Below are 52,976 nucleotides of genomic sequence, written 5' to 3' on the forward strand. Positions count from 1 at the left end.
GAAGGTGATAACCCAGCGTGCTGTAATCAACATCTGACGTTGCTGCATTTTCTCTAAACCAAGTAAGATTTTATCAACCTCGCCCCCATCTACTTGTGCAATTTGCGACAACCATTCCCGGTTCTTTACAAGTCGACCGAAGAACATCGCTACAGCTTCCGTTGTGAAAATGTGGGCGGGTGTACGTAAAAGAAACGGGATTTTCCGATCAATATATTTATCATATACCGCATGGCCGTATTCATGGAGCATCGTTTCCATCCAGTACTGGTTATCACGAATATTGCATAACACCCGCACGTCCCCTTCTCGATCCATGTCCAGACAGAAAGCATGTTGATTTTTCCCTTCACGTTCGTAGAGATCGCTCTTAGCTAGCATGTCACGAATCTCCATCCCCATTGATGAAAATGTATCAACCGTTAACTTTTCAATATTCCTTCCTTTTAAGAACGGGCTAACATCTACACCTGGTACCACAGGCGCTTCTTGAAAAAAAGGATCTTTATAATGCCATGGTTGCAGGCAGGCATCCGAAGGTAATCCATATTGGCTACGCAACTCATCATCCATCTCATTCTTCATCGCTTGGAACGGGCCATCTGTTAACTTCTTTAGATCATCAAAAATCGTGAAAACCTCATCACGATCCAATTCTTGTAATTCAAATGACATCTGGTGGAAATCTTCGAATCCTAAACTTTGTGCTGCTTGATTACGTACACGAACTAGCTCCAACAATCCAGGGGATACCTCCTGCCCGATCGCCTTGCTAGCCTGCCATACCTTCTCGCGTAAAGCTACATCTGTACTAGTAAGAAGGATTTGACGCACTTGGTTCTCTGTCCATTTCTCTCCATCCACTGTAGCGCGAAATGTGTTAAAAATATTGCTTAACTTAGAGGATAATGTAACCATCTCTTCTAAGGTCTCAGCCGGAAGCTGATTTTCTAGTGCCGATTGATATAGACGTTCGTATTGACGTCGCTCAATCGAACCCTCTGGAGTCAAAGCCATCTTTTCCTTCAGTACAGCAAATCGTTTGGGGTCCGAACAGTATAGACGATACTGTGACTCCGCTTGTATTTCTTTGTCCTGCCAATCTTGGGAACCCGTTGTATTTACCATCCAGATAGCTTCTGTCATCGCAGAGGATAATTTTTGTAGGTGGTTATTTTCTTCCTGTAAAAAACGATCAGTCATCTTTTTCTCCTCTATTCTCTCTCTTTAGTTAGGTGATGGGTCCATCTTCTTAGTCGATGAATTGTTAGATGAATCAGGAGTTGATTTCTTTTGGGTCAATGCTTTTTTGATAATAAGATAACGTTTCATTTCTCCTACAAAGAAATATAAACAAGCCCTCGTTTCGAATTCGATACGATCTACTGGGAGAGGTTGCTCACGAAACTCTCGTTTCATCTGTTCTAGTCGCTCTAAATAGATATCGGCTGTATTTCCAGGATGGATGGCATCCGCTAATTCTTCCAAAAAGATAGCAATCTGTTGACTTTGATCACATGTATGATTCAACATGGATACGGTTGGCATAATTCGTTCCATGATCTCAAATTGCTTCTCCCTCATTTGGAAGTATCGATGCATAGCTTTTTCTTCTTCTGCACTATGGTTCTCAATGTTATGCAATGCCATTTCTTTCGCTTCTTTGATCCATTCTGCCGTTTCCATCAGTTCTTTGCCATCCCAATTACTTTCACCATATCGTAGATAAATAGCCATCTCTCGAAAAATCCGCTTAAAATTTTGTTCAATCTTACGTTGAGATTCAAGCAGTTTCTTTTCAGAGCTAGGCATGTAACTATTCACTATAAATGCAACCAAAATCCCAATCACAATAATCCCTAATTCATTGACCATGACATGCCAATCAATATGTTGCAAAGTGTATAAATGAGAAATGATGACTGAGGCAGCAGGAATCCCTTCTTTTGCCTTGAGCCCTACCATGATTGGAAATGTGATCAATAATAAAAGAGTAATCGTCCATGGATGATATCCGAAATTCTCAAACATCAACCAACTAATCATCAAGCCAATTACGCTTGTCAAGAAACGTTCCCACGCTGTTTCATACGAACTCTTTCGAGTCTGTTTGATACAGAGGATCGTAATGATTCCAGCACCTGCGTAGAAGTCAAGCTGTAAAAATTGTGCGATCGCAATCGCAACACCTGCACCAACCGCACTTTTAATCGTACGGTAGCCAATTTTAAACACTTTTTTCACCTCAATCGTAATAATACGAATGTACCCTATTTCCCTATAATACACAATCATATTGTGACGAAAGGTTGAATGACTCAAACTAATAGAAAAATGACCTGAGTACCAACTATACTCAAGTCATTTCCATGAAATGCATCAAACCCATCTATTTATTGATTCTCACAGCAGTACCTGTTGCAATACACATCAACATACCACCAATCGTTTCAAAATCCAAGTCCACGCCTATAACGGCATCTGCACCCTTACGACGCGCTTGCTCTTGCATTTCTTGTATAGCGATTTCCCTTGCCTCAGCTAGCTTCCCTTCATAAGTACCGCTTCGCCCTCCAAAAAAATCCGTAAGCGAGGCCATAAAGTCACGAACCACGTTTGCCCCTAAAATGGTTTCACCACTTACAACTCCTACATAATCTGTAATTTGATATCCTTCTAGGGTGTTAGTTGTTGTTACCAACATAGGAAAGCCTCCTTTAATGTGAATGAACTACCTTATTCTTTCCCACTTGTTTGCCTTTCAAACCGCCATTACTTTTTCAGTTGATATGGCACAATAGTGATATGCACATTTTTCACTTTGAGCAAGTACGCAATAATGAGTAGACCTGATTGGTTATGAAGCAGACGGTGCCACCATTTCTTCGTCACAAACTGCGGCACGATAACTGTCATCGCTGAACCACTTTGATCCGCTTTTTCTCTCATCGCCTCTAAGAAATCACCTAGTGGTTTGATAACACCGCGATAGGGAGAATATACCGTAATAAGTTGTACTCCAGTTCCCCATGCTTCCCAATCGCGCTTTATCTTCTCGATACTCTCATGGCTATATCCGATATAAACCGCTATTGCATCTTTGGATATAGACTTTGCATAAAGCAACGATTTTTCCACCACTGTCGTAATCCCTGATACAGGGATAATCACCAGATTACCTGTTTTGGCCAAGTTCATTATCTTTACAGATTCATCAATCCGTAGTTGCTCTGCTACAGCCACATAATGCCGGTGGATCTGATGGAAAATAAATACCACAACCGGGACAAAGATGAGAGAAAGCCATACCTGACCAAATTTTGTAACAAAGAAAATAGCTAGGATGAGATAGCAGATCAGTGCTCCTAGTAAATTAACTGAGAACCTCCAACCCCAACCTTTTGGTTTCGTTCGAAGCCATTTAAAAATCATGCCGGTTTGTGATAAAGCAAACGGAATAAACACACCCACTGCATAAAGTGGAATTAAACTTTCTGTCTGCCCCTTAAATAGGATAATCAGGAGAATCGATGCCATCCCTAAGGTAATAATCCCGTTGGAGTAACCCAAACGATCCCCTCTAGCAGTAAAGGCTCTAGGCATATACTTATCTTTAGCCAAGTTGTAGGCAAGAAGTGGGAATGCTGAGAAGCCAGTGTTTGCCGCTAATACTAAGATCAATGCAGTCGTAGATTGGACGAAGTAATACATAATGTCTCTTCCAAAAACAGACGCGCTTAACTGCGACATAACTGTCTCTTTCCCAGAAGGGGCAATTCCATACCAATATGCTAAAAAGACAATACCGGAGAAAAGCACAGCCAGAATAATGCCCATACACGTTAAAGTAAAGGCTGCATTTCTCGGGGCGGGTTCTTTAAAGTTTGGAATCGCATTAGAGATCGCCTCTACTCCGGTTAAGGCCGAGCATCCAGATGAAAATGCCTTTAGCAGTAAGAAGAAACTAATCCCCATTACAGGTGTGCCAATAGCGGTGTGTGCAGTTGTTGTAGCATGTCCTGTCAGGATTTGATAGATTCCTGCGATAATAACAATCACAAGCGCAAGAACAAATAAATAAACGGGATAGGCCAAGATGGTAGCTGACTCAGTTAGTCCCCGTAAATTTAATAGTGTAATGAGTGCTACTAATAAAATAGCGATCTGTACGGTATATGGATGTAATACAGGGATTGCTGAGGTAATAGCATCTGTCCCTGCTGAAACACTAACCGAAACGGTTAAAATATAGTCAACGAGCAAAGAACCTCCGGCTATCAAACCATAATTGGTACCGAGGTTTTCTTTTGCCACCATGTATGCTCCGCCGCCATTTGGATATGCATAAATAATCTGCCTGTACGACAAAATCAGCACAGCTAATAAGATCAGAACTCCCACAGCAATGGGAATCGAATACCAGAAAGCAAGTACACTAATCGTGGCAAGGACAAGTAAGATCTGCTCAGGACCGTAAGCCACGGAAGAAAGTGCATCTGAAGAGAGAATTGCTAATGCTTTTAAATTGGTAAGCTTTTGATCATGTAGTTCATTTGACTGCAAAGGTTTACCAATTAAAAGTCGTTTCAACTTATAAAGCATGTTTTCCTATTCCTCCCATGTGCGCTTACGAGGTTAGCTGACGGATTCGGATTATGAGAGTAACCCTACCTTAGACAATACTAAGGATTCACCCCAAATTTGGTTCCCCCGCTCCTTCTATATGAAGGATTAAGCGACTAGTTGCTGTTATTTCATTTGCTAATTCGCTTATCATACTCCCATCTATTTGAGTTGTAAAGGATAATGTTTTTGTTTTTATTTTGATATACTTTTATTTTTAAACGAATCATAATTAGCTTATCCTAATCGGTATTTATTTATAAAAAGGAGTGGCAGAATGAGTATACAACTTGATGCAAATACGATCTCCCTGTAGCTCATGCAAGAACAACACTCAAAAGAATTGTATCAAACCGTAAAATTGAACGGATTGGTGGGGTCAGAGAAGGAACTCTCCGTAATGATCGGCAGTTACCAAATGGACGAATCCGAAATGCCGTATTTTGGATCGTGAATGGGATACAGTAAAACAGAAACTACATAACCTGTTACGTGTATATTAGTCCCCACACATAAAGACACCCTCTCGTTTTAGAACGGAAGGTGTCTTCTCTTTGTTATGCATATTTAATAAACCAATAAATTCCTACCGCCAGAAAAGCTAGTGCAATGGGAATCAAGATCTTCGGAAGATGTTCCATCGAGTTCGTTCGCTCCTTTACTGAATCTCGACAACCGTTACACCTGAGCCGCCTTCACCCATACTCCCAAGTCGAAACGACTTAACGTTACGATGGGAACGGAGGAATTGTTGAACGCCTGTACGGAGGGCTCCGGTTCCCTTCCCATGGATGAGATGAACCTGCTTATAACCGGCTAAGATTGCGTGATCAAGATACCGATCAATCTCCATAATGGCTTCTTCTACAAGATGCCCTCGTAAATCAAGCTCCGGGCGTACATCTGCCTTGCGACTGATAGACGAAGTGGATTTGGGTTGAGATTGTTGCTTACTTTCTCTCTTCTCTAGCTGATCCCGTTTCAATTTCATTTTCAAAGCGCCAATCTGCACTTGAAATTCCTTGTCGCTCAATACTTCTACGATTGCGCCTTTTTGTCCCAAGCTAGCAACAAATACTTCATCCCCTACCGCTAACTTCTCGTCTGACTTCTTCGTTGTTGTACTGTGGTGTAGCACTAAATCGGGTACTGCGGCGCCTAAACGTTTGCGTGTTTCAATCAGTTCATGCTCTTTCAGTTCCTGTGGACGAGCCTTAGCCCATTCACGAAGTTTCTTCAATACTTCATCTGCTTCGCGCTCCGCATGACTAATGATTTGTCTTGCTTCTAATCGAGCCTTCTCACGAATCTGCGCTTTTTCCTCTTCCCATGCCTGTAATTTTGCTTCAAGGCCCTGATGAATTTCTTCTGCCTCAGCTCGTAACCGGTCAGCATCCTTTCGTGCATCTTCTGCGGCTTTTCGCTCTGATGTAAGAGTCGTAATCATCTCCTCCAAGCGATTGTCATCACTGGAAATATGCGATTTAGCTTCTTCAATTAGGTAATTTGGGAGCCCTAAACGCTTGGAGATCGCAAAAGCATTACTTTTCCCTGGTACTCCTATTAGCAGGCGATAGGTAGGTCGAAGCGTTTCTACATCAAACTCTACACTTGCATTTACCGTGCGGGGGTGCGTATGAGCAAATAATTTCAGCTCGCTATAATGGGTAGTAGCCACCACAGCCGCTCCCAATCCAATACAGTGCTCTAAGATCGAGATGGCAAGCGCAGCCCCTTCTGTTGGATCTGTACCTGCACCGAGCTCATCGAATAAGACCAAGCTTTCGTGATCGATCTTCCCTAAGATCCGGATGATATTCGTCATATGAGAAGAAAAGGTACTCAAACTCTGTTCAATGCTCTGTTCATCCCCAATATCAGCGAATACACCACTATATACGGGCATCTGGCTCTCTTCTTCTGCTAAAATCGGAAAACCTGATTGAGTCATCAAGGCAAAGAGTCCGATCGTCTTTAAGCTGACCGTTTTCCCACCTGTATTCGGTCCTGTAATGATAACCGCTTGATGAACTTGTCCCATCTCAACATCAATGGGCACTACTGTATCTTTTGCAATAAGCGGATGACGTGCTTTTTTCAAGACAAGCGTTCGATCTGGAGATAACTTCGGCACCACTGCTTTCACTGCGCGTGCAAACTGTGCTTTTGCTACGGTAAAGTCCAACTGAGCTAAAATATCTAAGTTTATACGTAAAGGTTCAACCGATTCCGCGATCATCTGCGTAAGTTGATACAAAATCTTTTCTACTTCCCGCTGCTCCGCTAACTCTTGTTCTCGCAACTGATTATTAAGCTGCACAACCGCTTCTGGTTCTATAAACAGAGTAGCTCCAGACGAAGATTGATCATGTACAATTCCATGAAAAGATCCACGATACTCTGCTTTTACTGGGATCACATATCGGTCATACCGCTGAGTAATAATGGATTCCTGTAACATTTTCTGGGTATTGGCATTCCGGAGTAGATTTTGCAGAGTTGATTGAATCCGAGAACGAATCGTGCCAATCGCCTGTCTAAGACGTCGCAACTCACTACTAGCAGAGTCCCGTACAAAACCTTGTTCATCAATACTATTAGCAATCTCCGTATCAATATGCTCTAAGCTTTCAATCTGCTCCGTTAACCCGCGCAAACGGCTCAATGGTGCTATTTCTTCGTCCAATTGCCTAAGCATAGCCTTAATCTTCCGACCAGCATGGATCGTACTTCCAATATCAAGCAATTCAGCTTCGTTTAATAATCCACCAATCTCTGCTCGGCGGACACAAGAACGAATATCACGAATTCCACCTAATGTTACATCACCCTTCAAACGAAGAAGTTCGATTCCCTCAGAAGTTATATGTAGACGCTCTGATACCTCTTGCCAGTCATCAGAAGGCTCTGTTTCATCAATTAGCGACTTCCCTAAATTAGAGGAAGAGTAGTATTTTATCATTTCTTTTACTTCCATAAATTCTAACGTCTTCTGTGTCCAATCAGACAAAATCGTACACTCCCTTCAAGCAAACAACTTTAGTATATCATTTTTCCGCTCATTCCCATGACAACTTAACATCATTCCTTACCCATAATCAAATAAATTCAAACTCATCTTCATCCCTTATTTTCTTATGTTTGAAAAAGCATTATCTGTGCATACTAAAGCCAATCATGTATTAGGAGGATGGATCATGATTCGTCATATCGTCCGTTTTATCGTATCAGTTATCGTTTTAATGATTGTTGCTGCTTTGGTTCCAGGATTCAGAATTTCTGGCTTCGGTACCGCCATTATCGCTGCCCTTTTTATCGCTCTTCTCGGTTGGTTAATGGAAATGTTGTTTGGAGAGCGGATTTCGCCGTATGGCAGAGGAATTGTTGGGTTTATTAGTACGGTCGTCGTGCTATATATAACCTCCATGATCGTAAACGGCTTTGAGATTGGCGTCTTTAGTGCAATCGTGGCGGCACTTATCATCGGGATTGTCGATCTATTTTCGCCCACCATCAAAGATCGTGTAGGCTCATAGGGTATCTTGATATAAACAAGGCTTGGTCCATGGACTAAGTCTTGTTTTATGATGTACTCTATCTGTATCATGAAAATGATGGAAAAAAGAGGTGTAGCGGGTGATTCTAATTAGTGCTTGCTTAGCGGGAATTCCTTGTCGATATGATGGCAAAGCAAGTTTAGCCGACATCGCACAGAAATTAGTAACTGACAAAAAAGCGATCTATGTATGCCCAGAAGTATCTGGTGGATTATCTACTCCAAGAGACCCAGCAGAGATTGTAGGAGGATCTGGTGAAGATGTTTTGGACGGAAAAGCAAAAGTCATAACCAAGCTAGGTGAAGATGTCACTGAACAATTTATCTCCGGAGCAAATCACACCTTACAACTAGCTAAAAAAGTTGGCGCCACGATGGTAATTTTAAAAGAAAATAGCCCCTCCTGTGGAAGTTCATTTATCTACGACGGACATTTCCAAGGAAAAAAGGTATCTGGAGATGGCGTCACCAGCGCATTATTAAAAAGACATGGTTTTCGAGTTGGATCGGAACACGATCTCTATGAATAAAATAACCATTTGATCGTTAATCCAATAAGTAGTAGCCAATACAAATCCAACAACCGATAAATCCATAATCGATCTAAATATCGGGTCACCAATACCATTGCTAAGGTAGAAAAAGTAAAAAACCAGCCATAGTTATCATGGTCCAACGCCCATATCCCGCCAAAACAAGTCGCTAAAATAGCAAGTAACATTTGCCAATGAAGAGAAATCCCTACCATTTGAATCGCAAACAACTTAGAAAGATCTGGTTCCGTCATGCGTAACACTTGGTAATCGTATTTTTTTTGTACTTGCATCGCATTAACTGCATATTCTTCCATTTGGAGCGCCATCCGCTCTAAGTAACTCCTCATCTGATGGCTTAACCAAAAACTACCTATCATCCATGCTAATTGCGAAAACCAAGATTCCTTTTTCCAGACTAAAGTCGCTTGGATCTGGACTTGATCTCCTTTTTGTACTAGTTGAAAATTCTCTTCATAATAACTGGCTCCCTGCTTTCGATAAAGAATAAAATGATCAGGCTCATTTCTCATAATTTGGGTATAGGCACGCTCCCTAAAAAAAGATTCATGATTTAGAAACAAGCCGCGACCACCTGTTTTTTGATGATCATAAAAAAACAACGTATACAACTGTGTAGTAGGTCGAAATGGATTCATCAAATACTCCCTTATTTTTTCAAGAGGGGCCGTCACAAGTAACTCCATCTGATATCGAAATTGCAAGATGATCTCATCCTTTTATTATTTTTCTTTCAATTAATAAGATTAAGAGTATACGGCGTCGCTCTATTATAGTCAAAATCAACCCATTTCGGCTACCCCGTAAAACACAGAATAGCTCACTTCCATGACGCAACATAGAAATGAGCTATTTATTCAACGTTTCTTTCGATTCATCTTTCTTTTTTCCTGCAACCATTCTTGTAGCTCGTCCAGTCCCATCGTATTAATCACATCAGATTTCGTAAGCCATGCGCGCTTTGCAGTGGAGACTCCTAACTCTACGCGTGAAAGCTCCGGTACTGAGTGAGCATCCGTGTTAATCGTAAAGGTAAGCCCGTACTCATCTTTTGCCTTTTTGAGCAATTCATCATTTAGGTCCAAGCGACGCCCATTTGAGTTACATTCGAGAATCGTTCCTGTATCTTTGGCAGTCTGGAAGATATGATCAAAATCTAAATCATAGGCCTCTCTTTTAAATAAGACTCTACCTGTCGGATGGCCGATAATATGTACATATGGATTTTCCATCGCTTCTACCAATCGTCTGGTTAGGGTTTCGCGATCCTGCTTCATACCTGAATGGATAGAGGCAATGACGACATCAAGCTCCGCTAATACTTCATCGGGAAAGTCCAGCCGCCCATCCGGGAGAATATCCATCTCCGTTCCTTTTAAAACAGTGACTCCCTCTACCTCTTTATTTACCTGTGCTATCTCTTCCCACTGCTCGCGAAGCTCTGTAATCGTCAAGCCATTTGCCACTTGCAGAGACTGGGAATGATCGGTGATCGCGATATATTCATATCCACGTTCCTTTGCCGCCTCGGCCATCTCACGTATACTATGAGCTCCATCGCTATAACGCGAGTGCATATGAAGATCGCCCCGATAATCTTCTTGCTGTAACAGAGCCGGTACTTGACCTTGCTCCGCTGCCTCCATCTCTCCACAGTCTTCCCGAAGCTCAGGTGGCACATAAGCTAATTGTAAATGAGAAAAAAAATCTTTCTCCTCTGCAAAAGTAATCATCTCGTCAGAATCATCATGGAAGATGCCATACTCACTCACTTTATATCCCATTTGTTTGGCACGTTGCCGAATCCGGATATTATGCTCAGCAGATCCTGTAAAATGGTGAAGGGCACTTGCATACTGTTCCTTTGTAACTAGACGAAAATCAACACTCATCTGAATCCCTTCGACATCCACGGATACACTTACCTTGGTTGATCCCTGATTGACGACCTCTTGCACAAACGGAAGTCGGACAATCTGATCAGCTACTTCATCCGGATGAGTCGTTGCGATAACGAAATCAAGATCTTTTACCGTCTCTTTTCCCCTTCGCAAACTTCCTGCCACGCTCATCTTCTGAATGAAAGAAAGTTTCGTAATCTCTTGCTCAATCGTCCTCGCTACCTGAAGAGCATGTACCCGTAACACTTGCTCAGAACGCTGTGCGAATTTTTTTACTGCCTCTAAAATCTTTTGCTCCTTCTTCACTCCAAAGCCAGTAAGCCCGCGAATCCGGCCTAACTCAGCAGCCTGCAATAATTCTTCTCGGCTTGTAATCCCTAATTCCTTGTATAATGTATAGATCGTTTTTGGACCAACTCCTTGTAACGAGAGCAGATCAGGAAGACCTTGCGGTAATTCGTTTCGCAATCGCTCTAATTGAGAAGATTGACCTGTTTCAACGATCTCCTGAATCACTCCTGCTGTCCCTTTTCCCACTCCTGGCAACTCTAATAAACGGTCTAAATGATCTGCAATCGCAAAACGACTCGCCTCTACAGCACGACCTGCTTTTCGATATGCAGATACTTTAAATGAATTCTCGCCTGCCAAATCCAGATAATCAGCTAATTGGTTTAAAATATGAACTATCTGTTTGTTATTCATAGACTACACTCCTAGATCTCTCTTCTGAATAAAAAATGAGGCCTCTCTAAAAGCATTCTCAATAAACTAGATTGACCCTATTGTAACCAGAAAAGGGTAAAAGGTGAAGGCGACCATTTTAGCAAAAAAAGAGGCCACCCTTTTACCTTGTTTAAAAATGACCAGTCTCTAAACTTAAAATGCTCTCTAGCTTTTCTTGTAGGATCCATTCTTTTCTTCTCAATTCACGTATAGTCTCGCGAACACTTGCATTTAAAGCTAAGAGATCGCTAATAGTAGGTTTCTGTACTGGCGTAATTCCCGGCAGAGTACCTAATATATACTGAATCTTCTCTCCCTCTGCGTTGATAATATGACTCAACCCTAGCTCCTCTAACGCGATGGAAGCAAGTAGTAAGTTAACCGCATCATCTCGCGTGATTGTAATCACAGGAGAAATATTTGGTATATTTGCCTGAGACATTCATCACACCTCCAGCCCTTTTTCTCTTCTCCCCTACTCTATTCACTATGGGCTGGATGTGTGCCCATATGAATAGAGGAGAGGAGGGTGATGAACCTCCGGGTATAACGACCGCCCAACTGGCGGACTAATTCCACACAGAACACATAAAAAAGAAGAGGCACTCAGTTCACCTCTTCTTTTACAATCCTTACCACTTACCTTACATCATCATCAGAACATTCTCAAGTTTGGTCTGCAAAATCCACTCTTTCTTCTGTAATGCCTTAATCGTTTGACGAACGCTATCGTTAATAGCTAACAACTCAGCTAAAGTAGGAGTGAAGGGTGTTGTAACCCCCGGCAGAGTACCTAATACATATTGGAGCTTCTCACCCTCCGCATTGAGAATGTGACTGAGGCCCAGCTCTTCTAACGCAATTGAAGATAGAAGTAAATTAATCACATCTTCGCGCGCAACTGTAATCGTAGGAGTAATGTTTGGTATGTTCGCTTGAGACATGGTAACACTTCCTCTCCATTTGTTTTTTGCCAATGCCATTTGAGCTGGAAAATAATCTTCTAGTCCCTATTAATCTATTCTATATATGACAAAATGCGTGGATGCATGTCCTGTAAACTTTGGGCCCCAAACGAAAAAAGGCAGGAGCTCCCCACCTTTCCTGCTTACCGCACGTTATTCAGACCCATGTAAGATCGAGAAAGCCCTACTGATCGTCCTCTCAATATCGGCTCCTTCCTTGGTGCTAGCTGTTCATACCCTGTTATACATTTTTTTCTGCTGTAAATCCTAGTTCCTCTTGCTATCCGCACAGACTTGGTCAGCCTTTTGAATATTGAAGCCTTTTCTACCATTCTCCTCTGGAGACAAGGCATGCATGTGGGATTTCCTGAGACATCATTTTCTACTATGCTATCTAATTTTCCTTGTAAGGCCCATTCTTTCCTCATCACTTCTCGAAGTGTCTCAAGAATACTTCGATTCATCACTAGCAAATCACTAATTGTAGCAGGTTTCTCCGGCGTAATTTCAGGCAAGTTTCCTAATATATACTGAATCTTCTCCCCCTCGGAGTTCAGAATATGACTTAATCCTAACTCTTCTAAAGCGATCGAAGAGAGAAGAAGAGTCACTGCATTCTTTCGTGTAATCACAATAGTTGACGTGATATTTGGTATATTTGATTGGGACATAACCCCACACTCCCGTCAGTGATTCTTATATGAAACAGAGTAAAAAAGGCGAGTCCCATGGGACCTGCCTTTCGTTGCCCGAATCAACTATCCACAGTTTGCGGGGATATGTTCACCTTTTTTGTATTGCTAACCAGCCTATTTTTATAATATTCTGCTTGACGTTTGTGGAAGTCTGCCTGATCCTTCTCTCCTAATGACTCATAGCAGACAGCAAGTTGCTGATGAGGGAGCCATGTATGATAAGTAGCATCTGCAACCGAGAACGAATAAGAATCAGATAGAGGTTGCAGATAGGCAGTTTTATACCAAAAAATAGCTACTTCTATTTTCCCTTTCTTGATAAAATGCTCTCCCATTCTACAACTGAATGCAGGGTATGGCATATCCATAGCAAGCGATTGTAAAGTAAGCTCCAGTTCTTTCTCTGGTTGATTGTTTAGTACATAACAAGTAGCCAATTTGTGATAGATAAACATGTTATTTGGCAATGAAATTTCTGGATGATCCCGAATCAACTCAAAATACTTAATCGCATTTGGATAATCCTTATGAATCGAGCATTCCCGAGCATAGTTAAACATATCAGCAATGCTTAATTTGTGACCTCTAGCAATATTTTGTTCATAAATTTCTAAATTTCTACGCGAAGGACGTCGGTCCTCACTTGGTGTGTTTAGATCTTTGGTGTGGGTTACGATGACATCTGATAACGTATATCGATAATTCCCCAGAACCCTAATATCCTCATGAACAATCCCTTCCCAACGGGCAGAGAGATCTCTCTTTACCATTCTGATTCGGGTTGTATGTGACTCTACTTGGTCAGAAGGAAGAAAATACTTCATATAAACGACATCTATCTTCTCTTTTAAAAGAGATTTCTTTAGATGTTTAAACTTCTCTATTTCTGTGCTCTCTAAGATATCATCTGCATCTAACCAGAAAATATAATCTTTTGTTGCATATCGAAAGGATTCATTTCTAGCAGCAGAAAAATCATCGATCCATTCAAAATCATATACGCGATCGGTCCACTTCCTAGCAATCTCCTTTGTTCGATCAGTCGATCCTGTATCCACTATCACAATTTCATCTACTACATCTTTAACCGATGCCAAACAATTTGCTAGATTTTTTTCCTCATTTTTAACGATCATACATAAGCTAATTTTAGCCACTGGATTCCCTCCATTTCGGTCTAATCTTCCTATTTCTTAACTGCTTGTAAGAGGATCTGAAGGCAACTAGCATGTTCTGTCACAGGAAACGAATAACCATGTTGTTCGCCGAGATTCTTTAACTCTGTTAAAAATTGCAAAAGATTCTCATCGACTTGGGAGTGTGTATATTCCTGCCTCTCAATTGTAAATAGCTCCTGAGAACATAATGACTGTATCGTGCTCGGAGTAAACGATCGAAGGTGGGTGTGACTAACTCCATTCCCTTGCAAGTAGTGGAGCTGATTATTTGCATGTACCATGTTGGGTACACAGATGATCATCGATCCACCGGGCTTAAGATATGTAGCAAAACGTTGGACAATCCCCCATGGGTCCACTAAATACTCCAAAATATTAGAAAAAACGATTGTATCAAAAAAATCAGGAGCATAACTATCCTGCATATTTTCGACATCCATGATTTGAACATCCTGGTAATAGGCATTTGCGATATTAGCGGCGATGGGAGATATTTCAATTCCATATACTTCACAGTTTTGCCGATTTAACAGCTCTGCACCTAAGGTCCCCACCGAACAACCCACATCTAAAATTCTTCTCGATACGGTCGGAATCATCTTGACAATTTCGTAACGAGGGTAAAGCTGAACAGGGGGGATATTCCATTTTTCGATATAGCGTTGATAGTTTCCATGATATAAGTGTTGAAAACTTAAATCTGGATTTCCATTAAAAGTGGCGTGCCCAAAATGGTGGACAAATGAATCAAAGGCAATCCACAGCTGATATCCTTTTTGAAGGACTTTCAAACACAAATCATCGTCCTCAAAATTTCCGGATACATACTGCACATCAAACCAACCGATTTCATCTAATATCGTTTTTCTAGCTAAAAGACAAAACCCAACTAGGCGTAGCACTCTCTTCGTTTTCCCTTGATTCGCTTTACAATATTTCTCTGCAAAATCATCCAGCTCATCTACTGAGTGATAGCTTGCCGGAACAATTTGTGCCCCACTTACATAATTACTAACAGGTCCAACCATACCGATCTTTGGATCTGCTATTAGTCGTTCTAACATGGGCTCAAGCCAATTTTTTGTTACAATCACATCATTATTTAAAAAGAGAATATACTCTCCTTTTGCAATCGTTCCGCCTTGGTTACAACCTCCGGCAAATCCGACGTTTTTCTCGTTTAGGATAATGCTTACATCGGACAAACTCGTTAGATATTTTACTGTATCATCACTAGATCCATTATCCACAAAAATCAACTCAAATTGATCTCTTGGTGTATTTCGATAAATACTTTCCACACACCGTTTTGTAAACTCTACTTGGTTGTATGTCAAAATAATAATACTAACCTTAATCGGAAACACGTCCTTCCATCTCACTACTCGCCACAGCTACTGAGTGATCTACTCCTACTTTCTCCTGTGAGAGCAGCCGTTGTAACTCTTGTATGGCAGGCTCGTAATGATGTGATTGTTTAATGGCCATGCGATATGCTGCAATCGCTTCTCTTATATTTCCTCTTTTTTCTTGACACCTTCCAATGTAGTAATAAGGGTGGAAACTACCCGCTCCCTTTAGGACCAGATGGATCGTGTGCTCTTCTCCTAACTCCAAGCAATGGTTAAATACCTGAATCGCTTCCTCATATTCCTCTCGTAAGAAAAGAATAACACCCTTATAAAAATGCAAATCTACATAATCAGGATATATCTCAATTACTTTCTCAATCCCCGGCCAAGCTCCTTCATGACTGCCTACCAGTAATAAAACAGCGTACTTTAGTTTATAAATCAGAGAAGGTGGAACCTGTTTCTTCCTGACAAATCCCCGGATAGACTCATTTACATAATCAAATGACTCAGTATACTTTTCTGCCCGATAATATTCACTCGCAATATGGTAGTCCACCCACGGACTATAGCCCTCTTTCTGCTTTTCTTTCTCTAGCATCCGAAGATTTCGTTCTAGTTTGTTCTTGTTTTCTACAAACGGATCTGTATATCCGTAATGATGCACTTGTACAGGTAAAATGGTTACTTCGTAGATATTCCCTAGCACTTCGGAAACATTTAATTTCTCATGAATCGCATTTTCAAAACGGAATCCCATATGGTTTCGGAATAAACGATGATGTGCTAATAGAAACGCCTGATCTGGATCAGGAGGATAGCTTCCAAAGTAATTGATAAGCTGAATCAGTAATATGTGTTCATCTGTATCTAAAGCTTCTTTTAATTTAAAAATATCTTTCTGATCCACCTCTTCATCTGCGTCAAGCCACAATATCCAATCACTTTTCGCATATTTAAGCCCGTAGTTACGAGCGTCCGCAAAATTTTCATTCCAAGAATATGACAAAACCGTTGCACCGTAAGATTGGCAAATCTCAACTGTTTGATCAGTGGAACCCGTATCCACAATGACCATTTCATCCACTACACGATGAATACTCTCTAAGCACTGTCCAATCCACTTCTCTTCATCCTTTACAATCATACATAAAGCAAGAGTTTGCATAATAGCCAAACAACTCCCTTCCTACACTAAGATTTATGATTTATAACGATACGTATTCCAGTCCTGGACCAATTAATTTCTTTCTTACGATGATCCGTTGGATGAGCGATTTTAGCCTGTTCCCTATGTTTCTGTTCCGATATCGGATTAGGCTGTTCCTTTTGATTGCTAGGTTCTCGTTTCTGTCTATCCTCTTGTTCCAATGACTTAGAAAAGCCTCTATCCTTTATGAACTTTTTCCATAGTGGAGTTTTCTCATTTTTAATCGAAGTCTTTTCATCCTCTATCAAACTCTTCTGTTTCTCATCCTCGATCCTCTGTGTGTTTCGCTTCTCATCCTCACCAAATTTCGTCCATGATGATACTGACGGCATTTTCGTATTCTCTACCATCTTTTGCTGGATACTCTGCTTCCGATCTTCTTCAACCTTCTTCCATGAGGATCCCTCTGCACTCTTAATGGACTTTGGCTGAATGATCTGTTTGTCAGCTACCGAAGATTTCGTCCATGATGATGCCTTCCCTTTCTCTATAGACTTCTTCTTGGTAGTTGGTTTACGCTTTTCTAGGAACGGAGTTGGTTTGCGTTTTTCTAGGAACGGAGTAGACTTTGGACGGCCCGACTTTTTCATCAGGGAACTAGGTGGATACAAAGACTGATCTTCCTCTAGCTCCTTTTTCAAAATTTGATATTCCTTGTACCTTTTTAATTCATCCAAGATGCGATCCCAAGGATACTGCCCTTGATATCGCCTATTTTTTTTTCGTATTTCTACTATTAATTTCTCATAATTGCTGTAAAATTTTTTAGAAAATAAAATCTCTCTATCTAAATCTTTCCAATATAGCGAGTAGCACTCCTTTTTTCGGAGCAACAACACCCTGAGTTGATTTACCAATACAAATAATAATTCAGGTCGATATGGGGAAATATCCACTTTTCGTGACTCCAATGCTTCGACAAATTGAACAAACATAAGCAAGTAATAAATCGTTGCTTTCTCTAATTGACCCATAGCAATCCAACTAAGCTTCTTTACTTCCTCTTCTGTTTTTCTTTTCTTCTCGGACATCTCCATATGAATTACTCCCCATCGTAAAACTCAAAAGGAAAATGATTTTCAGGACTCTCTAAATCATCGAACTCATATATATCATTATGAAAATCATATGTATCTTTTTTTGGATGATGTCCTTGTTTTTGTCCTTTTCGTGTTCGCCCGGAGCTTAGGTGAATCACGCCTTCCAGTTTTCTATACAATAACCAATCCTTCATCACCATAATATCGGCTAATTTCTGAATATGTTGATTGAAATTTTCAATATCTTGGTTATTAGGATTAGTAGGAAAGTCCAATTGTCCACCTATAAATGCCTTGATCTTCTTAGCTTCAGAATGAATAAGATGGGAAAGAGCTATTTCTTCCAGTGCAATTGATTCTAATAGATCAATAATAACTTCAGAGAACTGTGGTCTATGTGGCTGTTCTGGAATCTCCGGCATACTCATCTTATCATCACCCCTCTACTCCTTACCAATTTATGACTATAAATCATATTTATTCGAACTTCTTATTAAATTAGTCAAATAGAGAATGAAAAAATATCTTCACGAATATAGTGAATCAAGACAATTACTTTTTTGCAGTGAATAGAGGTGATTTTTTGTCTCAACCCAATATCCCTAATATTACCCCGATCATTGAAGTCAGCACCCATCAAGCCATCAACTTACTACTATCTTCCATCGCCATGGAAGAACTCGCACATGCCCACATTGTGAATGCAGAAGCGGAGAAAATTCAGTACGCACTTGGAACTCTACACGATTGTAATCATCACCACGATTGTAATCATCATCACGAATGTGATCATCACCATCATCGTAAAACCACTCTCACCGAGCTACTCTGCATTAATGATTCAGTCGACAAAATTTTAGAAGATGTTATCTATAAGGAAATGCTTCTTCAATTTAAGTTTCATAAAATTTTGTGCCTACTTAACAATAAGCATGCTTTCGATTGTGAAGATACGATATGCTTTGAAGAGTAGCATCCATAACCAAGAGTTTGACATCCTTAAAAAGAGAGGTCCACTGTTGCTAGTCGGAGTAGAAACAGTGGACCTCTCTTTTTAGGTATATTAGTATGCAGCTGGCACAATTTGTTTCTTTAAAACATTCGAAAAATACTCTCGGTTACCAATCACAATCGGATCCTTTGGACGAAGTTTAGCCGCTTGCTCATTGTAATAGCATGCTTTCTCATGATCACCAATCTTGTCATAACTTACACACAATTGAAGAAGAGGAACCCATGCTGTGTACACATCTGTTCGTATTGCTAGAAGACCGTGATCCTTGCAATGAAGAGCTTGCTCATACCAATAAATCGCTGCTTGATAGTAGTTCTGTTCCAAAAAATAATTGGCAATTCGACAGCATGTTTCTGAACGTGGGGCATCGTAACGTAATGCGTGAAAGAGCCACTCTAAACTTTTTCCGCGTTCTTCAAAATGAGCATGCAAGTCAGATAAGCGGTGACAGGCACGAATATTATCCTCTACCCACCCTTGTTTTGAATCAAGAAACTCAGTATATTGATCTATTGCTTTTCTACGTTTACCGTGATCAAAGAGCTCATTAGCATAGTAATACATATCTCTAGGAGTAAAACTCTTCCCTTTTGCAATCATATCTTCGAATATCTTAATATTACGATTACTATCATGTCTAGTTGATGCGTGAGTAATCGCCATATCACTATCCATTAAATTACCGTGAATCTCTAGGTATTCATGAACAAACCCAATCCATTTGAAATCTTTTTGTCTTTTGACGAGCCTATATCTTCTAGAACTGCCAGTAACATTCCCCGCATCATCCGTTGCTAGTATATATAACATTGAAACAGCATCTGTGTCCCTATTTAATGTTCTTTTTAAAGTGCGTAATTTTTGTTGGTCCTCTGGTTTTAAAATATCGTCGGCATCCATCCATAAAATATACTCCTGAGTAGCCTGGGCAAAAGCATAATTTCTGGCTGCAGAAAAATTATTAATCCATTCAAAATCAAATATTCGATCTGTATACTCTCTTACAATCTCTTTCGTACGATCCGTCGATCCAGTATCTACAATTACAATTTCATCTACTATTTCTCTTACTGTGTCCAAACACCGACCAATCACATCTTCCTCGTTCTTTACAATCATACACAAACTGATCGATATCATGTATTATCGTCCCCTTACATAGTCAACTTTCACTTCAACATCTATATGCAAATGACTAGTAAAAAGTACAATAAAAGCTGTTTTCTCCCCCTCAAAAAATACTTTTTTTATTTTTCATCCCTTTTTTTATTCTATATACGAATTTTTTTCATATAAGAAAATATATATCTTTTCTGTGAGGAGTGATCATATGGAAAAAATGATGGAACAAATCGAAACGATCAATAATGAAATGGAAAGCCCTAGTAATACCGATATTTCACGAATCCTAGATATTGGATGTGGAGATGGGAGCTTTGGAAGCATATTAAAAAATCATTTTGGGACAGAAGTGTACGGGATCGAAATCTCATCCCAATTAGCAGAGAAAGCCGCTGAAAAGCTAACACACGTTCTATGCGAAGACATCGAAACTTGCTCACTTCCCTTCGAAGATGAGTTTTTTGATCAAATCATATTAAGTGATACTCTCCAACAGCTCCATGATCCAAGGGCTACCTTAAGAAAATTAAAACCCTACTTAAAACCATCCGGGACCGTGGTTGCCAGAATCCCTAATGTGGCACATATTTCGATTCTTACGGATCTGTTAGAGGGACACTGGGAGTACTCAGACACTGGGTTACTAAATGAAAAACATCTCCGCTTCTTTACACGCAAAGAAATCATATCCTTATTTGAACAAGCTGGATACGAAATCACCTCTGTCAAAAACATGACACGAAGTTCTGAAATCCACGAAGACCTAATTGAGCGTTTAGATCAAATGATGTCCGACCTAAATATCGAACATTCTCATTTTCATGAGGATTCACGCACTCATCATTATGTCATTGAAGCGAAGAAAAGGGCCAACATCATCCCCAAAAAGCATGTCGATGAAAATGCTTTTTTATTTGTCACCTGTATCGACGATGAAGAAGTCTATCAAAAATGCCAACATCACATTCAACAATTATCTGTCCCAGAAGGGTATAGATTCGACTTCTGCCAAATACGTAAGGCAACCAATATAGCACAAGCCTATAATGTAGCAACCAATCACCCAGCTAAATACAAAATTTATATCAAACAAAATACATTTATTTTAAATAAAAATTTCCTTCACGATTTATTGCATTTGTTTCTGACCAATTCCCAGTTGGGATTAGTTGGAATGATTGGCAGTGAAACAATACCTCCTAGTGGGATCTGGTGGGATTCTCCATATCTCGTTGGAAAATTAATTTACTGTCCTGATGACTTATATCAAGTTGTATCTCATGCTATGAAGCCAGAAGTATCTTATGCCCCCGTCCAAGCGATGGATGGTTGTTTAATGGCTACCCAGTACGACGTACCATGGAAAGAAGACTTATTTGATGGAACGCACTTCTATGATTCCTCTCAAACACAAGAGTTTAAACGCTACGGTTACGATGTTGGCGTTCCATACCAAAATGAACCATGGTGCTTATACGGTGACAGTCATCTTTTTACCCATCTAGAGAATAATGAAAGTTACATGAGGAATCAAAAAGCCTTTCAAGATACCTATGTAAATAGAATGTAGGTGGGCCACACCCAATACTAGTCCGTTCATGAGTAAACCCTTCTAAACTCATTGTTTAGAGGGGTTTGTCTCTACTATCTGATTTAACCATTACGAAAAGTCAAATTGAGAATGAAAGAACCCCCAATAAAAGCACAACTTCGCTTTTATTGGGGGCTAATCATGATATGTCGGACAAACCATCTTTTCTGCCTTATATCGTTACAAGGATAACAAAATCCCATCAATTCGTTCAATATCTTTCGTAAATGCGGGGTATCTTTGGATTCGATCACGATAGCTTCTAAGAGCCATTTGGTATAGATGGTCGCTATCCAAAAAGCCATCTTTGCGGGCAGCAATCACCAGATCCAACCATTCACTAAATAAGTTTGCACCTAACGTCTCATTATTCTGGTTTGGATGAATACGGAAATAACTCAAAGCATCCGTAATATAAACAGCCCTACCTTTTGATAGCAATGATAACCAAGCGGCCATATCATTCAGGAGTACATATTGTTTTCCTTGGTAGAATCCGTAACGATCAACCAAATCACTCTTTCGAAATAGTACAGTTGTCGGTTCTCCAATCACATTTAAGCAATGCGACAAGGCATAATTCCCAAGTATTTTCCCATCCATTACTCGGTCCTCATGGTATAGTCTTCGTGTTGCATAAATGGGGGGAATGTGTTCTCCTTGTGCATTAATCGTTTGGCGATAAGAAGTAACAAGGCTAATATTGGCAAAGCGAAGATAGTAAAACATCATCGAAGCAATTTTCTCTTTGTGAAATACATCATCATCCATCAAGTAGTTGATATATTCGCCTGAAGCCAAATCAAAGCATTTATGCCAGTTTCCAATAAATAAATTCTCTTCATTTTTAAAATAGCGAATCTGCGGAAAACGATGTAAGTAGGAATCCATCATCTCCTCTACCCGATTATCACTACTATCATCACAAATAATGATTTCGATATTCGGATATGTTTGATCTAAAATAGAGTCTATAGCGACTTGTAACGTATCTGGCCGATTGTAGGCAGGAATTAATACACTAACTAAAGGAAAAGATTCTTTACTCATCCCCTACCCCTCTCTCTTTTTTAAATTGCGCTGGCACCCCAGCGTATAAGACTCTGTCAGGAACATCATGATTGACAAAAGCGCCACCCCCCACCATCGACCAAGCTCCAATCCCTATTTTTTCTCGAACGGAACAGCCAATCCCCAGATAAGCTCCTTCTTGAATCACAACATGACCCGCAACATTTACTCCAGGGGCGATGGTTACATAATTTCCTATCTGATTATCATGACTTATGTTTGCTCCTCGATTGATAATGACAAAATCACCTATCTCGACCCGAGTCGTTAAAATAACTCCCTCACAAATGACACTCCCCACTCCAACATAGCTTCTCTTGGAGAGGTAGACAGATGGATGAATGAGAGAAGGAGCGATCGAAAATTCTAACTCGATCGTTTTTCTAGCAAATCGTCTTTTTAAAGCCGGATCACCTACACCCGCACATACAATTTCAACATGATTTCGTCTGGGTAAAATATCTGTTAAATCCCCTAAGACAGGAATATCATCTATGATTCTCCCCTTCATCTCCGGACATTCGTCCAAAAAACCCTCTACTTCACATCCAATCTGCTCACAAAGATGATTCACCTCGCGAGCATGACCACCACATCCCCAAATGACAAGTGGTTTTGTATGATTCATGATTTTGGGAGAATCACTATTTTTTTCGCACACGAAGCACACAACTTCGCATACTGAATGCATGAATCCAATGATTCATCCGAACCCATAGGCCACCAACGAATATCTCCTCCGGGAGCACGGGAAGCAAACAGTTCCACATCCGGATGAATATCCCCTATAATAATCACTTCAAACTCCTTGAAATTCGTATCAATTCCATTTTGTAGAGTCCTAAGTAGACTTTCATAATCCTCCCCTTGGCATGGAGACAAAAATGGAAAAATCAAAGAAACTCGATCAGGATCTTCATCTACAACATGAGCTACTTTCCATGCTGGGCTATCTGCTGACCGATTCCAAATCCGTTCATACGGCACTTGATCTAAACAAGGCATATCCAGCTCTTCCATCCTACTATTGATTCGTGATCGATAATATTGTGATAATTGTCCGCATAATATCTGGATTTGACGATTTCGTATAAAGGTAGTATTTCCACCTTCATTGCGGTACTGCAAATAGAGTAATCTAGGAATTCCTAAATATTTTGTACAAAGAAACGTTCTTACTAATAGATCATAATCATCTGCTACCAAAAGTTCTTCTCTGTGGCCTCCCATTAGATGATAACAATCTCTTGTCCACGCACGAGGATGGTTAGGCAATCCTACCAAATGACGAATCGTAGTCCAGTTTAAGCTAGAGTTTTTACATACATTTTGCCAGCACCCTAGCTCATGCACCCAAACTCGATAGTATAGTCCATATCCATAGCTAAAATCCCAGCCATACCAATGCTGCTGACACGAACCCTCATGCAACTCTGCACTCTCTCCATAAACAAACCCGCACTCAGGATGACGCTGGAAGGCCTTCACCATCCTCTCCAAACAATCAGAAGTTAACTCATCATCGTGATCCAACTCTACTAAAATTTCACCCGTACACAGTCCTGCCGCATATCGTTTTACTGCTCCAATATACCCACTATGTGAATCTTGACGATACCTTCTCACTCGTGAGTCATCTAAAGGAAGTAAATACTCCTGATACGTTTCCCCTTGATCGTCGGAATCATCAACAATAACCCATTCCCAATTTTGATACGTTTGATTTAAAAGAGATTGATAGGGTCTCATGATCCTTTTTTGTGACTTGTAGCTAACAGTAAAAATCGAAACAAGGGGTGTATCTGAAGAAAATGTAGTAGGTGGTATTTCCTTATTTTGAGGAAGGGGTTCTGTACTATGTAACCAACAAAAAAAAGCAGCTTGTGGAGTAATTTCTCCTACAGAATGAAAATGTAACCAGCGCTTCCGTTCGTGTAGAGGCAATTGGCCCAGAGCTGGAAATAAAGATGGGTCTCTACCAATTGAGAAATAAACTCTAGGATTTTTGGAATAACAATCGAGTTTATCTTTGGAGTTATACACTATTACTTTGATACTTTGCTCGTTACAATCGTTTATCAATTTCTCTAAATTCGTAAACTCAGATAACCATAAATGTATGGTTAATATAGGTGGATGATCAGACAAGTCTCTCTCCTCCTCAAAACTACTTCATAATCTATCCATACATGTGGTCCTTGATAAGACATACTTGTATATCTACATCCTTATGTACAAATAAGTAAATTATTACGCCAATACTCTATAGACAGATAGGGAGCATTCCTATTCCGTCTATTAAAATCACAATATTTCTAATAATGAATATAGTGATGATGATAGAAATACACACGGGGGTGTTTTTTAGCTATGTGGAACTCCGATTGGCCTCCTATTACTCCCTTCGATCGAGAAGAAGCTATTAATTTTCTATTACTCTCTATTGCTTTGGAAGAGTTGGCTTTAAGCCATATTTTGAATGCCGAAGGGGAAAAAGTACAGTACGCTCTCGGAACACTACCCGGTATTACATCACCACCTACATCCATTAACGAATTGCTTCAAATAAATGAGAGCGTCAATAATACCATTCAAGAAGCAACCTTATTGGAAAAAGAACTAAACGCTAAGTTGAAGAAGGCATTGTCTATTCCGATCTCAATTGGACCCACAGGACCTACGGGCGCGACGGGACCAAGTGGAGGCCCACCTGGACCCCTCGGGAATACAGGGCCTCAAGGGAATACAGGACCCCAAGGACCGACTGGGCCAACCGGACCAACTGGTTTTTTTGCTACAGGTGATTTCTTATTTTTAGTGCAAGGAAACACGGGGGCAAGCGGAAGTGCTCAAATGGGTTTCGGGGATATACTAAACTTTATATCCAATACATTAGAAATTGAGGTAACATCTGGTTCCGCCGATGTGAGACTAGAAGTTCCGACCGGGGCTAACGGACCGACTGGGCCTCAAGGCGTTACGGGACCTCAAGGACCAACTGGACCCCAAGGTGATACTGGACCTCAAGGTGATACTGGGCCTCAAGGATCGACTGGACCCCAAGGCGTTACGGGACCTCAAGGATCGACTGGACCTCAAGGCGTTACGGGATCTCAAGGAGTCACGGGGCCTCAAGGCGTTACGGGACCTCAAGGTGATACTGGACCTCAAGGATCGACTGGACCTCAGGGAGACACGGGACCTCAAGGCGTTACGGGACCTCAAGGCGTTACGGGACCTCAAGGATCGACTGGACCTCAGGGAGACACGGGACCTCAAGGCGTTACGGGACCCCAAGGCCCAACTGGACCTCAGGGCGTTACGGGACCTCAGGGGAACACTGGACCTCAAGGTGATACTGGGCCTCAAGGTGATACTGGACCTCAAGGTGATACTGGGCCTCAAGGATCGACTGGACCTCAGGGAGACACGGGACCTCAAGGCGTTACGGGACCCCAAGGTGATACTGGACCTCAAGGTGATACTGGGCCTCAAGGCGTTACTGGGCCTCAAGGCGTTACTGGGCCTCAAGGCGTTACGGGACCTCAAGGCGTCATGGGACCTCAAGGCGTTACTGGACCTCAAGGCGTTACTGGACCTCAGGGAGACACGGGACCTCAGGGCGTTACGGGACCTCAGGGATCGACTGGGCCTCAAGGCGTTATCGGACCTCAAGGCGTTACGGGACCTCAAGGATCGACTGGACCTCAAGGCGTTACGGGACCTCAGGGCGTTACTGGGCCTCAAGGATCGACTGGACCTCAAGGTGATACTGGACCTCAAGGGAACACTGGGCCTCAAGGTGATACTGGACCTCAAGGATCGACGGGACCTCAAGGCGATACGGGATCTCAAGGAGTCACGGGGCCTCAAGGCGTTACTGGACCTCAAGGTGATACTGGACCTCAAGGTGATACTGGACCTCAAGGTGATACTGGACCTCAAGGTGATACTGGGCCTCAAGGCGTTACTGGGCCTCAGGGACCGACTGGACCTCAGGGAGACACGGGACCTCAAGGACCAACTGGACCCCAAGGCAATACGGGACCTCAAGGCGTTACTGGGCCTCAAGGATCGACTGGACCCCAAGGCGTTACTGGGCCTCAAGGCGATACGGGACCTCAAGGACCAACTGGACCCCAAGGTGATACTGGACCTCAAGGACCAACTGGACCCCAAGGTGATACGGGACCTCAAGGCGTTACGGGACCTCAAGGCGTCACGGGACCCCAAGGCGTTACGGGACCCCAAGGCGTTACGGGACCTCAAGGCGTTACGGGACCTCAAGGACCAACTGGACCCCAAGGTGATACGGGACCTCAAGGTGATACTGGGCCTCAAGGATCGACGGGACCTCAGGGGGACACGGGACCTCAAGGACCAACTGGACCCCAAGGTGATACTGGACCTCAAGGTGATACTGGGCCTCAAGGCGTTACTGGGCCTCAAGGTGATACTGGGCCTCAAGGTGATACTGGGCCTCAAGGATCGACGGGACCTCAGGGAGACACGGGACCTCAAGGACCAACTGGACCCCAAGGCAATACGGGACCTCAAGGCGTTACGGGACCTCAAGGTGATACTGGGCCTCAAGGTGATACTGGGCCTCAAGGATCGACTGGACCTCAGGGAGACACGGGACCTCAAGGATCGACGGGACCTCAAGGTGATACTGGGCCTCAAGGATCGACTGGACCTCAGGGAGACACGGGACCTCAAGGACCAACTGGACCTCAAGGACCAACTGGACCCCAAGGTGATACGGGATCTCAAGGATCGACGGGACCTCAAGGCGTTACGGGACCCCAAGGCGTTACTGGACCTCAGGGAGACACGGGACCTCAGGGCGTTACGGGACCTCAGGGATCGACTGGGCCTCAAGGCGTTATCGGACCTCAAGGCGTTACGGGACCTCAAGGATCGACTGGACCTCAAGGCGTTACGGGACCTCAGGGCGTTACTGGGCCTCAAGGATCGACGGGACCTCAAGGTGATACTGGACCTCAAGGGAACACTGGGCCTCAAGGTGATACTGGACCTCAAGGATCGACGGGACCTCAAGGCGTTACGGGATCTCAAGGAGTCACGGGGCCTCAAGGCGTTACTGGACCTCAAGGTGATACTGGACCTCAAGGTGATACTGGACCTCAAGGGAACACTGGGCCTCAAGGTGATACTGGACCTCAAGGTGATACTGGGCCTCAAGGATCGACGGGACCTCAGGGAGACACGGGACCTCAAGGCGTTACGGGACCCCAAGGTGATACTGGGCCTCAAGGTGATACTGGGCCTCAAGGATCGACGGGACCTCAGGGAGACACGGGACCTCAAGGCGTTACGGGACCCCAAGGCGTTACTGGGCCTCAAGGCGTTACGGGACCTCAAGGTGATACTGGACCTCAAGGACCAACTGGACCCCAAGGTGATACGGGATCTCAAGGATCGACGGGACCTCAGGGAGACACGGGACCTCAAGGCGATACTGGACCCCAAGGCGTTACTGGACCTCAGGGAGTTACCGGGCCTCAAGGATCGACTGGGCCTCAAGGCGTTATCGGACCTCAAGGCGTTACGGGACCTCAAGGAGTCATGGGACCTCAAGGCGTTACGGGACCTCAAGGCGTTACGGGACCTCAGGGAGACACGGGACCTCAAGGACCAACTGGACCCCAAGGCAATACGGGACCTCAAGGCGTTACGGGACCCCAAGGCGTTACGGGACCCCAAGGCGTTACGGGACCTCAAGGTGATACGGGACCTCAAGGTGATACTGGGCCTCAAGGTGATACTGGGCCTCAAGGATCGACTGGACCTCAGGGAGACACGGGACCTCAAGGACCAACTGGACCCCAAGGCAATACGGGACCTCAAGGCGTTACGGGACCTCAAGGACCAACTGGACCCCAAGGTGATACTGGGCCTCAAGGTGATACTGGGCCTCAAGGTGATACTGGGCCTCAAGGATCGACTGGACCTCAGGGAGACACGGGACCTCAAGGCGTTACGGGACCTCAAGGCGTTACGGGACCTCAAGGACCAACTGGACCCCAAGGTGATACTGGGCCTCAAGGTGATACTGGGCCTCAAGGATCGACTGGACCTCAGGGAGACACGGGACCTCAAGGACCAACTGGACCCCAAGGCAATACGGGACCTCAAGGACCAACTGGACCCCAAGGCAATACGGGACCTCAAGGACCAACTGGACCTCAAGGACCAACTGGACCTCAAGGACCAACTGGACCCCAAGGTGATACGGGACCTCAAGGTGATACTGGGCCTCAAGGATCGACGGGACCTCAGGGGGACACGGGACCTCAAGGACCAACTGGACCCCAAGGCAACACGGGACCTCAGGGCGTTACCGGGCCTCAAGGATCGACTGGGCCTCAAGGCGTTATCGGACCTCAAGGCGTTACTGGACCTCAAGGATCGACGGGACCTCAGGGAGACACGGGGCCTCAAGGCGTTACGGGACCTCAAGGCGTTACTGGGCCTCAAGGTGATACTGGACCTCAAGGTGATACTGGGCCTCAAGGATCGACGGGACCTCAGGGAGATACGGGACCTCAAGGCGTTACGGGACCTCAAGGCGTTACTGGGCCTCAAGGATCGACGGGACCTCAAGGCGTTACGGGACCTCAAGGACCAACTGGACCCCAAGGTGATACTGGACCTCAAGGATCGACTGGGCCCCAAGGCGTCACGGGACCTCAAGGAGTCACGGGACCTCAGGGCGATACCGGGCCTCAAGGATCGACCGGGCCTCAAGGCGTTATCGGACCTCAAGGCGTTATCGGACCTCAAGGCGTTACGGGACCTCAAGGCGTTACTGGGCCTCAAGGTGATACTGGACCTCAAGGTGATACTGGGCCTCAAGGATCGACTGGACCTCAGGGCGATACGGGACCTCAAGGCGTTACGGGACCTCAAGGCGTTACTGGGCCTCAAGGATCGACTGGACCTCAAGGTGATATTGGGTCTCAAGGATCGACGGGACCTCAGGGAGATACGGGACCTCAAGGCGTTACTGGGCCTCAAGGATCGACGGGACCTCAGGGCGTTACCGGGCCTCAAGGAGATACCGGACCTCAAGGATCGACTGGACCTCAAGGTGATATTGGGCCTCAAGGCGATACTGGACCTCAGGGAGACACGGGACCTCAAGGCGATACGGGAACCCAAGGCGTTACTGGGCCTCAAGGATCGACGGGACCTCAGGGCGTTACTGGGCCTCAAGGATCAACTGGACCCCAAGGTGATACGGGACCTCAAGGTGATACTGGGCCTCAAGGATCGACTGGACCTCAGGGCGTTACCGGGCCTCAAGGAGATACCGGACCTCAAGGATCGACTGGACCTCAAGGTGATATTGGGCCTCAAGGCGATACTGGACCTCAGGGAGACACGGGACCTCAAGGCGATACGGGAACCCAAGGCGTTACTGGGCCTCAAGGATCGACGGGACCTCAGGGCGTTACTGGGCCTCAAGGATCAACTGGACCCCAAGGTGATACGGGACCTCAAGGTGATACTGGGCCTCAAGGATCGACGGGACCTCAGGGGGACACGGGACCTCAAGGACCAACTGGACCCCAAGGCGTTACTGGACCCCAAGGTGATACGGGACCTCAAGGTGATACTGGGCCTCAAGGATCGACTGGACCTCAGGGCGTTACCGGGCCTCAAGGCGTTACGGGACCTCAAGGCGTTACTGGACCTCAAGGGAACACGGGGCCTCAAGGCGATAATGGACCTCAAGGACCAACTGGACCCCAAGGCAATACGGGACCTCAAGGCGTTACTGGGCCTCAAGGATCGACTGGACCTCAGGGCGTTACCGGGCCTCAAGGAATCACAGGGCCTCAGGGCGTTACCGGGCCTCAGGGGAATACCGGACCTACAGGACCGAACGTAGCATTATTCGGATTCTCTGCTCAACGTGCCTCTACTGTGATTAATACGGATACACAATTAGGATCATGGACCGTGACTAGCCCCTACTACACAGGAACTGGGTTTAACGCAGCAACAGGAAACTATACCATCCAACAGTCAGGAAGATACTCTGTTAAACTGGTGATTAGTTACCAGGCTGCAGCACTAACGGTCACTGTTGGCGCTGGACCAAATCCATCATTTGTCGTACGCCGAACCTCTCCCGTCGTAACAGACTTGGTAACTGGTTTACTCCCACTATTAGATATTAATGTAGCGCTCGTTCTAACAATAAGAGGCCCTCTAGGGTTTGCCTCCATCACCTTAACAGGGGATTTTGATCTAACGGCGGGAGATGTGATTGGTGTCTTCTATGAGGCAGACGGTTTAGCAACCAATTTAACACTAAGTCCGATCGGCCCCTCATCCACTGTTTGGTCCGTCCACAGGTTAACTTAATCGATCAACTGTAATAAACGATAACAAAAAACAAACAACTCTCTATCATTCCAAGAGTTGTTTGTTTTTTTATTCATTGAACAGACTATTTTACTACTTCAGTCAAAGTCGCTTTCACCCGTGGAATATAGTACTGGGTATAAGCTTCATAACCAGAATCCGTTCCGATGATCAACCAAAGCTTCCCGTCGCTATCTGATTTTATATAGTAAGGCTTCTGCGCATTAGTAAAATTCTTGATTTCGAAGGAATTATCAGTGGTCTTTTCTTTCCCAATTGTACCAATCAATGCTGCATTTTTCCCACCTTCAGCCTGCTGACCATGATCCACATTTAAGCGATAGTGGTTATTATCTGCTACATACGATTTGGGTTCAATGGTGGAAGCTCCTGCTTTCACAAACACAGAATCCCCGGGAGATCCACCTACACCAAATGTACCTGACGGTGTGTTGGTTGCGATATCAAAATCAAAGTCTACCTTATACGTAGTATTTGGTTTTACTTTGTGTGTGGTATGTATTGGCTTTGTAACATACATGAACAAATCATCACTATGATTGCTCCCACCCAAATGAAGACCTTTTTGTTGCTTGCTTAAATTTTTAGGAAGGTCGCGTAAAGAGTATGATAATTTCCAATCACTTTCTTTACCCGGCGGATAGTCTGAAAAGCCACCGCTCCATCCGTTATAGCCACTGTTAAACGTATCTTCTAGTACGATTTTCTGAGCAATCTTCTGCTCTGCTTGGGCTGCTGAAACTGGCTGTGCTCCAGTAAATCCAACAAACACTCCTCCTACTACAAGGGAAGTTGCAAGAACGGCAGAAACTGTCTTTTTCTTCATAATCTCCATACCTCCATTTATATATTTCTCGTCATCAAGTAGTTCGAATTCTACAAAGCGAGAATACAATTTCATACTAAACTTTCACCATCACTTTTACAACTATAGAATTATAAAAAAATATAAATAATTATAAAGCAACATTTACTTATAAAATAGAACCTGCTATGGTTAATAAGGTTTTTCAAATCATTTTTTGGGAGGCAATCATATGTTTAAAAAATGCATTACTTTCGTTACGGGTTGTAGCATCATGATGGTAACAGCTACTGGAGTATCTGCCGCGGAGGAGAAGCTAGAGATCCCGTATAAAGGAAAAGATCACCCATGTAAAACAAGCTTCACTCAATTTAATGCCACGCTCACAAAAGAAGCTGTCGATAAGGGCGGGGTTACCTCTTTAATGGAACCATCCCTCTCATCAAAGCCTCATGATCAACTCCCAACAAAACTTTTTTATGGAACTCATATGTTTAGTGGAGTTGTTCATGGAGAAGAAATAAACGGATCAGATAAATGGTATGTTGTACATAACATGTGGGCAAATACCTATATCCATTCTTCTAACTTTGAAAAAGACGTAAAATGTCTCTGGTAATCAACTGTTCCTATTCGTAAAAATAAGGACGGCTCCTTTCTCTAATGGTAAGAGAGAAGGGAGCCGTCCTTATTTTTACGGTGACTTTCCTTTAAACAATTCTATTACTTCATCTTTTAAATCAGGAGTAATCGCCAAAATCTGTTGAGACAAGAAGGAATCCTGCACTTTGTTATGTACATTTGGTACAGGAACAAACGAAAAGACATTTACCACTAAAACCAGTAAAATGGCCATCCTCAAGAATCCGAAAACAAGACCACCTGTCTGATTAACCGCTGATAAAACAGGAATCTTGGCTATATTCCCCGCAACTCCACCAATGAGCCGGAAAATCGCTCTGGCTACAAGGAAGATTACCACAAATGCGAGGAATGAATAGACAAAGTTACTGACCGGGAATAGTCCCCACACACCTGTTTCAGGCACAATTCCAGGGAACCAACCTGAGATGGTTTGGGCAAAAGGTCCACTCAATTTGTACGCGAGATATATGCTTACAATGGTGCCAAGTAACGCGAATACTTGACGGACTAACCCTTGGCGGTAGCCTTGAAAGCAGGCCGCTGTGATCGCGAGTAATAGGATCATATCAATCCAATTCATCTAAGGTTGATTATCCTCGATCAAATGCATGATTTCGTCGTATTCCTGCTTCAATCGCAAGTATTCATCTGCAATATTAAAAGCAGATAATACTGCCAAACGCGTCATATCTAAACGAGGATTTCCTTCTGCAATGCCTTTCATATTTGAATCTACCAACCCAGCTACTTGGCGAGTGTAGCTGGGGGTTGCTTTCCCAATGATAGGATAGGTCTGTCCATAGATCTCTACATTCATACGAGAACGTTGTACCATTCATATCACCAACCCACACGTAGACTGTTTTTCTTGCATGTTGTATACCAATTGAAATGTTCATTACCCGATCTTCATTGGAATAAAACGATCCTGTCTCCTAAGTCTATCACTAATTAGGCTTATTTTGGGTGATCGAGAGCTAATGGAATTAAAATCGTCACATTAACTTCGCAATACGGCGCCTAATGTAGTCTGCAGATGTTCAACTACTTTTAAATGGGTAGCGGACACTTCGGCATCCGTTAGCGTCCGGTCTGTTGCTCGGTAAACGAGCGAGTAAGCGATGCTCATCTTACCTTCTCCCACTTGTGAGCCGATAAATACATCGAATAGGCGTACCGATTCAAGAAGTTCTCCAGCTACTTCATGGATTCCTGCCTCAAGGACTCCTGCCTCTACATTTTTGTCAACAACCAGAGCCAAGTCGCGGGTGACGGCTGGGAAACGCGGGATCGCTTGATAGCGAACATCTTTCTGAATTGCTTGTTGTAAGCGATCGAGATCAAGCTGAACTATTACAGTCTCTTTGAGATCATGCTGTTTCGCCAATTGCGGATGCATCTGTCCAAGTACGCCCATTACCTCTCCATTATAAACCAATTCAGCAGTACGTCCTGGATGAAATCCCTCATGGTGGCTTGCCGCTTGAATCTCAACGTTAGACACGCCGATTCGCTCAATAATAGCTTGCACAATCCCTTTTGCTACATAGAAATCGCCACCATGCATTGCTTGACGGTTCCAACGGGCAGAGCGAAGGTCGCCTGTTAATAGGAAAGCGAGTTCCATGCGCTCTTCAGGAAGTTCTGTAAGCTTCTTCTCTTGCGTTACATATACCCGGCCCATCTCGAAGATAGCAAGATCTTCATTACCATGCTTCACGTTATACGCTGCCGTCTGAACAAGCTCTGGCAAGAGTGTTGTACGTAATACAGCATGTTCACTAGACATCGGCATCGCCAAGCGAACGGGACCCACTGATGGAGTAAGAGCTCCTACTTCGGTCCCTCGCTTGCTTGAAGTAAGGCTATACGTAAGTACTTCGGATAATCCAAGATCAATCAAGAGATGACGTAGCTTACGACGCAAACGCTGTGAATCGGATAAATGCCCTGGCTGTTGTTGGCCCCATGGTAAGGTCGTAGGGATGCGGTTATATCCATAAATCCGCGCCACTTCTTCAATTAAATCTACTTCTAATTGAATATCTGGACGACGTGTTGGAACTTGAACGTGGTGAGTCTTTTTCTCCGCATCAAAGTGAGACGCGAAGCCTAAACGGCGAAAGATCTCTATAACTTGCTCCTCACTAATACTCGTTCCTAACACTTTCATAAGACGATCATGACGCAAGGAAACCGTCACTTCTTCAATTTCTCCCGAGCGCTTTACGATCACCCCTGAGCCTACTTGCGCCCCTGCGACCTCTTGCAACAATTGAACGGCACAGTTTAATGCAGGTAAGATCCGCTCTGGATCAACTCCTTTTTCGAATCGATTGCTTGCTTCCGAACGCAGACCTAATTTGCGAGATGCACGGCGAATCAAGGTAGGATCAAAGTATGCAGATTCCAACAGCACGGTAGTGGTATGAGGACGGACTTCTGAAGACTCACCGCCCATAACACCAGCAAGCCCTAGGGTCTGCGCGCCATCTGTGATAAGTAACGTTTCATCGTCTAATGCCCTTGTCACTCCATCTAGTGTCACAACCGTCTCCCCTGCTCTAGAACGTCGAACGACAATCTCTCCTGTTGGAATCGTTTGAAGGTCAAAAGCGTGTAAAGGTTGTCCTGTCTCAATCATCACGTAGTTAGTTACATCGACTACATTATTAATTGGACGAATCCCTGCTGAAATCAACCGATTTTGTAGCCATTGTGGAGAAGGTCCAACTTGAATTCCCTTTACCACTTGCACTGCATAAAATGGGCAATCTTCTTCTAGATCCGTCGTGATTTCGATTTGTGTGTTTTCAGTGGATAAAATCGCTTCTTTTCTCTCTGGGAAACGAAGTTCGCGATTAAAGATGGCTGAAAGCTCATAAGCAACTCCCATCATACTTAAGCAGTCAGAACGGTTTGGCGTAAGCTCTAACTCGACTACTTGATCATCCATCCCGAGGTATTCTTTGATATCTTGTCCGATTACCGCATCGGTTCCTAACACCAGAATCCCTTGCTTTTGATGCTCCATTAAGAACTTGTCTGGGATTCCTAACTCTTTTGCTGAACAAATCATACCGCGAGAAGCAACACCACGTAATTTGGTATCCTTAATTTTAATTCCGCCTGGCAAAGTAGCTCCCTTGACCGCAACCGGAACCAACTGTCCAGCTGCTACATTAGGCGCGCCACATACGATTTGGAGTGGTTCAGAATCCCCGACATCCACTTGTGTGATATTTAGTTTATCTGCTTCAGGATGCTTCTCTACTGATAAAACATGTCCGACCACAACATGACTCACTCCATTATCACGAGTGTAGATCACTTCAACCTCAATCCCAGTACGATTTAACTCTTCTGCAATCATCTCAGGGGTAATCCCTGTCAAATCTACATACTCCGAAATCCAATCATAGGAGACTAACATGTATCCCCTCTCCTCTCTTAAACTGATTTAAATTGACGTAAGAAACGCAAGTCATTGTTATATAGGTGACGAATATCATCAATGTCATACTTTAGCATCGCAATCCGCTCTACTCCGAGTCCAAAAGCAAATCCTGTGTAGCGCTCTGAGTCATAGCCTGCTTTTTCTAATACACGTGGGTGAACCATACCAGCTCCTAGGATTTCCAGCCATCCTTTTTCTGGATGGTAAATATCCACTTCTACACTTGGTTCCGTAAAAGGGAAATAACTAGGACGTAAGCGTACTTCTGTATCTGGACCAAACATCTTCTGAATCAGTTGTAGCAATACACCTTTTAACTCCCCCATCGATACACCACGATCTACCACCAAGCCCTCGATTTGTGTGAATTGGTGTGAATGGGTCGCATCATCGTCGTCACGGCGATATACTTTCCCTGGCATGATGATTCGAACGGGTACTTCTCCTTCTCTGGCTAGCAATGTCCGACCTTGTACCGAAGAAGTATGGGTGCGTAACAAAATTTCAGGAGTGATATAGAAAGAATCCTGCATATCGCGAGCTGGATGATCTTTAGGAAGATTCAACATTTCAAAGTTATAGTGATCTAGCTCCACTTCTGGACCCTCTGCGATTTCAAAGCCCATCCCGATAAAAATATCTTCAATTTGCTCGATTACAGATTGGAGCGGATGAATCGAACCTGGTTCAAATGATACGCCTGGTAGCGTTACGTCAATGGTTTCACTTTGTAGCTTGGCTTCTAGTTCCGCGGACTCCACTGCTTCAATTTTTTGTGCAAAGGCTATTTCAAGTGCAGCTCGCACCTCATTCGCAAGCCCGCCTATCACTGGGCGTTCCTCAGCGGATAGAGAACCCATCCCACGTAATACCGCCGTTAATTCCCCTTTTTTACCGAGGTATTTTACTTTTAAATCTCTAATCAGTTCCATTTCAGAAGCGGACTGAATTTCTTGTAACGCCTCCGTACGTAGACTTTCTAAACGTTCACGCATAGGAATACACCCCTATATTCAATAAATTTTCAAGACAAAATAAAAAAGACCTCTCCCTACAAAGGGACGAAAGTCTTTCCGTGGTACCACCCTTTTTGAAAGAAAGTCCTGAAACAAGCTCAGCTTTCTCTTTCCACTTTCGAACCTGATAACGGTGGCTAAAACCGGAAATCCTCTATTTAGAAGACAATCATCTATCTTCTGTTCAAAGATTCAGCTCACAAGTGAATTCGGCAGTCGCTTCCATAGAGGCACTTGCAGTCTAGGATACCTCTTCCCTGAAAAGGAGCACTTCTGCATACTAATCTTGCTCATCGCTGTCATTCATTTTCCACATTGATTATCGCTATTATAACGAAGTCAGCGTCAGCTTGCAATCGATTATCGATAAGACTGGCGCACTCGCTCGTACATTAAAATCGCTCCCGTTACGGATACGTTAAAAGACTCTGTATTCCCTGGCATCGGGATCTGAACTTCAACATCTGCTTGCGCCAGAACATCAGGATTTACTCCACGTCCTTCATTGCCTAGCAAAATCGCCGTACGACTCGGAAACGGATAGTCGAAGTGACACTGCCCTGCATGCGGGGACGTGCCCACAATCGTAATCCCTTTTTGCTTCATCGATTGAATCGCGAGTTCCAGATTGCGCGGAAAAATCGGCACATGAAAGATCGCCCCCATCGTAGCACGGACTACTTTCGGATTATATAGGTCTACCGTACCATGCCCCATATATACTCCTGTAATCCCCATACCCTGTGCCGTCCGCAATAGCGTTCCTACGTTACCCGGGTCCTGTACTTCATCTAACAAGAGGAACGTAGAAGTATCTTGCTCCAATAGGTCGTCTTCCTCCCACTTGTGCATCTCAATCTCTGCCATCGCCCCTTGGGGAGTTTCTGTTTCCACAAGTGACTGAAAAATCGGGGAAGGAAGTACATAGTATGGAGATTTTATCTGATGAGTACTAAAAAACTTCTCCCATTTTTCCCGTTGCTCTTCTTCTACCATCACAGCGACGAAATTCGCTCCCGATCGCACTGCTTCTTGAATCAGATGCTCCCCTTCGATCAGGAAACTTTGATGTTCTTTACGTCCTTTTCTCGTCTTTAACTTCTTCCATCTTTTTAAGGCTGTATTTTGCATAGAAGTAATGATTGTCCAAAGCATATATCCGAACTCCTTCAAAATTGGTTCATTCATTATACCATTGCCATCATATTGGATAAAGAGACACATAATCGGCCATTCTATTGAAAAATAGGGTAAAGGAGGCGCATCCATTGAATTTTAATATCCGTGGCGCTGTCTTACATAATATTAGTGGTATGGCCGAACAAGAATTAGAGGGAATGATCGTCGATTCAATCAAGCAAGGCGATGAAAAGCTCTTACCAGGTCTAGGTGTGCTTTTTGAAGTCATATGGAACAATAGTACCGAACAAGATCGCGATCAAATGGTTGATACACTCCATAATAAAATCACGACAGGCCCTAAGCCTGATCCATTTGGTCCTTGAACCTAAATTACTTGCCATACAAGAGGTTGATTGTTTCAGCCTCTTGCGTAGGTTTCAAACACTGAATATTCTTTTTTAAAAACGTTTTCAAAAACAACATTGTTCAACTCTTCACGATTTGATATGATAGGTATAAATGGTAAAGGAGGGAGCGCGTTGAAATCTCTTATCGTTGTCCGCCATTGTGAAGCAGAGGGGCAAGATCAGGAAGCTCCCCTAACTACTAATGGATTTACGCAGGCAGATGAATTAACTAAATTTTTCATAAATCGAAATGATAGCGTTTCCAAAATTATCTCAAGCCCTTATAAACGTGCAATCCAAACCATTCAACCACTCGCAAAGCATTTGCAAAAAAAGATTATCAAAGATGAGCGATTATCCGAAAGAGTACTCTCCCCGACTCCGCTTGATAATTGGGTAGAGGTACTGGAAAAAAGCTTCGAAAACCTTGACTTCTCAGTCGAAGGAGGAGAGTCTAATCGGCAAGCATTTCAGCGTGTTGCTCCCCTGATTCGAAGGGAGCTAGAGAGTGAAGAGTCTACGGTTGTCTTTGTTACACACGGTAACCTCATGACTTGCATCCTAAAATACTTTGATCCTCAAGTTGGCTTTCAAGAATGGAAATCCTTATCGAATCCAGATGTGTTTCAAGTCACTTTTTGCCCCAAAGGCACCACTCTGAATCGAATTTGGTCAGAACAAATAACTTGTAAATAGCGGTAAAAACACCAAGCTAGTGAAATAACTTGGTGTTTTTATTATGAGGGTGGAAACTACTTTGCTTCGAAAACTCCTTGAATTTCCTTCACTTTAGCCTCATCAAGACGCTTCACAATCGCCACAATCCAACGAACCAACGCCTCACAGTCCCGACGATCTAAGATCGAGGAATGACTATGGATATAACGAGTTGGTACACCTAGACTGATACTTGGTACGCCTGTTTTATGCGTGTGGATAAAATGGTTATCAGTCGCACCACCCGTGATCACCTCAAACTGGTAAGGAATCCCTTCTTCCTCAGCAACCTGCTTGACAAAATCAATCATGCCACAGTGGGCAATATGACCTGCATCATATAGGACGAGAAGTGGGCCCTCTCCCATTTTGGTATCCCCGTGCGGGTTAGTCGTTCCCAAGGAATCGGTTGCAATCCCTACATCCACCACAATCGAGATATCTGGATCTACTACCTGAGCAGAAGTAATCGCTCCTCGACATCCTACCTCCTCCATCACAGTTCCTACTGAGAACACCTGATTTTTATGTAAAACACCATTCTCTGATAACTCTTGTAACACACCTAACGCTACTGCACAGCCTAAACGATTATCCATCGCCTTAGCCAGCCAGCGATTTTCATTACTCATCGTTGTAAAAGGGGAGTAGGGGATGATAAAGTCTCCTGGCCTAATTCCTAATTGATCAATCTCTTCTTTACCCTCCACACCCAAATCGACAAATAAATCAGTTACCTCAACGCCCTTTTTTCGCTTATCTGGTTCCAATAAATGAGGAGCCACAGAACCTACTACACCTAAATGTCGACCCTTAGATGTGATCACCTCTACACGCTGTGCAGGGAGGACTTGCCCCCACCAACCACCTAATGGATGAAATCTTAGAAACCCATCATCGGTGATACGAGTAACCATAAATCCAACCTCGTCCATATGCCCCGTAATCATAATTCGAGGGCCTGTCGTTCCCTTGCGAGCGATAAAACTACCTAGACGATCTTTATGTATTTCATCGGCATAGGAAGCGGCATACTGCTCCATTACTTCCCGTACAGCTTTTTCAAATCCTGGAGGTCCTGCCGCCTCCGTTAGTTCCTTCAGCATGGATCGGAACAAAGACTTACCTTCCGTGGTTCTCCCCATCATTGCGACACTCCCATTTTATGTATCATTTTCAATCTGATAGGAATAGAGACCCCTTAATCACTTAAGAGATCTCTATAGGCCCCTTCAGTGATCATCATCTACTCCACTAATCTTAGTTAGATCAATGGGATGATTAGCAACCACCAAAGCCGCAGCCTCCTCTACCACCCCAGCCTCCTCCCCAACCGCCAAAGCCGAAGAAGCCACAACAGCAGAAGACGCAGACGATGGCTAAAATAACAAGGATGATCCAGATACCACCGCCACCCCAGCCAAAGCCGAAGCCACCGCCGCCATCATAACATCCGCCATTTAAACCACTCATGTGAATACCTCCTCTTTGGGAAGTTTCCCATGATTTAATTTATGTACAAGATATCTAATTGGCTGGACTAGTATCCGAGAGCTTATCACCTATTTTTATTCTGCTTCTTTTCTGCTTAACCAAGTAAAAATCAAAATCAAGAAAAAACCAATAAATGCAAGGACTGGAATCGTAATCAAACCATCCAACCAATTTAAATAATCTTGGCTACACGGAATACCAACCTTACATTTGAGCATTCCCCCAATAGAAGGCACTTGTTGGACTAAAATATGATAGCTAGAAATCAAAATACCGATGCCTGCAAGGGAAAATACATATTTCCCTATTTCTCGATCATCTCGAAATGTAGCAATACCAAGTAATAAGACAAGGGGATACATAAAGATCCTCTGATACCAACAAAGATCACATGGTATCCAGCCTAATACCTCACTCATGTAGAGACTGCCTCCAGTAGCGACAATCGAGACAATCCAAGCAAAGTATAGAGCATATCTAGATAAGAAGTTCATTATTTCCCACCTAGTTCTTTATCCAACCGCGTTTTGAAAGCTTGGACATTGTTAATCTCAGCATCTGTCGCCATCTTGCCATTGATGTACACAACTGGCACTCCCGTTATACCGAGTGACTCTACATACTTATTGTCCGCTTCTACATCTGCTTTGTATTTGTCAGACTTAATATCCTTGGCCACTTGTTCGGCACTCACCTCAGGGATATTTTTCTTGATCAAGTCAACTAAGAAATCAGCCGCTTTTCCTTCTGGTAGTTTATTGTATTCAACTTGATTGTTATAAACAGCATCGTAAAATTTCCAAAAAGCCTCTTTATTTTGGGCCATTACAGACTTAGCCGCCATCCCTGCAACCAGTGGTTCCGGTTTCATAAATTGGAATGGAGCAAATGTAAATTGGACTTTCCCAGAATCAATATAGGGCTTTAGCTGTGCATAATGTTGATCATGGAACAATTTGCAGTGTGGACAACGGAAGTCCCCGATCTCCACAATCTTAACCGGTGCATCTGCTTTTCCGATTTTCGCCTGTTTTTCGACCTTTAGATCAATCACCTTATCAGGTTGAACTGCATCTGATTTTCCCCCAGAATTGAACATGTTTACTAATGAGTAAACACCAACACCTAAAAACAATACTAATAAAGTAATAAAGACAATCGTAGTATTATCACGTTTTCCTTTTTGTTTATGGCGATTTGCCATAATGACGCCCCCTTTTTATTCAGTATGAATCTTTCGCGGCAATATTATTGTAGCAAAAAATTGGAGATACCAAGAGAAACTTTTTTTGGTTTTTTACACCTATTTTTTCGCAAGAGTATCATTTTTCTATCTTTTTATCTTGCAAAATGATTCTCACCACTTGTAACATAGAATTAGACTAACGATAAACCATTTATTCCACTATATCCATGGAGGATGATGCGAATCCGAAAAGCAATATTCGATCCATCCAGATGACGATTATCAATTCATGTACGTGCCAAAAACAAACCAATTTCATAAACTATATAAGGGCTTCCGTTTGAGCACTATCCAGTCTTTTCCATACCAATATATACAGGATCTAATTTCTATAAAACAGGTAACACTTATGATGTACACCATGCACTTGGCCTTAGTGTTCCAAAACCTTGAGTTAACATCAAAGGGATCGGGGGTTCCCCCTGTATGAAATATGTCATTGATACAAATGTACTTTTGACAGGGATAAGCTGTCCAGAAGAACTACAGGATGCTAAATTCGTCATCACAGCAATGGTACTTCGAGAGCTAGAAAAACATAAGTTAAGTCATAATCCACGTCTAGCTTATGATGCTCGTGTGGCTACTCGATATATTGAACAAAATCAAGAACAAATGATTTTCGATACCAAAGATTATACGGTACAGCTCGGAGATCAATTTGATCCAAACTATGCTGATAATAAAATCCTACAATGTTGTGTAGATAATCAGTATGGAATTATCACAAATGACCTGCTTTTAAAGCAGAAGGCTCGAGGTTTAGGAATTCAAGTTTTGGAACAAGATCAAGATGAGTGCACTTATACGGGATACATCGAAGCAGATGTGGACGACGAGCGTTATGCAAGCTTACTTCATAATCTAGATGAAAATGTTTTTGAACTGCTACCAAACCAATACCTCGTCATAAACAACGGCAACAAGCACGTAGATTTGCTTCGATGGACTGGTGAAACTCATATGCATGTTCGTCCACGAGGATTTGAAACCCTCTATTTTGGTAAGTTCTCTCCTCGAGATGCTTATCAGCGCTGCGCCCTTGACAGTTTACGAAACAATCCTATGACTGTAGTCAAGGGAAAAGCGGGGACTGGAAAATCGCTCATCGCCCTGAACTACGCGATGCATCAGATTGAAAAAGGGAAATATGATCGGCTCATCTGCTTCGTAAACCCTATGGCTGCTAGAAATAGTGCTAAATTAGGCTTTTATCCAGGGACACGGGATGAAAAAATCATGGATTCAGCTATCGGATCAATGCTGTGTAGTAAATTTGGCGATAAAATGGTATTAGAAGAGCTGATGAAAGGAAATGAAAAAGAAAAACAACCACCGAAGCTCTTACTACTCCCCTTTAGTGACATTAGAGGGTTCGATACGACAGGTATGAAGGCAATTGTCTATATCATTGAAGCACAAAACTTGGACGTGGATCTAATGAAACTCGCCGTCCAACGTGTCGGGGAAGATTCCAAACTCATTATTGATGGGGACTTCGAAGCACAAGTTGACCATACTAGTTACGAAGGAATCAATAACGGCATGAGACGCTTATCTGAGGTGTTCCGTGGGCAGCCTTATTACGGTGAAGTAGAGCTACCCTTTATCTATCGGAGTGAAATTGCCCGGAAAGCAGACGAAATGTAAAGCTATAGAAAGAGAACAGATCTTTGATACTCCGATCTGTTCTCTTTCGCTTGACAGTTTTTTCTACTCCATTATCCAACATTCCCTATCAATATCATACGTGGGCTATTTTGATGATACGAAATACCATCAAATCCGCCATATGTCTGCTTCACTCGGAGTCCATTCCGGTGTAACATATCAATCATTTGGTCATATGTATACATTTTTACTTTCTCTGTATAAGTTCGCTCTCCTCTTTGCTTATCCGATAGTGTAATCTTTTTTACTACAAAATCATCCTGAATGGAGCGTTCTTCTTGAATTTGGATACCATCTTGCTCCCGCTGGCTCACAGCAACTAAATGTTGAATCACATATTCACGGTTCAGATAATCTATTAAAAAGCGTCCCTTCGGTTTTAAAACGCGTGCCACTTCCCGGATCACTTGTTCATTTTCTTCATCCGTCTCAAAATAACCAAATGAAGTAAATAAATTTAATACGACATCAAACGTTTCTCCTACAAAAGGCAAATGCCGCATGTCCCCAATGATAAACGGAATCTTATACGGTTGATTTCTAGAAACCGCTTTTGAAAGCAATGTAGGCGATAAATCCAATCCCACTACATTAAGATGCTCCATAGCAAGAGTTGCCGTATGTCTTCCTGTTCCACAACATAAATCTAATATAAAATCATCTGCAGCTAACTGAAGCCACTCGGTTATTTGTTTTACTTCTTGTTCTGCATCTTGTTGATTACGATGATGATAAACGAGTAAGTAATCCTTTCCAAAACTCTCCTCATACCATGTCGACACTCATAACGCCCCCGCTACTCTATTTCAATTAACAACGTACTCTTATGGTATTCCCTACACTCTAACAGCTAACCTTTATATCGTTTCAAAAGAATAAAGTTGCTAATACCAAGAAAATTGATCTCCATTATATAAGTATATGATAGCAAATATTGCCTGAAATGAAAACGATCCAGCGTGGGCTTTCTCATTTGTATACGGTATAATAGAAGAAGAAGCCGATTTACCATCATGCGCATCCGTTTGCGTAGATATGCAGGAGTTAACTATGAGTACACGATTTGAGGCTATATTAGAAATCGAGACGATGTTTCGGTTGATTCAACGCTCTATGCGAAAAGAGCTTCGGGAAGCATGGGGTGAAACACTGACTGGAACTGAGTTTGTTCTATTACATCACCTTGATTTGCGCGGACCGCAGATGATCACTGCCTTAGCGCAAGAATTTGAGGTTTCCGTTAGTCATATCACGCACGTAGTAGATCAACTCGAAAGGGAACAATACGTAGCACGTCAGCGTTCTCAGCTGGACAAACGGGTAGTCGAAGTTCATATAACAGAAAAAGGACAAGAGAAATCAACTTGGATGTCTGAAAAAAGGAAAGAGTACCTTCTGCAGAAGTTTGATCCTTTTACACTCGATGATCTTTCTGTCCTTCAAAATTTGTATAAAAAGCTTTTATAAAATACGTCACGTTTCATTCTTCTATCCTGGGTGGAACGTATTTTCCTTCATTTATTTAATCTTGTAAAACAAATATTTCGGGAAGGTGAATATTAATCTATGGAAGATTTAAGTAGACGCGAGAAGATCTTTATTATGAGCGCCATTGCCTGTGCATTACTCTTTGCTTCGCTCAACCAGACGATTGTTATAAACGCCCTACCTACCATCGTCGCTCAATTGCATGGAGCAGAATTATTTAACTGGGTGTTTACTATTTATATGTTAACTTCAAGTATTACAGCTATTTTAGTTGGGAAGTTATCTGATCTGTACGGTAGAAAGAGATTTATCTTAACTGGAATTGGTTTTTTTCTCATCACATCTTTTCTCTGTGGGACTGCTAAATCCATCGAACAATTAATCCTATATCGCGGCTTACAAGGAATTGGTGGAGGCATGATCTTATCTACTTCCTTTGCAGCGGTAGGAGATCTATTTTCTCCACGCGAAAGAGGTAGATGGCAAGGATTCTTAAGTGCTACATTTGCCACTTCTAGCATCCTTGGCCCCACCATCGGCGGTATGATCGTAGACACATGGAACTGGCATTATATCTTCTGGGTCTTTCTTCCTATTGGATTTGTGGCCTTTTTGCTTATCTCAAAACTGTTCCCCACTATCAAGAGTTCAGGAAACAAAAAAATTGACTACCTTGGATCTATCCTCTTAACAGGGACGATCGTCCCATTTTTATTAGTGTTTTCTTTAGCTGGAAAAGATTATCCTTGGTTATCTCCGCAGATCATCGGACTATCCTGCTTATCGTTTTTGAGCCTTATGTTCTTCATTCATACGGAGAAAAAGGCAGTTAACCCGATTCTCCCGCTTACTTTATTTCGAAACAAAATTTTTACGCTCGCTAATAGTATTAATCTGCTTCTTGGGATGGGACTATTTAGCTGTATTACCTTTACTCCCTTCTTTTTACAAGGGGTTCAGGGGAAAGATGCTACTACCTCAAGTGTCATTATGATCCCTATTCAGTTTGGTCTCGTTTTTGCTAGCTTTTTTACAGGACAGATTTTAGCGCGGACGGGAAAATATAAAAAATTAAGCATTTTGGGACTCGGTCTAATACTGGTTGGGATTTTGTCCATGCTCGATACAGCAACCCATACCACTTCGCTCCAAATAATGCTACAGTTATCGATTATCGGTCTAGGACTTGGGATCACATTCCCTATTTTCTCGGTCACCATTCAAAATGCTATTCCGTATGAACATCTGGGGACGGGCACATCCTCTGTGCAGTTATTCCGCCAACTTGGTGGGACTGTCGGGGTTTCCATCATGACGATGATTATGCAGTCCTCTCCACAAAACCAATTCATCCGCGAAGTCTCTGCTTCCACAGCATCTAGCAAAGGGCTTCCAGAATCTACTGTAAAACTGTTAAGCGACCCACAGATCCTAATGAATCCAGAACAATTACATCAAGTTCAGTCTCACCTTACAGCAGAGTCTCAAACGTTTATGCAATCGATTTTAGTGCAAACAAAAGATACTCTCCTTTCTTCTTTACATCATGTTTATCTGGGGATTGGCATACTCATCCTCGCTGCCTTTATTATCAGCTTCTCTATACCTGAGATCGAGCTTCGAACGAGCAATAAGCGTTAAGCCTATAAAAAGGGGAAAACGAGCCTTAAAAAGGGCTCGTTTTTTTATGATATAAACGGTTTAACTTAACCGGTCAGATGAAAGAACTCTATAAATTTGATAAGTACTAAAACATTTTTTACAGTAAGTGGCTAATTCTCCAGTTAAACTCTTCAATCATAATCGGAATGAAATACTCCATGTTTTCTGATGTCTGTTCACCTTCAATATTACTTAAAACAATATGATTGCAATATTCCACTAAACTGTTCCAATCTGTAAAACTCGCTAGTATCTCACTACAATCGAGACTATTTAAACGAATGTAAAAATCTTCGTCTTGCTTCAGTACATAATCCAAACCAATAATGGCAATGTTCAAGTCCACACAATCTTTGACAAACTCATGGATGGCACTCACCGGGAGATAAACTTCCCCTTCAGCAGCCAAATGTCCATTTTGTTCATACTCTGTAATTAGCCATTCTGCTAACATGTAGCTTACTCCTCCCTTTGTTGGGTGAGCGTCTTCACGATCTCCTCGTCTTTTCTATTATAATTCATTTACATATGAATACGATAAAAATATTAATTTCTCTGCCCAAGTCTTACAAAAATTTATTTCAGGCGACATCTTCCACAACGTAGTTTCATGACTCATATTGTAAAAATTTGTATATAAACTATATACAATGAAGAAGGCAAATCTCCTGCCCTTATTTCACATTTTTTCAAAAAAATACAAACAGGACCCCATGACTAACCATAGCTAGTCGCGGGGTCCTACAAACAGAAATTATTTCGCTTTTTTCGCAATATCTGCAAGGTCTGCAAATGCCTTTGCATCATTGACAGCGAGGTCAGCAAGCATTTTACGGTTAATATCAACGCCAGCAACTTTCAAGCCGTACATTAATTTGTTATAAGAAAGTCCGTTGATACGCGCAGCTGCATTGATACGTGTAATCCAAAGACGACGGAAATCGCGCTTCACTTGACGACGGTCGCGGTATGCGTACATCAAGGATTTCATTACTTGTTGTTTCGCTGTTTTGAACAGTCTATGTTTGGAACCAAAATATCCACGTGCTAGTTTGAGTACCTTTTTACGACGACGACGTGTAACGGTACCACCTTTCACTCTTGCCACTAGTAATCCCTCCTGAACAGATCCATTATGTTATAGATACGTAATTAACGATTCAATACGCTTTTGGTCACCCTTAGACAGATATGCGCCCTTACGTAGGTTACGCTTTCTCTTTGGAGATTTACTCTCTAAAATATGACTTGTAAATGCATGGCTACGTTTTACTTTGCCCGTACCCGTTTTCTTAAAGCGTTTTGCTGCTGCTTTTTTTGTCTTCATTTTTGGCATGAGCGAGTCCTCCTTACGATTGTTGTTTTGGGTTTAGAATCATGATCATCTGACGACCCTCTAGCTTCGCTGGGCGCTCTACATCGGCGATCTCTTTTACTTCTTGAGCCACACGATCCAATACCTTACGGCCTAGCTCCTGATGAGTGATCTGACGACCACGGAAACGAATCGATAGCTTCACTTTGTCGCCATGTTGCAAGAACTTGATAACATGCTTCAATTTGGTCTGCACATCATTCTCTTCAATCGATGCGCTCAAACGTACTTCTTTCAGTTGAACGATCTTTTGATTCTTGCGAGTTTCCTTATCCTTTTTGCTTTGCTCGTAACGGAATTTTCCGTAGTTCATAATCCGGCAAACAGGGGGTTTGGCTTGTGGTGCAATATTCACAAGGTCAAGATTTTGTTCTTGTGCCATTTTAAGTGCATCACGTAATGCGACGATTCCAGCTTGGTCTCCGTTTGCATCAATCAAACGTACTTCGCGAGCGCGAATGGCTTCGTTGATTTGATGTTGTTGATCTTTGCTGATGACCTGCCACCTCCAAAAAATGTAATATAGATAAAATAAAAAAGTGTGGACGTATGATGCGCCCACACTTCTGATTCCTGAAGTTTATACAATCCATCAGCGAATGTCAAAACCTAATCTGAACAATGTCAATCAGGTGAGAAGCGGGCGCCTCTTCTTACACGAATGGTATGAATATATCATGTTGGTTACAGAATGTCAACTCACATAACCAAAACTACTTACTGCATGATCTTACCAATATCCAAGTATCCCACCGCTTCTCAATACCTCCTCACCAAACGTAAAGGGTGAAAGCTTTTTGATCTTAGCGACGCTCTTTAATCTCTTGATCGAGGTCTTTCAACAATTCATCAATCTTCCAAGATATTTGCTCTTTATTATGACGACGACGAACGGTTACCGATTTCGATTCTTGCTCTTTCTCCCCTATGACAAACATATAAGGAACTTTTTGTACCTCTGCTTCTCGGATTTTATATCCAAGCTTCTCCTCTCGAAGATCCGCTTCTACCCGAATACCTGCACTTCTTAGCTGCTGTACTACTTCGCTAGCATAATCATTGAAGGATCGCGATACAGGAATCACTTTCGCTTGAACAGGTGCTAACCATAGCGGGAAATCGCCCGCAAAATGCTCAATTAAGACTCCTAAGAAGCGATCAACCGATCCCATGACAGCACGGTGAATCACGACCGGGCAGCGCTTCTCGTTATCTTCCCCGACATAAGATAAATCAAATTTCTCTGGCATCTGGAAGTCAAGCTGAACCGTTGCACATTGGTGACTACGCTTTAGGGCATCACGGATGTGGAAGTCGATTTTCGGGCCATAGAAAGCACCGTCCCCCTCGTTAATTCGATAGTCAATTCCCGAGCGGTCTAGTACATTTTTTAAAGCCCCTTCTGCTTGTTCCCATAATTCATCGGAGCCCATCGAATCCTCTGGACGAGTAGAAAGTTCAATTGTATAAGGAAATTGGAAGACGGAGTACAGTCTATCAATCTGTTTTATTACACTAAATACTTCATCTTCAATTTGATCAGGACGAACGAAAATATGAGCATCATCTAGTGTAAATGTACGGACACGAAGCATTCCGTTTAAAGCACCCGAAAGCTCATGTCGATGCACTTGACCAAACTCTGCCATACGCATCGGTAAGTCCCGATAAGAACGAAGCTCATTTTTGAACATCAGCATATGCCCTGGACAGTTCATCGGCTTTAGTGCGAATTTGCTCTCGTCTACATCTGTAAAGTACATATTTTCATGATAATGATCCCAGTGACCTGATTGTTCCCAGAGACGTTGATTCATCATGAGCGGAGTGCGCACTTCCTCATACCCAGACTGAAGCTGGATTTCACGAGAAAGATTTTCTAGCTCGTTACGCATTACCATTCCTTTCGGTAGGTAGAAGGGCATCCCGGGTGCTTCTTCGGAGAACATAAATAGTCTCAGATCTTTTCCGATGCGACGATGATCTCGCTTCTTAGCCTCTTCTAAGAAATGAAGGTATTCATCGAGTTGTGATTTTTTCGCAAAAGCAGTACCGTAAATCCGCTGTAGCATTTGGTTATCGGAGTTACTCCGCCAGTAGGCCCCCGCAATACTCATTAACTTAAATGCTTTTAGCTTACCTGTTGATGGCATGTGTGGCCCACGACATAGATCAAAGAATTCGCCCTGATCATAAATGGTAATAGTCGAATCCTCAGGGAGATCACGGATTAATTCTAGTTTTAGATGGTCCCCGATCTCTTCAAAAATCTCAATCGCTTCATCACGGCTTACGACACGACGAGTAATGGGGATATCCTCTTTAATCACCTTGGCCATCTCCGCCTCAATCTTAGGCAAATCTTCTGGAGTAAGACGTGTAGGAAGATCTATATCATAATAAAATCCATCTTCAATCACAGGGCCTATCCCTAGTTTCACCTCCGGATATAATCGCTTTAGTGCCTGAGCGAGTATGTGGGCTGCGCTATGTCGGTATACTTCTAATCCAGCCTCATCATCCAATGTAACAATATTTAATTCAGAGCCTGATGGAACTTCACGACCTAAGTCTACTGGCTTCCCATCTAATACGCCTGCTATTGCCTTTTTAGCTAGTCCATTACTAATGGAGGAAGCTATATCCAAAACTGAAACAGCTTGATCATATTCACGCACAGAACCGTCTGGTAATCGTACAGAAATACTCAACTGAACCCACCCCTTTAAGTGATAATCGCTTTCAAAACAACAAAAAAACTCGTACCCAATAGGGACGAGCTTTGTGCCGTGGTTCCACCCTTGTTTAATCATGACCGAATCAAAAACCAGCCTGATCCTCAAGACACTGATAACGGAGTGTCACCGATTGCAGATACTAGCCCACACAGGCATTCCCCACATTCGCTCAGAGGGGGTAATAGACTGTTCATAGGATGAAGGGATTTCCAGCCGATGATCTCCCTACTCTCTAGCATCGTAAACAGCTACCATGACCTCGTCACAGCTCTTACAGTTGAAGTTTGTTAATCATTATATGCAAGTAGGACGAAAAGATCAAGCATCTTCTTGAACCGGAATCGATTTCACATGGCAGTGTTGGCAATCATGGCACACCACTACCCTCCCCTCGAAAATCTGGAGAAGTGTACGAATCACATTTTCCTCTTGTTGCTTCGTGTGTAAGACTAACTTTTCTGGTGCGATCGATAAAAGGGAACTAACCACCAAATCTTCATGTGAAAGACTTTGATCCATCAGTTCTTGCACAGCTCCGTCCAATTCACGAAGTTGATAAGGTGTTCCATCTTCCTTTAGTAATTGGAACTGTTTCGATCCTTTATGAACGACATGAATAAGTTCTACTTTCGGACTTTGAACCGACACAAAATAACGAAGGAGCTCAATAAAATCACGATACTCTTTGTCTAGTTGGTACTCTTCATACGCATCTTTAACACAGCGAACCAGCGAATTCTGATACGATTTGAGACGAAATCGAACAAACCCATCAATGGACAGGACACGGTTTGAATCTAGATATATAGCAATTTGCTTACTAATCCGTTCTTTACGAACATGATAACCAGTGCGTAAATAACTCCATGAATTTCGTTCTAATAACTGTTGCGCACGAAATTCAATCTGGTCCATCTCTTCAAGTGCTATATTCGTGTGTTCCTTTTGGATAATTCCTCTGATCAAATCTGTTTCAGCAAAATCACACAAAAAGCTAGCTATAGCGTCTCCCATCTCTCGATGTACTTCCTTATCCTGAAGTCGGCGCTTCCGCTGGGTATGTATTTGGAAAAAATGAAGCTCTCCAGTTGGTTCTTCTACAAATGATGCATTGACACCAATCTTCTTTAACTTCATTATCATGTTGCCAAAGCGATCACGTAAAAACGCCAACTGAATGGGATCTCGACGAGAAATGGAAATAGAGTAGTCCAATGTCCCACTCCTTTCTTTGTCCACACTGGCATTTCTCCTAGTATATGGAGTGATTGGCTAAGGTATACACAAAATCAAAAACTCTAGTGGAGCACTAGATATCCCAACCCGATCACCGTAAAAATACCTGATACATAACGAATCATAATATCCCAGCGGGTATTTGTTTTTATTCGGGCTAGTCGAAAACCCGTTTTATAGGGCCAAAATAACGGAATTCCCGATACAGTTAATGCATCTGCAAATAAATGCGAGAGATAGCCAGCCATAAAATATTCAAAGTACAACTGATTCGGCGAAGCTAAAAAACTAATCATTCCCACCAACCCTACTCCCAAAAGAGAGTGAGTAAAGCTCCTATGAGGAACATATGCCGCAATCACCACATATAAACCGGTTAATGCAATCCATAGCGGACCATTAAAATAAAAACATGCCACTATGAGCAAAAAGCCTATTAGGGAGGCGAAAAAGGCCCTATATCGTGTCTTCAAGTTTAGCGTTACATATTTACTAATATAGCTTCCCTTATGATCTAAATCAGGCAACATACTACTAAGAGTTGCCACAGCAATCCCGATGGAAAGAGTAAGCCAATCTTGAGTCCCATCCACATTTAAAGTGGCGTAACCTACTCCGAACAGAGCACCCATCGATAAATGTGTTTTTCCAGTCATTTGATTTATCCCCCCTTGTTTGAAGCATTAGATACATTGCCCTAATTGATTTCTATGTACTGTTTAGTAATAGGCTTGAATTTATGTACAATATATATTGTATTATATTTTATATTAACTTGTTTCCTTACTCGAGATGAGCAAATTCGCTTGAAATAATTTACAAATGATCAAAAAGAAAGACATGGTACCCCCTGTGTAGAAGTTATTGGTTCCCGCCAAAT

General features: G+C 42.7%; 48 protein-coding genes, 1 riboswitch and 2 other annotated features (1 of these 51 only partly in view). Of the genes, 11 read left to right on the forward strand and 37 right to left on the reverse strand.

The annotated features are described in order from the left end of the window. From BLU58_RS12620 to BLU58_RS12640, 5 genes are all read right to left on the reverse strand, one after another. Positions 1–1,203: the 5' portion of a M2 family metallopeptidase gene (locus tag BLU58_RS12620; RefSeq protein ID WP_093292617.1), read on the reverse strand. It extends 375 nt beyond the left edge of the window; the window shows 1,203 of its 1,578 coding nt (coding positions 1–1,203); it begins with the start codon at positions 1,201–1,203; its stop codon lies off the left edge, out of view. Positions 1,204–1,227: 24 nt separating this feature from the next. Then, a complete protein-coding gene (locus BLU58_RS12625) occupies positions 1,228–2,235 on the reverse strand; it encodes an aromatic acid exporter family protein (protein WP_093292619.1) in 1,008 nt (335 codons plus the stop codon). Positions 2,236–2,389: 154 nt separating this feature from the next. Beyond that, positions 2,390–2,704, reverse strand: a complete 315-nt coding sequence (locus BLU58_RS12630) for a YbjQ family protein (protein ID WP_093292621.1) — start codon at positions 2,702–2,704, stop codon at positions 2,390–2,392. Between the two features lie 68 nt (positions 2,705–2,772). Continuing rightward, positions 2,773–4,602, reverse strand: a complete 1,830-nt coding sequence (locus BLU58_RS12635; protein WP_093292623.1) for an APC family permease — start codon at positions 4,600–4,602, stop codon at positions 2,773–2,775. 7 nt (positions 4,603–4,609) lie between these two features. After that, a riboswitch (cyclic di-AMP (ydaO/yuaA leader) is annotated at positions 4,610–4,748 on the reverse strand. 533 nt (positions 4,749–5,281) lie between these two features. After that, positions 5,282–7,633, reverse strand: coding sequence for an endonuclease MutS2 (locus BLU58_RS12640; protein WP_255404709.1), 2,352 nt, complete (start codon positions 7,631–7,633; stop codon positions 5,282–5,284). A gap of 187 nt (positions 7,634–7,820) precedes the next feature. Here BLU58_RS12640 and BLU58_RS12645 point away from each other — a divergent pair, with 187 nt between their 5' ends. Next, entirely contained in the window at positions 7,821–8,159 is a 339-nt protein-coding gene (locus BLU58_RS12645) for a phage holin family protein (RefSeq protein ID WP_093292625.1), read from the forward strand. A 100-nt stretch (positions 8,160–8,259) separates the two neighbouring features. Continuing rightward, positions 8,260–8,709 carry a 2-thiouracil desulfurase family protein gene (locus BLU58_RS12650; protein ID WP_093292627.1) on the forward strand — a complete coding sequence of 150 codons (450 nt, stop codon included), beginning with the start codon at positions 8,260–8,262 and terminating at the stop codon, positions 8,707–8,709. Here the strand turns inward: BLU58_RS12650 and BLU58_RS12655 are convergent. From BLU58_RS12655 to BLU58_RS16520, 10 genes are all read right to left on the reverse strand, one after another. Beyond that, on the reverse strand, positions 8,700–9,437 hold the full coding sequence (locus tag BLU58_RS12655) for a hypothetical protein (protein ID WP_093292629.1): 738 nt from the start codon (positions 9,435–9,437) through the stop codon (positions 8,700–8,702). The two genes, BLU58_RS12650 and BLU58_RS12655, sit on opposite strands and share 10 nt — an antisense overlap. Before the next feature lie 153 nt (positions 9,438–9,590). Then, positions 9,591–11,339 (reverse strand): DNA polymerase/3'-5' exonuclease PolX, encoded by a 1,749-nt coding sequence (gene polX / locus BLU58_RS12660; RefSeq protein ID WP_093292631.1) that lies wholly within the window; start codon positions 11,337–11,339, stop codon positions 9,591–9,593. A 151-nt stretch (positions 11,340–11,490) separates the two neighbouring features. Further along, complete coding sequence (locus BLU58_RS12665; protein ID WP_093292633.1) at positions 11,491–11,802, reverse strand: alpha-helical endospore appendage domain-containing protein; 312 nt, start codon at positions 11,800–11,802, stop codon at positions 11,491–11,493. A gap of 202 nt (positions 11,803–12,004) precedes the next feature. After that, positions 12,005–12,304, reverse strand: coding sequence for an alpha-helical endospore appendage domain-containing protein (locus BLU58_RS12670; protein WP_093292635.1), 300 nt, complete (start codon positions 12,302–12,304; stop codon positions 12,005–12,007). A 164-nt stretch (positions 12,305–12,468) separates the two neighbouring features. Further along, positions 12,469–12,996, reverse strand: a complete 528-nt coding sequence (locus tag BLU58_RS16515; protein WP_176786662.1) for an alpha-helical endospore appendage domain-containing protein — start codon at positions 12,994–12,996, stop codon at positions 12,469–12,471. 83 nt (positions 12,997–13,079) lie between these two features. Continuing rightward, complete coding sequence (locus tag BLU58_RS12680; RefSeq protein WP_255404710.1) at positions 13,080–14,177, reverse strand: glycosyltransferase family 2 protein; 1,098 nt, start codon at positions 14,175–14,177, stop codon at positions 13,080–13,082. A 29-nt stretch (positions 14,178–14,206) separates the two neighbouring features. Then, positions 14,207–15,556, reverse strand: a complete 1,350-nt coding sequence (locus tag BLU58_RS12685) for a glycosyltransferase (protein WP_369813783.1) — start codon at positions 15,554–15,556, stop codon at positions 14,207–14,209. After that, positions 15,552–16,718, reverse strand: a complete 1,167-nt coding sequence (locus BLU58_RS12690; protein ID WP_255404713.1) for a glycosyltransferase family 2 protein — start codon at positions 16,716–16,718, stop codon at positions 15,552–15,554. The genes BLU58_RS12685 and BLU58_RS12690 overlap by 5 nt, the downstream gene beginning before the upstream one ends. Positions 16,719–16,744: 26 nt before the next feature. Next, positions 16,745–17,797 (reverse strand): hypothetical protein, encoded by a 1,053-nt coding sequence (locus BLU58_RS12695; RefSeq protein WP_093292639.1) that lies wholly within the window; start codon positions 17,795–17,797, stop codon positions 16,745–16,747. A gap of 5 nt (positions 17,798–17,802) precedes the next feature. Beyond that, positions 17,803–18,228 (reverse strand): alpha-helical endospore appendage domain-containing protein, encoded by a 426-nt coding sequence (locus BLU58_RS16520; RefSeq protein WP_176786663.1) that lies wholly within the window; start codon positions 18,226–18,228, stop codon positions 17,803–17,805. Between the two features lie 155 nt (positions 18,229–18,383). Between BLU58_RS16520 and BLU58_RS12705 the strand changes: the two genes are divergently transcribed. After that, positions 18,384–18,773 carry an alpha-helical endospore appendage domain-containing protein gene (locus BLU58_RS12705; protein ID WP_093292641.1) on the forward strand — a complete coding sequence of 130 codons (390 nt, stop codon included), beginning with the start codon at positions 18,384–18,386 and terminating at the stop codon, positions 18,771–18,773. A 90-nt stretch (positions 18,774–18,863) separates the two neighbouring features. Here BLU58_RS12705 and BLU58_RS12710 read toward each other — a convergent pair whose 3' ends face one another. Continuing rightward, complete coding sequence (locus BLU58_RS12710) at positions 18,864–19,955, reverse strand: glycosyltransferase (RefSeq protein WP_093292643.1); 1,092 nt, start codon at positions 19,953–19,955, stop codon at positions 18,864–18,866. A 190-nt stretch (positions 19,956–20,145) separates the two neighbouring features. Here BLU58_RS12710 and BLU58_RS12715 point away from each other — a divergent pair, with 190 nt between their 5' ends. After that, positions 20,146–21,507, forward strand: a complete 1,362-nt coding sequence (locus BLU58_RS12715; RefSeq protein ID WP_093292645.1) for a glycosyltransferase — start codon at positions 20,146–20,148, stop codon at positions 21,505–21,507. 201 nt (positions 21,508–21,708) lie between these two features. On the opposite strand, the gene BLU58_RS12720 is transcribed toward BLU58_RS12715, so the two are convergent. The 3 genes from BLU58_RS12720 to BLU58_RS12730 are packed head-to-tail and all read right to left on the reverse strand — an operon-like array spanning position 21,709 to position 24,747. Beyond that, positions 21,709–22,578 (reverse strand): glycosyltransferase family 2 protein, encoded by an 870-nt coding sequence (locus BLU58_RS12720; RefSeq protein ID WP_093292647.1) that lies wholly within the window; start codon positions 22,576–22,578, stop codon positions 21,709–21,711. Beyond that, the gene (locus tag BLU58_RS12725; RefSeq protein WP_093292649.1) at positions 22,571–23,227 is read right to left on the reverse strand and encodes an acetyltransferase; all 657 of its coding nucleotides are present in this window, start codon (positions 23,225–23,227) and stop codon (positions 22,571–22,573) included. Before BLU58_RS12725 ends, BLU58_RS12720 begins: the two co-directional genes overlap by 8 nt. Then, positions 23,224–24,747 carry a glycosyltransferase gene (locus BLU58_RS12730; RefSeq protein WP_093292651.1) on the reverse strand — a complete coding sequence of 508 codons (1,524 nt, stop codon included), beginning with the start codon at positions 24,745–24,747 and terminating at the stop codon, positions 23,224–23,226. The genes BLU58_RS12725 and BLU58_RS12730 overlap by 4 nt, the downstream gene beginning before the upstream one ends. Positions 24,748–24,969: 222 nt before the next feature. Between BLU58_RS12730 and BLU58_RS16955 the strand changes: the two genes are divergently transcribed. Next, positions 24,970–30,996 carry an alpha-helical endospore appendage domain-containing protein gene (locus BLU58_RS16955; RefSeq protein WP_093292653.1) on the forward strand — a complete coding sequence of 2,009 codons (6,027 nt, stop codon included), beginning with the start codon at positions 24,970–24,972 and terminating at the stop codon, positions 30,994–30,996. A gap of 85 nt (positions 30,997–31,081) precedes the next feature. Here BLU58_RS16955 and BLU58_RS12740 read toward each other — a convergent pair whose 3' ends face one another. After that, entirely contained in the window at positions 31,082–31,843 is a 762-nt protein-coding gene (locus BLU58_RS12740) for a hypothetical protein (protein ID WP_143123784.1), read from the reverse strand. A gap of 211 nt (positions 31,844–32,054) precedes the next feature. Here BLU58_RS12740 and BLU58_RS12745 point away from each other — a divergent pair, with 211 nt between their 5' ends. After that, positions 32,055–32,441, forward strand: coding sequence for a hypothetical protein (locus BLU58_RS12745; protein WP_093292657.1), 387 nt, complete (start codon positions 32,055–32,057; stop codon positions 32,439–32,441). Positions 32,442–32,516: 75 nt separating this feature from the next. Here BLU58_RS12745 and BLU58_RS12750 read toward each other — a convergent pair whose 3' ends face one another. The 5 genes from BLU58_RS12750 to BLU58_RS12770 all read right to left on the reverse strand — a co-directional run bounded on the left by BLU58_RS12750 (position 32,517) and on the right by BLU58_RS12770 (position 38,095). Beyond that, positions 32,517–33,047 (reverse strand): CvpA family protein, encoded by a 531-nt coding sequence (locus BLU58_RS12750; RefSeq protein ID WP_093292659.1) that lies wholly within the window; start codon positions 33,045–33,047, stop codon positions 32,517–32,519. Next, positions 33,048–33,302, reverse strand: a complete 255-nt coding sequence (gene zapA, locus BLU58_RS12755) for a cell division protein ZapA (RefSeq protein ID WP_072336599.1) — start codon at positions 33,300–33,302, stop codon at positions 33,048–33,050. It lies immediately after the preceding gene. Between the two features lie 165 nt (positions 33,303–33,467). Further along, entirely contained in the window at positions 33,468–35,900 is a 2,433-nt protein-coding gene (pheT, locus tag BLU58_RS12760) for a phenylalanine--tRNA ligase subunit beta (RefSeq protein WP_093292661.1), read from the reverse strand. A gap of 17 nt (positions 35,901–35,917) precedes the next feature. After that, complete coding sequence (gene pheS / locus BLU58_RS12765; RefSeq protein WP_093292663.1) at positions 35,918–36,919, reverse strand: phenylalanine--tRNA ligase subunit alpha; 1,002 nt, start codon at positions 36,917–36,919, stop codon at positions 35,918–35,920. Between the two features lie 59 nt (positions 36,920–36,978). Further along, positions 36,979–37,243 (reverse strand) — a binding site (T-box leader). Positions 37,244–37,300: 57 nt separating this feature from the next. After that, the gene (locus BLU58_RS12770) at positions 37,301–38,095 is read right to left on the reverse strand and encodes a TrmH family RNA methyltransferase (RefSeq protein ID WP_176786664.1); all 795 of its coding nucleotides are present in this window, start codon (positions 38,093–38,095) and stop codon (positions 37,301–37,303) included. A gap of 113 nt (positions 38,096–38,208) precedes the next feature. Between BLU58_RS12770 and sspI the strand changes: the two genes are divergently transcribed. Further along, on the forward strand, positions 38,209–38,445 hold the full coding sequence (gene sspI, locus BLU58_RS12775; RefSeq protein ID WP_093292667.1) for a small acid-soluble spore protein SspI: 237 nt from the start codon (positions 38,209–38,211) through the stop codon (positions 38,443–38,445). A gap of 156 nt (positions 38,446–38,601) precedes the next feature. Beyond that, positions 38,602–39,165 carry a histidine phosphatase family protein gene (locus BLU58_RS12780; RefSeq protein ID WP_093292669.1) on the forward strand — a complete coding sequence of 188 codons (564 nt, stop codon included), beginning with the start codon at positions 38,602–38,604 and terminating at the stop codon, positions 39,163–39,165. A 56-nt stretch (positions 39,166–39,221) separates the two neighbouring features. Here the strand turns inward: BLU58_RS12780 and BLU58_RS12785 are convergent, their stop codons facing one another. From BLU58_RS12785 to BLU58_RS12800, 4 genes are all read right to left on the reverse strand, one after another. After that, the gene (locus BLU58_RS12785) at positions 39,222–40,331 is read right to left on the reverse strand and encodes a M42 family metallopeptidase (RefSeq protein WP_093292671.1); all 1,110 of its coding nucleotides are present in this window, start codon (positions 40,329–40,331) and stop codon (positions 39,222–39,224) included. A gap of 136 nt (positions 40,332–40,467) precedes the next feature. Continuing rightward, complete coding sequence (locus BLU58_RS12790) at positions 40,468–40,659, reverse strand: hypothetical protein (protein WP_093292673.1); 192 nt, start codon at positions 40,657–40,659, stop codon at positions 40,468–40,470. Between the two features lie 95 nt (positions 40,660–40,754). Next, positions 40,755–41,174 carry a disulfide oxidoreductase gene (locus tag BLU58_RS12795; RefSeq protein WP_093292675.1) on the reverse strand — a complete coding sequence of 140 codons (420 nt, stop codon included), beginning with the start codon at positions 41,172–41,174 and terminating at the stop codon, positions 40,755–40,757. After that, positions 41,174–41,884 (reverse strand): DsbA family protein, encoded by a 711-nt coding sequence (locus BLU58_RS12800; RefSeq protein WP_093292677.1) that lies wholly within the window; start codon positions 41,882–41,884, stop codon positions 41,174–41,176. Before BLU58_RS12800 ends, BLU58_RS12795 begins: the two co-directional genes overlap by 1 nt. Positions 41,885–42,352: 468 nt before the next feature. Here BLU58_RS12800 and BLU58_RS12805 point away from each other — a divergent pair, with 468 nt between their 5' ends. Beyond that, a complete protein-coding gene (locus BLU58_RS12805) occupies positions 42,353–43,576 on the forward strand; it encodes a PhoH family protein (protein ID WP_093292679.1) in 1,224 nt (407 codons plus the stop codon). 71 nt (positions 43,577–43,647) lie between these two features. On the opposite strand, the gene BLU58_RS12810 is transcribed toward BLU58_RS12805, so the two are convergent. After that, complete coding sequence (locus BLU58_RS12810) at positions 43,648–44,379, reverse strand: class I SAM-dependent methyltransferase (RefSeq protein ID WP_093292681.1); 732 nt, start codon at positions 44,377–44,379, stop codon at positions 43,648–43,650. Between the two features lie 268 nt (positions 44,380–44,647). Here BLU58_RS12810 and BLU58_RS12815 point away from each other — a divergent pair, with 268 nt between their 5' ends. After that, on the forward strand, positions 44,648–45,064 hold the full coding sequence (locus tag BLU58_RS12815; protein WP_176786665.1) for a MarR family winged helix-turn-helix transcriptional regulator: 417 nt from the start codon (positions 44,648–44,650) through the stop codon (positions 45,062–45,064). A 99-nt stretch (positions 45,065–45,163) separates the two neighbouring features. Continuing rightward, positions 45,164–46,726, forward strand: a complete 1,563-nt coding sequence (locus BLU58_RS12820; RefSeq protein WP_093292685.1) for an MDR family MFS transporter — start codon at positions 45,164–45,166, stop codon at positions 46,724–46,726. 118 nt (positions 46,727–46,844) lie between these two features. Here BLU58_RS12820 and BLU58_RS12825 read toward each other — a convergent pair whose 3' ends face one another. From BLU58_RS12825 to BLU58_RS12855, 7 genes are all read right to left on the reverse strand, one after another. Continuing rightward, positions 46,845–47,201 carry a hypothetical protein gene (locus tag BLU58_RS12825; protein WP_072336558.1) on the reverse strand — a complete coding sequence of 119 codons (357 nt, stop codon included), beginning with the start codon at positions 47,199–47,201 and terminating at the stop codon, positions 46,845–46,847. A 300-nt stretch (positions 47,202–47,501) separates the two neighbouring features. Beyond that, positions 47,502–47,855: a 50S ribosomal protein L20 gene (gene rplT, locus BLU58_RS12830; RefSeq protein WP_072336555.1), complete on the reverse strand. Its 354-nt coding sequence runs from the start codon at positions 47,853–47,855 to the stop codon at positions 47,502–47,504. 30 nt (positions 47,856–47,885) lie between these two features. After that, complete coding sequence (rpmI, locus tag BLU58_RS12835; protein ID WP_072336552.1) at positions 47,886–48,083, reverse strand: 50S ribosomal protein L35; 198 nt, start codon at positions 48,081–48,083, stop codon at positions 47,886–47,888. A gap of 13 nt (positions 48,084–48,096) precedes the next feature. Beyond that, complete coding sequence (infC, locus tag BLU58_RS12840; protein WP_176786668.1) at positions 48,097–48,639, reverse strand: translation initiation factor IF-3; 543 nt, start codon at positions 48,637–48,639, stop codon at positions 48,097–48,099. 10 nt (positions 48,640–48,649) lie between these two features. Next, positions 48,650–48,783 (reverse strand) — a sequence feature (ribosomal protein L20 leader region). 142 nt (positions 48,784–48,925) lie between these two features. Then, complete coding sequence (thrS, locus tag BLU58_RS12845) at positions 48,926–50,833, reverse strand: threonine--tRNA ligase (protein ID WP_093292687.1); 1,908 nt, start codon at positions 50,831–50,833, stop codon at positions 48,926–48,928. Between the two features lie 345 nt (positions 50,834–51,178). After that, on the reverse strand, positions 51,179–52,099 hold the full coding sequence (gene ytxC / locus BLU58_RS12850; RefSeq protein ID WP_093292689.1) for a putative sporulation protein YtxC: 921 nt from the start codon (positions 52,097–52,099) through the stop codon (positions 51,179–51,181). A gap of 59 nt (positions 52,100–52,158) precedes the next feature. Next, a complete protein-coding gene (locus BLU58_RS12855) occupies positions 52,159–52,752 on the reverse strand; it encodes a metal-dependent hydrolase (protein ID WP_176786666.1) in 594 nt (197 codons plus the stop codon). Positions 52,753–52,976: the final 224 nt, after the last annotated feature.

The organism is Thermoactinomyces sp. DSM 45892, from assembly GCF_900107305.1.
In the GTDB taxonomy this organism is placed as follows: Bacteria; Bacillota; Bacilli; order Thermoactinomycetales; family Thermoactinomycetaceae; genus Baia.

Excerpts from the sequence above, each read along its gene's own strand:
- BLU58_RS12710 (WP_093292643.1), bottom strand. The coding sequence starts at position 19,955 with ATGATATCGATCAGTTTGTGTATGATTGTAAAGAACGAGGAAGATGTG.
- BLU58_RS12790 (WP_093292673.1), bottom strand. The coding sequence starts at position 40,659 with ATGAGTGGTTTAAATGGCGGATGTTATGATGGCGGCGGTGGCTTCGGC.
- BLU58_RS12665 (WP_093292633.1), bottom strand. The coding sequence starts at position 11,802 with ATGTCTCAGGCAAATATACCAAATATTTCTCCTGTGATTACAATCACG.
- BLU58_RS12720 (WP_093292647.1), bottom strand. The coding sequence starts at position 22,578 with ATGAGTAAAGAATCTTTTCCTTTAGTTAGTGTATTAATTCCTGCCTAC.
- BLU58_RS16515 (WP_176786662.1), bottom strand. The coding sequence starts at position 12,996 with ATGTCCCAATCAAATATACCAAATATCACGTCAACTATTGTGATTACA.
- pheS (WP_093292663.1), bottom strand. The coding sequence starts at position 36,919 with ATGCGTGAACGTTTAGAAAGTCTACGTACGGAGGCGTTACAAGAAATT.
- BLU58_RS12820 (WP_093292685.1), top strand. The coding sequence starts at position 45,164 with ATGGAAGATTTAAGTAGACGCGAGAAGATCTTTATTATGAGCGCCATT.
- BLU58_RS12670 (WP_093292635.1), bottom strand. The coding sequence starts at position 12,304 with ATGTCTCAAGCGAACATACCAAACATTACTCCTACGATTACAGTTGCG.
- BLU58_RS12855 (WP_176786666.1), bottom strand. The coding sequence starts at position 52,752 with ATGACTGGAAAAACACATTTATCGATGGGTGCTCTGTTCGGAGTAGGT.
- pheT (WP_093292661.1), bottom strand. The coding sequence starts at position 35,900 with ATGTTAGTCTCCTATGATTGGATTTCGGAGTATGTAGATTTGACAGGG.
- BLU58_RS12805 (WP_093292679.1), top strand. The coding sequence starts at position 42,353 with ATGAAATATGTCATTGATACAAATGTACTTTTGACAGGGATAAGCTGT.
- BLU58_RS12630 (WP_093292621.1), bottom strand. The coding sequence starts at position 2,704 with ATGTTGGTAACAACAACTAACACCCTAGAAGGATATCAAATTACAGAT.
- BLU58_RS12635 (WP_093292623.1), bottom strand. The coding sequence starts at position 4,602 with ATGCTTTATAAGTTGAAACGACTTTTAATTGGTAAACCTTTGCAGTCA.
- BLU58_RS12795 (WP_093292675.1), bottom strand. The coding sequence starts at position 41,174 with ATGAACTTCTTATCTAGATATGCTCTATACTTTGCTTGGATTGTCTCG.
- rpmI (WP_072336552.1), bottom strand. The coding sequence starts at position 48,083 with ATGCCAAAAATGAAGACAAAAAAAGCAGCAGCAAAACGCTTTAAGAAA.
- BLU58_RS12750 (WP_093292659.1), bottom strand. The coding sequence starts at position 33,047 with ATGAATTGGATTGATATGATCCTATTACTCGCGATCACAGCGGCCTGC.
- zapA (WP_072336599.1), bottom strand. The coding sequence starts at position 33,302 with ATGGTACAACGTTCTCGTATGAATGTAGAGATCTATGGACAGACCTAT.
- BLU58_RS12800 (WP_093292677.1), bottom strand. The coding sequence starts at position 41,884 with ATGGCAAATCGCCATAAACAAAAAGGAAAACGTGATAATACTACGATT.
- BLU58_RS12695 (WP_093292639.1), bottom strand. The coding sequence starts at position 17,797 with ATGGAGATGTCCGAGAAGAAAAGAAAAACAGAAGAGGAAGTAAAGAAG.
- BLU58_RS12690 (WP_255404713.1), bottom strand. The coding sequence starts at position 16,718 with ATGCAAACTCTTGCTTTATGTATGATTGTAAAGGATGAAGAGAAGTGG.
- BLU58_RS12785 (WP_093292671.1), bottom strand. The coding sequence starts at position 40,331 with ATGGGGAGAACCACGGAAGGTAAGTCTTTGTTCCGATCCATGCTGAAG.
- BLU58_RS12745 (WP_093292657.1), top strand. The coding sequence starts at position 32,055 with ATGTTTAAAAAATGCATTACTTTCGTTACGGGTTGTAGCATCATGATG.
- BLU58_RS16520 (WP_176786663.1), bottom strand. The coding sequence starts at position 18,228 with ATGAGTATGCCGGAGATTCCAGAACAGCCACATAGACCACAGTTCTCT.
- BLU58_RS12815 (WP_176786665.1), top strand. The coding sequence starts at position 44,648 with ATGAGTACACGATTTGAGGCTATATTAGAAATCGAGACGATGTTTCGG.
- polX (WP_093292631.1), bottom strand. The coding sequence starts at position 11,339 with ATGAATAACAAACAGATAGTTCATATTTTAAACCAATTAGCTGATTAT.
- BLU58_RS16955 (WP_093292653.1), top strand. The coding sequence starts at position 24,970 with ATGTGGAACTCCGATTGGCCTCCTATTACTCCCTTCGATCGAGAAGAA.
- BLU58_RS12725 (WP_093292649.1), bottom strand. The coding sequence starts at position 23,227 with ATGAATCATACAAAACCACTTGTCATTTGGGGATGTGGTGGTCATGCT.
- BLU58_RS12825 (WP_072336558.1), bottom strand. The coding sequence starts at position 47,201 with ATGTTAGCAGAATGGCTAATTACAGAGTATGAACAAAATGGACATTTG.
- BLU58_RS12740 (WP_143123784.1), bottom strand. The coding sequence starts at position 31,843 with ATGAAGAAAAAGACAGTTTCTGCCGTTCTTGCAACTTCCCTTGTAGTA.
- BLU58_RS12770 (WP_176786664.1), bottom strand. The coding sequence starts at position 38,095 with ATGCTTTGGACAATCATTACTTCTATGCAAAATACAGCCTTAAAAAGA.
- BLU58_RS12715 (WP_093292645.1), top strand. The coding sequence starts at position 20,146 with ATGGAAAAAATGATGGAACAAATCGAAACGATCAATAATGAAATGGAA.
- BLU58_RS12645 (WP_093292625.1), top strand. The coding sequence starts at position 7,821 with ATGATTCGTCATATCGTCCGTTTTATCGTATCAGTTATCGTTTTAATG.